This window comes from Paraburkholderia sp. MM5482-R2 (assembly GCF_050436125.1).
Lineage (GTDB): Bacteria > Pseudomonadota > Gammaproteobacteria > Burkholderiales > Burkholderiaceae > Paraburkholderia > Paraburkholderia tuberum.
In genome coordinates this window covers 173015-230408 of the sequence record NZ_JBNDLP010000004.1, presented here as the reverse complement: position 1 = coordinate 230408, position 57394 = coordinate 173015, and the positions used below count along the sequence as shown (strand labels likewise).

The following is a 57394-nucleotide window of genomic DNA, read 5'->3' as shown; positions in this document are numbered from 1 at the left end:
CGTACTCAGCCAGGCGATCGAGTGGCAACCAGCTTCGCGACGCCTGCGCGACGAGCCCGTTTTGCAGTTCGAGAAGCCCCAGCATGAAGCGGGCGACGTGAAGATCCGGCACGAGCGTCAACGCCTGAACGAAATCAGTACGCGCTTCGCCGTGTCGACCCTGGTTGGCGTACACCGAGCCGCGCAGGAACCACAGGCGTGCATCGAGCGGCCAGCCAGCGAGCGTCTCGTTCAGCACATCGAGCGCATGTTCATCGGTGCCCTGCATCGCGGAGAGGACGGACGACATGACGCCATCGTTGCAGTGCGTAGGAGAATCGTATTCATGAGTCATAGTTCTAGCCAGTGATATGCAGATGCTGGGTATTGCCGAGAAGGTTGCGCAGATCGAGCAGCGCACCGCGATGCAACTGTGAGATGCGGCCCTTGGTTACGCCGAAAATGTCGGCGATTTGCTCGAATCCCAGTCCATGAAAATAATGGTAGCGAATAATCTTCTGCTCGCGCGTGGATAATCGTGCGACGGCCGAATGCAGTTGCTCCGTTGTCTGCCTCCAGGCGATGATTTGATAAGCGGTTGCATACGGCGCGGCCTGTGCGGCGGATTCCTCGACGATGCCGGTATCGTCGAGCATGAAGCCGATCGCGAGGCCCGCGGCGAGCGTCGCGAGAGCCTGGAACGTATCGGACTGCTTGCTCGCGCGAGCGGGCGCTTCTAGTGATGCAACACGCTCGCGCCGTATCCGTTTGCGCAGCGCGATTTGTTCCTGCGCATCGCTCAGGCGCTGTACGCCGGTCAAAACGTTGCCTCTGAGGCGTGGGGTGCAGAAGGTGCGAAACGACACGCCGCGCCCGGATTCGAAGCGGTCGATTGCTTCGAGCAGACCGACGCAGGCAAGTTGCAGAAAGTCCTTGAACTCGACGTCGTCGCGGTGCCGGCCTGCGTATAGTTGCGCCGCGAGCGCCTGTGCGTAGGGCAGAAAGTGCGCGAATACGGCTTCGCGCGCTTGCGGACCGCTTTCGTCGCGTAGCGCTGCCCATAGGCTCTCCTCCACTGCGGACGCCGCGGCGCCACCGTGGGTCTCGTCGGCATTCGCATACTCCGCCGGCAAGTTCATTTGAAGCTACCCAGCACGCCGCGCAACACGAGGCTCCAGCCGTCCACCAGCACGAACATCAGCACTTTGAGCGGCAATGAGATCGTTGCGGGCGGCACCATCAGCATACCGAGCGACAGCAGCACGCTCGACACGACGAGGTCGATCAGCAGGAACGGCAGCAGGATCACGAAGCCGATCTGAAACGCAACGCGTAATTCGTTGAGGATGAACGCGGGCGTCAACTGCACCAGGCTGACGTCGGCCGGCGTCTGCGGCAGTGCCTGTTGCGACATCTCGTACATCAGCCTTAGCTCATCCTCGCGCACCTGGCGCAGCATGAAATCGCGAATCGGCGCGGTACTGCTGTCGAGAGCGTGAGCGAGGTCGATCTGGCCGTGCATGAATGGCTGCAGCGCGTCGTGATTGATCACCTGCAGCGTCGGCAGCATGGCGAATGCCGTCAGGAACAGCGCGAGGCTGATCAGCACGGGTGTCGGCGGCGTTTCCGGCATGCCAAACGCGTGCCGGATCATCGCCAGCACGATCACGATGCGGATGAATGCCGTCATCGACACGATCAGTGCAGGGGCGACACTGAGTAGCGTGAGCAGCGTCGCAATGCGTACCGCTTCAGATACGCCCTTACTGTCCGCGATGACTCCGGATGCGGAACCGGAGAGCGACAGCATGCCTGCGTCACCGCTGTGCGCGATTGGCGCGATGGGCGCAGCGTCGACGAATCCGGCATACAGGCAGAAGACTCCTGGCAGCAGCGCGATCAGCCAGCGCCACGCGTGAAACCGACTTCGTTGCATCATGCTTCGCGCGCTCCGTCAGGTCGATCGCGCGCGTCCAGCAGTTTGACACCGGTTGTATCCGAGGCGAGCAGGACGACGCGGCTATCGTATTCGATCAGATGAAGCGTCGTGCGCGGGCCCAGACGCAGCGATGCGGCTGCGGTGATCCGCGGCGTGAGGCTCGACGACGAACCGCACGCGCCGACCCGATGGCTTCGCCGCAAAAGCAGAATCGCAACGATACCAAGCGCGATGCAACACACGAGCGTGATCCCGACGCGCATGACGTCGACCCCCGCGAGTGCGAGGCCGGTTGCCGATAACGCATGTTGGCCTGCGGTCGCGTCGCTTGCGCCTTGCAGCCATGAGGCCGGGGTTGAAACGGTCATGGGTGCGTCGAGATTTCAGTGATTCGAATGCCGAACTGCTCACCAAGCGCGACGATCTCGGCGCGCGCAACGCGCTTGTCATTGAGCAACACGTCGACGGCATCGCCGAGATGACGATCGAGTTCGACCACAGCGCCGGATTGCAGCGCCAGCAGTTCCTTGATCGACATCTCGGCTGAGCCGAGGCGGATATCGACGGTGACCTTCACTTCTTCGAGCAGCGCCAGCTGCGGGCGTGTCGTGTTGCGGTCGTCGAAGACGGGTTCTTGTTCGGGAAGATCGACACGCATGACGAGCGGTCGGGTGGGTGGGGTACTCAGAGTCATGGGGTATCGGGCCCAGCTATCGAAGTCAGTTGAATGGATAATTTGCCGCCGTGTTGTCCAGGCGTGCCGGCGGCGATGGGGGTGAGTCGTCCGCAATCGGACTGCGCCACCAGCAACGGGATCGGCTCGGAAATCGTCTGGTCGAGTCGGATGACGTCGCCAACGGCGAGCGTGGCCAGTTGCGGCACGCTCAGTTCGCACTGCCCGAGCATCGCCCAGAGCGATACGCGGCTCGATTCGACGGCCGTGGTGCGACGCGTGGTGGCCGGTGAGTTCGCTCCATGAACCGTCGGCTTGCTGACGGGCAAACACGACCACAGCGCCGGCGCGCCGCAGACGAGCGTCAAGACGGTCTCGCCGCTCGTGTTCCGTATTCGGAAGCAGGCGCCGCCAAAACGAAGACGCGGTGTATCGGCGTTTCCTGTCGTACGGACGCGGGCAGCGGACTGTTGCCCAGGAGATAACGCCGCACCGATCGCATCGAGCAGTTCGTCGACAAGCTGCTTGCCGACGTCCGCGAGCAGGGGCGCGCGAGCGTCGTCGGTCAGGGCGAACGTCTTCGGCAGATCGAGCGTCTCGTTGACCAGCATGACGATCTGCCGAGGCTCGGTGAATAGCCAGACGTTGTCGCCGATTGACCACGACTCGCATTGGCCCGAAGGCGGCGCGCTGTCGAACGGATCGAGCAAGTCCACGGCTTCGACAGTGAGCTCGGGCGCGGCCAGCCACGCCTGCCGCCACGGATCGATTGCGCGCGCAAACCACGCCGCGCCGGCTGCGAGATCGCGCGCGCCGAGCGGCCGCCAGCGGATTGGCACGACGCTCATCCCTGACCTCGCATCTGGAACAGCTGCATGATCATTTCGTTGGCGGTACTGATAACCTGCGACGACGCCTGGAAGCCGCGCTGAATCAGGATCAGTTGACCAAACTCCGTCGATAGATCGACGTTCGACGCCTCGGTCGCGCCCGCGAGCAGTTGCCCAACGCCCGCGCCATTGCTGGTGCGATATTGCGGCGGCGACGCGTGCGACGCATCGAATAGACCATTCCCCTGTTGCACCAGTTGCTGCGGATTCGCAAAGCTCGCGAGCGCGATCGTGCCGAGCTCATCGGTTTGTCCGTTCGAGTATTGCAGCACCAGTCGTCCATCGACGTCGACGTTCATCGACGACAACGTACCGGTCCCGTAGCCGTCCTTGTCCGACACACGCAGGCTCGAGAAGCTGCCGGCGGAGAAGCCGGTGACGCCGGTCGAGAAATCGAGTGTGACGGTGAGCGGCGGCGCGTCGGCGGAAGTCAGCGTGAAGTCGATCCGGTCGCGTCCGGGCTCGGGAATACCACCGTTGAACTGCAGCGTGCCCTGCTGGACCGGTATGTTGTTTTCGTCGGAGACGGTCACCTGCCAGCGCCCGGGAACGATGCTCGAATCGGGCGCGAACGCGATTGTCAGCGTGTGCTTGCCGCCGTTCGCGTCAAAGACGTCAACGTCCGGAATCGAGAAGCTGGTCGAACCCGTCGACAGATTGTCGGAAAACCTGATCACCGTCGTCGCCTGCGGTGGGCTGATCTGTTTGCCGGCGAGCGAAATCGGACCGAGGCTGCCCGATGCGGTCAAGGCCGCGAGTTTCAATCCCGTCGCCTTGTCCTCGATAAAGCCGTCGTTGCCGACCGCGAACTGACCGGTGCGGGCGTAACGTGCGGTGTCACCATCGAGCAGCGTCAGAAAGCCCTTGCCCTGAATTGCAAGATCGAGCTGGCCGTTACTCACGCGCAGATCACCCTGCGCGAAATTCAACGACGAGTAACCGTACTCGACGCCGCTGCCGAATTGCGTCGTGTTCATCGCGCCTGGTTCGCCCCGCGCAAACTGCTGGCCGTAATACAGATCGGCGAACCCCGGCGTCGAGGTCTTGAAGCCCGCGGTGTTCAGGTTCGCGACGTTATTGCTGATGGTTTGCAGGCCCTTCGCGTACGCCGTCAACCCGCTCATGCCGATGTAAATGCTTTCCAGCATGGAAACTCTCCTTTAAGAACCACTCGTCTGGCGCACTGCGACGATCTGCGAAATATTGGCGTTCGTCAGAAATTCGCCGCTCTCGGTTTCGATCGTCAATTGCGGCTGAGAATCCTTGAACGACACGCTCTTCACGATGCCGCTCAGCAGCGCCGTGTCGGTCTGCACGTCGACGTTGTGGCCGAGCAGGCCGAGCGTCTGCGTGGCTGACTGGACCGACAGCAGGTCGTCGATCTTGTCCGTGATCTGGCGTGTCTGTTCGAGCGACGTGAACTGCGCGAGCTGCGACACGAACTCGAAGTTGTCGACCGGCTTTAGCGGGTCCTGATAGGTGAGCTGCGTCAGGATGATCTGCAGCAGCGATTGCATGTCGAGACCGATCGAATCGATGCGGTTGCCGACGTCGCTGCTCGAGCTGATCGGATTAGTGGCCATGAGCGATGCCTTGCGATGTAGTCGGAAAGTGTTCGACGCCGTTGACGACGACTCGCACGGCGCGCGGTACGGCGCGGCGCAGCTCGTCGAGGGCGCGCTGGGCGCGGGCGTCGGGTTCGTCCGCGTTCGTGATCGCATGGTTGATGCGTAATGCGATCGACACGCCGGCTTCGCCGGTCATCACGGTAAGACGATAGGGCGTTGGCGCGCTCCCGGCGCTGGCGCCGCTCTCGGTATTAGCGGCCTTAGCGGCTCGTGAGGCGATCGATGCGGCGGACGAAGTGATACGAGCGGCCCTGTACGGTACGGCCTGTTCGCGCGACAGTGCGTCGTGAACAGTGCTGCCCGATGCTGAGAAAGACGAACTGGCGACCGTGACCGGCGACCCGGTGACGTGCCCGGCGTGAGCGCCATCGTGGTCAGGGAGCGCAGGCTCGGTGTCGCGCGCATGCGATTCGGCATCGATGCGAGCGGATCTCGCCGATGCACAGCCGCGCGGCTCGCTCGCATGGTCAACGGATCTATCGCGAGCATAGGAGCGGGCGTCGAATGCCGGCGCGTTGTCATAACGTTCCGCTGGCGTGCGTCGCTGTCGTGCGGGCGTAGGATCTTCGTTCAACGCGCCGGCCTTCGCGCCCGACCACATGACTTTCTCCATCACCCGCAATACCTGATCGAACGCCGCATGCCTGGCATCGGGCTTGGGCGAACTTGCTGTGGACATCGGCGCATTGCGCCACGTTGGAAATACGGTGAGCTTCATTGGCGCTCCTCCCGCGACAGATACATGTCCTCGATCCGGCTCGCACGCTGCTCGTCGCGCTGAAGTTCGAATTGCCGCTCGACCCTGGCGGCCACGCCGCAAGCGTGCTCGGTTTGCTGTTCGTGGCGCGCCAGCACTGCGCGCTGTCGTTCGACACGGCTTGCGGCATCGCGTGTGTCCTGTTGCGCGTGCAGATGGGCGGCGCGAGCCGAGGCGAGCGCGCCTGCCCAATTGGCCGCGAGCGCAGGCGACAAGCCGTCCGGCGCCTGCAACGCGTCGCGCCATTGCGCGACATGGGCGTCGAGGCTCGCACAAAGCGATTGTTCGCGTGCGTGGCTGCGCTGATGGAGTTGAATGACTCGCACGGTATCCAGGCGCGCGCGTTCCAGTTGCAGTCGACGCAAGTCGGCGATCTCTCGTGCCGTTTCAAACTGGCGGCGTTTTTTCATGAATGACTCGTCATGCAACTTCCCGAAGCAAAGCAGCGAGCGCGTTGATGGTCGTCGCGCGCGGCGTCGTCGCATCAGGGGCCTGACGCAGAAAATCGATTAGCGCGGCGCGCTGTTGCAGCGCGCGATCGAGCGCCGGGTTGCTGCCTGGCGCGTAAAGCCCCGATTCGACGAGCGTGCGCGACGCTTCGTACGCTGCAAGCTGCGCGACGGCTTCGGCGGCGAGCCGCCGTTCGTTGGGCTCAGCGACGTACTGCATCACGCGGCTAATGCTTCTCGGCACCTGAATCGCCGGGTAGTGACCCTGTTCGGCGAGTTCGCGCGTCAACACGATATGGCCGTCCAGCAGCGCGCGCATCGTCTCGGCCATCGGATCGTCGATGTCGTCGGTCTCGGTGAGCACGGTCATCAGCGCGGTGATCGCGCCACTGTTCCTGATTGCGCCGCACCGCTCGACGATTTTCGGCAGCGCGGCGAACACGCCCGGTGTGTACGCGCGAACGGTCGGCGGCTCGCCGGCGGCGAGGCCGATCTCGCGCAGCGCGAGCGCATAGCGCGTGACCGAATCGAGAAGCAGCAGCACGTGCGCGCCCTGCGCACGAAAATACTCGGCGAGCGACAGCGCCACCTGCACGCTGCGGGCGCGCATCATGGCAGGCTGGTCGGAGGTTGCGACCACCATCGTGGAGCGGGCGCGCGCGCTGTCGGACAGCGCACGCTGCCAGAACTCCTCCGCTTCGCGGCCCCGCTCGCCGACGAGGCACAGCACGCAGACGTCGGCTTCGACGTGGCGCGCGAGGCTCGCGAGCAGGGTCGTTTTGCCGACGCCGCTGCCCGCAAAAATGCCCACGCGCTGGCCGACGCCAAGCGTTAGCAGGCCGTCGAGCGCGCGAATGCCGGTCTCCAGCGGCTCGACCGGCGAGAGGCGATCGAGCGGCGGCGTGCAGACGCCGGCGAGCGGCCATGAGGCGTCGTTCGCGGGAAGCGGTGCACCGCCGTCGAGCGGCCGGCCCAGGGGATCGACGACGCGTCCGAGCCAGCGTGGCCCAACGGGGATCGTTGCTCCCACTCGCATCGCGCACACCGGGTCGCCAACGCAGATCCCTGCCGTCGACGTGTACGGCGCCAGCGTGACGCGGCCCACCTCGACCTTGACGACTTCCGCCTCGCATTGCTGCGGACCCGGCGCGCCGAGTGAGCAGCGCGAGCCGAGCGGCACGCCGGGTCCGTCCGCTTCGACGAACGTCGGCATTACGCGCGTGATCGCGCCGACCCGGGTCGCCGGATCGACCTGACGCATTGCGGCAAGATAGCGGTGGAGCGAGGGACGGTCAGTCATCGGCGCGAAGTTCGTCGAGCGTGCGATTGAAATGCGAGAGCTGCCGCGGCAGGCTCACGTCGAGGCGGCCGAGTGTCAGATCGATCAGGCACGCGCCGGCAGCCAATTGCGGATCGGCGTCGACCGTCAGTGCGGTATCGCGCGTGAGCGTGGCGAATGCGTCGCGCAGCGCATCGGCGTCAGCAAAGTCCTTCGCGGACACGCGCACGCCGATCGCCGAGCCCGCCGCGATCTGCGCGAGATGATGGCGCGCGGTTTGCACGACGAGCGCCGCACACGCAGTGGTGTCGCCGAGGGTTTTCCGCAGCGCGGCTTGTGCCACATCGAGCGCGAGGCTTTCGACTGCTTGCAGGCGGTCGCGCAACGCAGCGAGCGCCGCGTCGATACCGGCGACGAGTGCTTCGATCCGCTGCACGTGATCGAGCTTGACGCGCGCTACCCCCTTTTCGATGCCTTCTTCGATGCCTCGCTGATAGGCGGCGCGTTCCCGTTCCTCGAAGTCGAGGATTTGCTCGGCATGCGTTTGCGCGAGTTCCGCCAGTTCGCGTCTGAGTTCGTCGATCTGTGCGTCGGTTTGGAAAGCGTGCTGAACTTGCACCGGCACGTGTTCGGACGGCTCGGCGGCTACGGCAACCAGCGTGGCTCGACCGAGCGTCTTGCGTCCGCTGCCCAGCGTGACCTGCGCGGCTTTCAGCAGCAGACTCATGCGGACCGCCCCATCCAGCGGCGAAGCTTCTGGCGGAGCCGCAATGGTTCGACCTGCGGCGGCTTGCCGTCATCATCAGAGATATCGCCGAGTTGCGCGCTGGCTGTGAGCGCCGCGGCCTGCAACGCCGAACGCGCGCGCTCCGTGATGTCATATGCACGACCATGTGGCGCGAGCATTGCGCGGCGCTCGGGCGGCAACGCAGCGATCACGGCCTCGCGGGTCGGTGCGTTCACGCAAGACATCAACCGGCAAAGCAGTTCATGCGGCAAGGTCTCGGCGAAACGCGCAAGCCGTGATGCGGAGAGTCGCGCGTCTTCAGGCGAATGGCCGTCGCTGGCAATCGCAACGCGGTCATCTGTCGCCGGGGCCGTCATCGCCGCCACCAGATTTCCGGGTGCGACGCGCGCCGCGTCAGCGAGCAGCGGTCGCAAGCGCGCGCGCTCGTCGTGCGAGAGCGCGCTCCAGATCGCCTCGATATCGTCGATCGCAAGCCTGCTCAGATCGGCAACCGCGCGCCTCAGACGGCGTTCGCGCGATGCGTCGCGCTCAGGCGTGGCCATGCTGCTCTCCTTCTTCGGCGAGCAGCGCACGCAAGCGCAGCACGTAGGCTTCGCGCTGATGCAGACTCAAAGCACGTGACGACGAGCGACGGGAAGCACGACGCCGGCGCATCGCGAGCAACGCACCAATGATGCCGACGAGCAACAGGGCAGAGCAAACGCCGGCGGTCGGATGACTGGCCATCCATTGCGCGAGGTGTTGGACCACAGCCTCCACGCGCCGTGCGTCGGCGTCGCGTGCAGCGGACTTTGCGACGGCCAATGCGACGGGTTCGGATGCGTCGCGAATCGTGGCGCCGGCCTCCAGATCCGCGCTCGCATCGGGCTCGACTGGTGCCGCAACGCCGGCGTTCGCGGGCGTCGTTTGCGCAACCGCACTCGTCGCTACGTCGCCGGAGTGACGCACATAGATAGACAGCACATCACCGCGCGCCGCGTCGAAACCGATCGACGCGCCCAGCATCGCGTTTATGCGTGTCATATCGTCTTGCGGCAAGGCATGGTCGAGGACGATGCCGACTGATAGCCGGCGGATCGAACCGGGTTCCGACACGATCTGCTCGAGACTGCGATCGGTCTTTGTCCCCTCCACGGAGGGCATTGCGGGCAGCGGTGGCGTGCCAGCGGGCGGCAACGCATTTGCGTTTTTCGTTGACGGTAGCGGCGGCGTGGCGCTGGCCGCGCCGTCGGCGTTGACGATGGGCCGGGTGACACCCGACTCGCGCGTCGTGCGCGTCTGCGCGAAGTCAAGCGCCGCGTCGACGCTGACGCTCACATGACCGTCGCCGACCAGCGGCGCAATCTGCGTAAGGATCTTACGTTCGTAGCGTTGCTCGATCGCCTGCTTCAACGTGAAATGCGGGTCGTCGGTCAGCGCGTTTTCGCCGGCTTTCGTGCCCGCGACGCTGCCGCGTTGATCGAGCACAGTGACGTCGTTGGCGGACAGCTCGGGCACCGCGGCGGCCACGAGCCGCTGGATGCCGCGCACCGTTTCGGGAGCGAGCGCCTGGCCGTCGCGCATGAACAGCGCGACCGAGGCCTTGGGCCGCGCCGCATCGCGCCGGAACAGCGACGACTCGGGCAGCGTCAGATGCACGCGCGCGAGGTCGATCTCGTCGAGCGTCATGATCGTGCGCGCGAGTTCGCCTTGCAACGCGCGCTGATAGTTGACCTTCTGCGCGAACTCGGTGAGGCCGAGATCTGAGTTATTGAACAGCTCGAAGCCGACCGCGCCGTGCAGGCGCAGATCGCTGCTCATCAGCTTCAGACGCAGTGCGCGCGTATCGCCGGCGGGCACCAGAATCGCGGAGGTCTCGTCGTCGATCCGGTAGGGTACCTTCTGTTTGTCGAGTTCGGCCACGAGCGCGGACGCGTCCTGCGGCTTCAGATCGCGGAACAGGACCTGATAGCCGGGCCGTGACAGGAAGAACGCGGCTGCCATCGCGCCGCATAGCAGCAGTGATAGCGCGCCGACCATCAAGAATTGCCGCTCGCGCGGCGCATCGGCAAAAAACGACTTGAAGCGGGACATGCTGGCTTCCATTTCAGAGTTGCATCCGCATCAGTTCCTGGTAGCCCTCGACGAGGCGCGAGCGGATCTGCAACGCGAATTGCAGCGATATGCGGGCCTGTTCGAGCGCCATCATCACTTGATGCGGCGGCAGGTCCGCGCCGAGCGCGAAGTCGGCAATCGCTGCATTGGCGGTGCTGACCTGCGTGTCGACCGATTGCAGGCCATCGACGAGTAGAGCGCCGAAGCCGGGTTGAGTGGTCGCGCCGAGGCCTTGCTCCACTTGCGGCGCGAGCGACGGCGCCAGGCCGGTTTGCCACGTCGGCGCGAGAAAGCCCGGTTCGAGCGCGGAGATGACGGCGATGCTCATCAGTGGCTCCCCATTTCGAGGGCACGCATATACATCGAGCGTGCCGCGTTGAACATCACCGTGTTGGCTTCGTACACGCGCAACGTCTGCACCATGAGCGCCATCTCGCCGGCATGATCGAGACCGGCGTAGGACACGAAGCCTTTCGCGTCCGCGTGCGGATGCGACGGGTCGTAGACGAGGCGCGGCGGCGCGTCGACCGTCTCGATGCCATACGTCTGCACGCCCCCGAGCCCATGCGTGGTGGGAAGTCCCGCGGCGCCGTGCGCACCGGGCGTGCCGCCGTTGCCGAGCAGACCGGGGAAGTCCCCTGCGGCCAGGCGCGGCCCCGACACGAGCCGCAGCGGCTGATAAGACGCGCCGCTTGCCGTGCGCGTCGTGCCCGCATTGGCCAGGTTCTGCGCAATGACTTCCATGCGTTGGCGCTCGACGTCGAGTCCGGAGCGCGCAATCGCGAAGATGGAATCGGTCATCGGTTCAGCCTCCGCCTATCGCGAGTTTCTCGATCTGCATCGTGCGATCGAGCATACCGGCCAGCATCGCGTAGCGTGCCGAGGTTTCAGATGCCGTAGCAATTTCGTCGTCGATTCGCACGGTATTCGAGGCGAGCGGCAGCGGCGCGTCGATGCGGGGCGCGACACCCGCGACACGCGCGAGCACGCTGGCCGGCGTGTCGCCGGGGTGCAACGCGGCGGCGTCGCGCAAGGCATCCTCGAACGACACCCGCAGCGGCGTGAAATTCGCCGAGCCGGCGTTGGCCACGTTCTGCGCGGTGGCCGTTTGCCGTGCGAACAGCCCGTCGAGGGCCTTGCCGGCGATGGCGGCGACGAGATTGATCGTCATAGCGGTTCCTCCTGTTATTGAACGATGATGTCGGCGTGCAACGCGCCCGCCGCCTTGATGGCTTCGAGAATCGCGATCACGTCGCGGGTGCTGACACGACTGCGCGAGAGCGCTTGCACGAGTTCGCCGACCGAGCCGTAGGGGAACGTTGCGGCGACGGTCTGGCCGGGTTCGTCGACGGAAAGATCGCTGTTGCCGATCACGAGGCTGCGCACGCCGCGGTCCGCAATGCCGATCTGCTCGGGTTGCGATGCCGAGTATTCGGTCGTGACCGTCACGCGAATGTCGCCGTGCGAAATCGTGATCGGCGAGATGTGCGTGTCGCCGCCGGCGACCACGGTGCCCGTGCGTTCGTTGATGACGACACGTGAGCCCTGATCGGGCACGACGCCGAGCGTCTCCACGCGCGCTACGAAACTGTTGAGCGCGCTGCCTTCACCGGGCGCGCGGATCTGGACGGTTTCCGCGTCGAGCGAGCGCGCGCTGCTGGCGCCGAACGCCTGGTTGATACGCTGTGCGATGCGCTCTGCCGTGGTCGCATCCGCATTGCGCAGGACGAAGTTCAGATAGCCGTCCCGCGTGACGAGCTCGGCGCGCACCGGTACTTCGACGATCGCACCTTGCGGCACGGTACCGACCGTCGGATGATTTTTCTGGCGCAGATTGCCGTTGGCGTCGAAGCGGTAGCCGCCGACCGTTATCGGTCCTTGCGCGAGTGCGTACGTCTTGCGGTCGGGGCCGCGCAGCGGCGTCATGATCAGCGTGCCGCCCGACAGGCTGCGTGCATCGCCCATCGACGTGACGTTGATGTCGATCCGGTCGCCGATGTTGGCGGTCGGCGGCAGCGAGGCCGTAATCATGACCATGGCGACGTTGCGGCTCTGGATCTGGTCCTGGGTCAGATTCAGATCGAACTGCGACATCATGTTCACCATGGCCTGGCGCGTGGCCTGATTGCGCGGCGTGTCGCCCGAGCCCGCGAGACCCGACACGATTCCGTAGCCGACGAGCACGTTGTCGCGCCAGCCGAGAAAGCGTCCGAGGTCTTTGAGGCGCACTTCATTTGCCGCGTGCGCTGGACCGCTGCCCGCGGCCATCGCGCATACGAGCAGCAGTACGGCCTGGATGACCCGCATCGTGCGAGAAGAGAGCCGCATTACCATAAGCCCAACCATGCGAGAAAGCGGGGAATGAGGCCGGGTCTCGACCGATCGGTGATGAAGCCTTCGCCGACGTAGTCGATCTTCGCGTCCGCGAGGCGGTTCGACTGCACTGTGTTGTTCGCGGCGATGTCGACCGGACGCACGCGGCCTTGCAGATGGATGCGCGTCTTTTCGCCGTTGACGTCGATCGCCTGTTCGCCGGCGACGATCAGGTCACCATTCGGCTCAGTCGCCTCCACACGCGCGCTGATCTGCGCGAGCAAACGGCCCGTGCGCTGGATCTGTCCGCGTCCGCCGTAGTTATCGCCGAGGCCGATCTGCGCAGCATTGCTGCCGGCCCACATCGTCGACACGTTGCCCTGCACAGCCACGTTCGTTTTGGTCGACGTGTCCGCAGTATTGCTCGCGGTCGAGTTCTCATAGACGAGGATCGTGACGATGTCGCCCGGGCGCGAGGCGCGGCGGTCCGAGGTCAGCGACTGGTAGGCGTCGCTGTGGAAGAGGTCGGCGGCGTGGGTGGGCGTGAGCGCGCACCAGGCGATGCCTATCGTTGCCAGCGTTGAACGGATCTTGGGTTGCATGACTGAGTTACTTCGACAGCGAGGTGGTAGCAGGAATGGCCACGATGTCGTGATCGCCTGTCGCGATCATGGTTACGCGGCCACTCGCGCTGTCCGTTAATGCGATGCCGGTTCGCCAGACGGTGACGGCACCCGTTCGTACGACGGCCACAATGCGTTCGCCGCGAATGACCTGGGCGAGACGTTGTGAGGGGATGCCGGTTATCACGTCGCCGGGCACGAGGTTTTGAGTCGCACGCGCGACGCGCGCTTTGTCGTCGTAGTGAACGCCGCGCATGACTAGCTTCTGCGGGCACGCGATACCGCGCACGCTATCGAACGTGATTGCATCTCCTTTCGAGAGATCACGAAGTAGTTCGACGCAGCGTGCCGCCGGCACAGACCGGACTTCGCGCGCTGGATCAGGCGTAGCGCGAACAGGTCGGCTGATGATGACGGCCGGTTGTCCGTCCTGCGTCGCAAGCCACGGCGTGAGAGCCGGAATCTGCCGTCGGGCCGCTTCGGTCAGACGCCGCGGCTCGATGGCAACACTCGCATCCGCTTCGCGTAACCTTGCGACGACGAGATCGGCCGCCTGCTTTTGCAAGGCGACAGGCAAAGCGCTCACCTCCGCGACATCGCCGAATCGCACTATGCTGCTGTCGAAGTCGGCGACGTTTCGGAATGTCAGCGTTGTACTGGACGCGTGAACCGCCGCGCTCGCCGCCATGCAGGCAAGCGCGATGGCTAACGGGTCGAGCCGGCGAAAACGGATAGGCGACATGAGATCGGGCACGCCTGGATCGAACACGGGGCGGCCTTATCTGATCGTGAGTGCGAAGCCGGCGACGACCTCACTGAACGGAAAGGTCGACCAGTTGGTGTAGTTCAGTACTCCACCAATTTCCTCGCCTTTGGGGCCGTAGAACCGGCCGCTGATCCGTCCGGTTGATGGATAGCCGTCGTTCGATTTGAGATCGCACGAGAACGCGTTGTTGACCACATCGATGTCGGCGTCGCAGGTGAACAGAGGCGGTGACATTTCGGCTTCCGCCACGCTCCAGTCATTTGCCACTGAGATCTTGGTCACCTTCGGCACCTGAAAAGAGATCTTCCTCGCGTCCATATCGGCCACGCCCTGAATAACAGCCCCGGCGAGCGGATAGCTCGGCGAGCCTACCCAGTCGGTCTGATAGCGCAACTTGCCGACCAACGCTCCGGCATACGTGCGCGAGTGAATCTGGCCAAAGTCTTCCGGGCGAGTCTGGCTGCCAAATGCGAATCCGCCCGAGGTGACCCAATAGTCGGTGACGTAGATAGCGGTTCGGCTCGCCTCCCAGGCGCCGGCCGCGACATAACCGCTACCGTTCTGTCCGCGTACGAGCGCGAACCTCAACGGATTGCCGGATGAGATGTCGTAGTTGATGCCGAGGATCCGCTTCTGACTATTTATCAGGGAAACCACGAGTTCGTCGAATGACGGCGCGGTCGGTGCACCGTCGACGCTGGCCGTGGCCGACATGCTTGCGCCGATCTGCGAAAGATAGCCGCCGGTGACCGACGATTTGGAAACGAGCCGCAGTTTGATATCCCCGGAAACCGGGTTCGTAATCGAATCGATCACAGCAACAGGGTCTGGCGGGAAGGTATAGCTGAGCTTCGAACGAGCGTTCATCGCGACGCTTTGCACGCCTTCGATGGACCCGAGAGGGAGGTCGGCGATCTTCACGTAGCCCGGCGTCGGCGGCCCGACTTCGGCGTCGGGCGGGGGCGTCGCGCCTGCGTTGTCGGGCGGTGAGGTTGGCTCGCCGGGTAGCGTCTCCGCAGACGTTTTCGGGGCGGACGCGTCGACGCTGCCCGAATCGCGATCGGGATTCGACGCCGCGTTTTGTTCGCTGGCGTTGGACGAACTCGCATTGTCCGAGTTACCTCCGCCCCCGCAGCCGATGAGAGTGAGCGTGCAACACGCTGCGAGCAGCGTTTTTTTGAACGTAAATTGCATGGTGTGTTTTTGGGTTCGTCTCACTGTTGAATGTCGGTCGATGCATTCCAGCGCTGATTACCGCTTCAACCCATTCGCAATCGCCATCAACTCATCGCCGGCCTGCACGAGTCGCGCATTCGACGCATACGCACGCTGATACAGCATCAGACTGACGAGCTCATCCGACAGCGACACGTTCGAGGCTTCGCTGAATCCTTGCGCCAATGTCCCAGCGTTGTCTTCGCCGGGACGCACGCGGCTGACAGTGATCCCGTCGTCCTGAATGCGATAGATTCCGTCGCCGGCCGATTGCAGCGCGCGCACGTCAGTCGGCATCACGAGTTCGATTTCGCCGAGATCAATCGGGTCGGTCTGGTTCGGCAGAACCGCCTGCACCTGGCCGGTCGCCGAAATGGTGATGCTGGAGGCGTCGCGCGGAACGGAAATCATCGTTTTGAGCGGCAGGCCGTTCGACGCAGTCAGATAACCGTCGGCCCCGACGTGCAGCGTGCCGCCGCGCCACAACGTGGCCGGTCCCGAGTCCGACGCCAGTTCGATGAAGCCGTCGCCCCGAATCGCGAGATCGAGCGCGCTGCCGGTCGGGCGCAACTCGCCCGCCGTGAAAACGTGCAGCGACGGGTCGGCCGCCACGCCCGCGGCGATGGTGACGGTTTCGTTGGCCGGGGCGCGGCTGAGTGGGGCGACCGCCGACGTCAGCAACTCGCTGAAGGACACCGTGCCGCGCTTGAACGCCGGTGTGTTCATGTTCGCGATGTTGTTCGCGGTGACGTCGACGGCTGTCTGCTGCGCGTTCAAGCCCATCGCGCCGATATAAAAAACGATGTTCACGCTTACATGTCTCCCAAACGCTGCAAAACGGCGCCGAGCATGTCGTCGTACGCATGCACGAGCTTCTGGCCGGACTCGACGCGGCGCATTGCCTCCATCATCTGCATCATGTCGTTGCCGAGCGCGACGTTCGACGATTCGATAAAGCCCTGCGCGATGTGCGGCTGTTCGGCGTCGACGGCCTGCGCGTCCGTGGCATGAAACAGGCCGTCCGCGCGGCGCTCGAGTTGGGTCGGATCCGTAAAAGTTGCGACGCGTATCACGGCCGAAGGCGTGCCGTCGTCAATCAGCGTGCCGTCGCTGGCGATCTGCCAGTTGCCCGAACGCAAGACCACGTCGCCGCCACCCGCGGCTTGCAACGCCCAATTCTGGGCCGTGACGAGACGTCCGTCGGCATCGCGCTGGAACGCGCCGAGCCGAGTGTAGGCCGGACCGCTCGCTGTCATGACCTCGAAGAAGCCGGAGCCGCTGATCGACAGATCGAGCGGATTGCCGGTGTGGACCAGCTTGCCGGCGGAGAAGTCGGTGGCGATGCCGGTTGGCGGCGGCGCGAGCATGGCAGACACAGGGACCGTCCCGGTGCGTCCGGCTGCCAGCACGTCGTCGAACGCGATCTGCCGCTTGTAGCCGGGCGTGGCCACATTCGCGAGGTTTTGCCCAACGGTTTCGATCCGGCGCGTTTCGTGCGAGATCAGGCTGGCCGCGACAGTCATCATGTTATCCATCAGGAATCCGTTTCAATTTGGCAGGCAGGTGGCAAGCTGCTCGACACTCAGGCGGCGAGCGCTGTAGCGTTCGAGGGCTGCGCGGCGCGCGCGGGAGCCCGAGCCGCAGTTGCGTCGAGACTGACCATCGCGAACGATCTCAGGCTGATCGAGTGCGGAACCTCGTTCATCGACAGCACGGCGAGCCGTGGCGCAACACGATGCGTGAAGGTTTTCAGATGACGACGAATTTCCGGGCGGCACAGCAACGCAGGTTTGAGGTTCTGCCGCATCATCGCGTCGACCTGCGCGGCGAGCCGGGCGAGGAAGCTTTCGGCCAGACGCGGGTCGAGCACGAACGCGCCTGCGCCGTCAGCACCCTGCAGGTTCTGCACGATCGCGTTTTCGAGCGCGGGGTCGAGCGTCAGCACCGCAAGCGCATCGTGATCGCTCTGGATTGCCTGACAGATGCCGCGGCCGAGCCGCTGGCGCACACGCTCGCTCAACGCGGCAGGGTCTTTTTCATGCCGACCCGCGTCGACCAGCACTTCGACGATCAGGCCGATATTGCGGATCGCGACCTGCTCGGTCAGCAGATTCTGCAAGACGTGCTGCACGTCGCTGACGGCGAGCACGTTCGGCACGAGTTCCTCGACGAGGCCGGGTGTGCGTGAACGCACTCCTTCGAGCATCGCGACGACTTCGGTGCGCGACAGCAACGCGGGTACGTTGGCCTTGATCACCTCGGTGACGTGCGTGATCAGCACGGTCAGCGGATCGACCGCGGTGTAACCGAGCAAGCGCGCGCGCGACAGGTCGGCCGTATCGATCCATACCGCGGGCAGCCCGAAGGCCGGATCGTGAGTGGCGATGCCGGGCACCTTCTCACCCTTGTCAGACGAGTGAATGGCGAGTGTTTTTTCCGGATACAGCGTTGCCTGACCGAAGCGGTCTCCGAACAGCAGGATCCGGTAGTCGTTGGAGCCAAGCTGCGCGCCGTCGCGGAACACCACGGGCGGAATGGACACGCCCATCTCGGCCGCGTACTGTTTGCGAAACGCCGCGATGCGTTCGGCCAGCAAGCTTTGCGTCGGGATCCATGCGGCCGTCAGCGCGGCGCCGAACGACACTTCGACGGCCGGCAGATCGGTGGCCTGGGTGGCCGCGGCCGCGTCGCTGTCGTCTCCGTCCGTCGCGGCCTGGTTATCCGGCGCCGCACTTCGTTTGCGGCGCGCGATCCACCAGGCGCCACCCGCAATCGTTGCAAGGATCAGCACGGGCCACTTCGGCATGCCCGGCAGCGCGAGCAGGCCGGTCAGCGCGACCATGACGAGGATCTGTATCTTCGGGAATTGCACGAGCTGACGCAGCACCTCGTTGCCGAGCTCCCCGTCCGCAGACGAGCGCGTGACGATGATGCCGGTCGCGACGGAAATGATCAGCGCGGGCACCTGCGTGACGATGCCGTCGCCGATCGTCAGCAGCGTGAAGGTCTGCATTGCCTGGCTGAGCGGCATGCCCATCTGCGCGACGCCGACCGCCCAGCCGCCGAGAATGTCGATCAGCAGGATCATGATGCCGGCTACCGCATCGCCTTTGACGAACTTGCTCGCGCCATCCATCGAGCCGTAGAAGCCAGCTTCCTTTTCGAGCGCCTTGCGTCGGCGCTTCGCTTCGTCCTGATCGATGAGACCCATGTTGAGGTCGGCGTCGATGCTCATCTGCTGGCCGGGCATCGCGTCGAGTACGAAGCGCGCGGCGACTTCCGACACGCGCTGCGCGCCGGTCGTGACCACCACGTATTGCACGACGATCAGGATGAAGAAGACGATCAGGCCGATGACGAAGTTACCCTGCACGACGAATGCGCCGATTGCCGCGATGACCTGGCCCGCTTCGGCGCCGGACAGGATCAGACGGGTCGCGGCGATGTTCAGCGACAAGCGGAACAGCGTCGCGATCAGCAGCAGGGAAGGGAACGTCGAGAACTCGACGGGTCGCGACACGTAAAACGTCATCAACAGGATCGTGAACGCGAATGCGAAATTGACGATGATGAACAGGTCGAGCGCCCCTGCCGGAATCGGTGTAAACAGCAGCAACAGGATCGCGACGACGGCGAAGACGAGCGCGAGGTCGGAATGATTGCGCAGGCGGGATCGAAGCGTCATGCGGACATCACCTGCGACGGCGCACGTCGCGCCTGCAAATAGATCGCCGCGGTATCGCGATACAGATCGCCCGGCACCTCGCGTTCGAGCACTGCCTTGAAATAGAGCGCGCGGGCGAAACGTGGCGACTCGATGACCGGCACGCCATAGATGAAGGCGAGCTTCTTCAGACGCAGTGCAAAATCGCCGGCCCCTTTGGCGACGACATGCGGCGCGGCCATCCGTGACGGATCGTATTTCAGACCGACCGCATAATGCGTCGGGTTCGCGACGATCACGTCCGCACTACGCACTGCCTTCATGCTGCGCGAACGCTGCAGCAATTCGCGCTGCAACTGGCGGCGCCGCTGCTTGATGCGCGGATCGCCTTCGCGCTGCTTCATTTCCTGCTTCTGCTCGTAGCGGCTCATACGCATCTTTCTCGCGAATGAGCGTCGCACCAGCACCTGGTCGAGCAACGCGAACACCGACGCGGCCGCGAGCAGCATGAAAAGCAGGTGGACGCCGCTAGCGAGCAGCGTCTGCGCAATGCGTACCGCGGACAGGTCCTCATGTGCGAGCGAGACGGCCGCATCGACGATCGTGAAACGGATGATCGCCACATAGACGACCATCTTGAAGCATGCCTTGGCGGCTTCGATCAGCGTCTGTATCGAGAAAACACGCCTGAGGCCTTGCACCGGATTCAGCTTGCTGGTGTCCAGCCTGAGTGCGCCGGGGGCTAACAGGAAGCCGGTCTGCATCAGCGCTGACAGTAGCGCGCTACCCATCGCAATCGCAATCAGTGGCGCAACCGCGTGCGCGCCCTGCAGCAGCAGCGCCGCGCACGCGACCGGCATCGCACGGCCGCTTGCGTCGAGTGACGCGGCTTCGCTCAGCGCATGAGCGCCGAGCGAAGCGAGACGTGCCGCCATTTCTCCGCCCCACACTGACAGGTAGCCGGTACTCGCAAGCAGGCCGAGCACCATGCCGAGCTCCTGGCTGCGCGGCACCATACCCTTCTTGCGCGCCTGCTCGAGCTTGTAAGCAGTGGCCTGTTCCGATTTGTTCTGTTCCGTATCCGACATGACTAATCCAGGGACGGTACGAAAGCCAATGCGTGCGTCAGCAAACGCAATGTCGCAGGTGCGAGTAGACCCGCTGATAGCGCCATCATGACGGGCGTCGCGATGACTTTGACTTGCAGACCCAACATCAGTGCGTTCATTTGCGGCAACGCGCGGGAGAGAAAGGCGATCGCTACATCGATTAGAAACAGTGTGACCATTGCGGCCGCGATGACCGACAGACCCATGCCGAGCGCAATGCCGAAATAGCCGATCAGCGCATCGGGAGTGACGGCGACTCGCGCGTAGCCGACTGGTATGACGCTCGTTAGCGCAATCAAAAGCCGTACTAGCTCGAGATGACCGCCCGAAGCAAAAAACAGCAGGCCCGCGACCAGCGTGAGTATCGTGCCGAACAGCGGCGCCTGTGCACGCGAACCCGGATCGATCACCATCGCGAGACCGTAGCCGGCCTGGACGTCGAGCACGCGGCCAGCAAACGTTAGCGCGGCAAACGCGGCCTGGAACGCGAAGCAGATCGCGAGGCCCAGCATCAATTCGGCTGCAGCGGCGACGAGTAGCGCTGCGCCGTCGATGTAGACGTCGGGTGCAGCGCTATGTGCCAGACATGCGGCGAGCGCCAGCACGAAGCACACGCGGACCCGCGCGGGCACCTGCGTTTGTGAGAACGGCGGCGCAAGAACGAACACCGGGCCGATTCGCAACGAAAGAAGAAGAACGCCGAGCGTCCAGCTCGTGCTGGCTTCGATTGTCATTGCGTTAGCCCAGATCAGGAATGCTGCGGAAAAGCGACGCTGCGAAACCGGTCAGACGCGCGAGCATCCACGGGGCGAGCGAAACCGTCACGATGACGGCGACCGCGAGCTTCGGCACATAGCTCAGGCTCATTTCCTGCAGCTGCGTGACGACCTGAAAGACACTGATCAGCAGACCGACCACGAGCGTGGCAATAACAATTGGCCCCGCGATGAGGAAGCTGTTCCAGAACAGCTGCGTCATCATTTGGAGTGCCTGGTCTGCCGACATGGATGAGGTCCCGTGTTTAAGTGGGCCGCATTATGGGGAGTTTTCTTTCGAATTGGAAGTGGTGAAATTGAAAATAGTAAGGCGAACGGATGAAAATAGTGAGGCAAACGAATCAAAAACGAATGCAATCAGATTAATCAGAGAGGTAGGTGCTTATATCAAAATCAAAATAGTCGATCGTCACGTATTTTTAGGACAGGTTCTATTTCGCAGATGATCGACCATTCGCGAAAAATCAGGCGTTTGCCTATTCCAGTTCTTGTGACGATTTGTTAAGGGGAGGGGTCTTATTGCTCCGGGTCACCTTTCTCGCGATCGCTTTTGCAAGTGTATTGCCTTGTGGGTCCAAGGGCCGATTCAATGCCGCATCAAGGACTTGACTCGCTGTATTTTGATCGCCTGCGGAGGTGCTGAGCAGACTCTTCGCAAGCGCGGCGGACAGACACTCGGGGTCCAGCCGCAACGCCACCTTCATATGCGCACGCGCCTCGTCGAGTCTGCCTTCCCGCAGCGCCACGATGGCCAGTGCGCCAGGGGCTTCTGCAAAACCGCGATCTAGGTGAGCGCCTTGTTCGAAGCGCGACCGCGCCAGTTGCAGATCGCCATTGAGCAAATGGGCCCAGCCGGCCGCAATCCAGGAGCCCGCATGGGTGCCGAACGATTCGGATGCGGCGTCGATGTGTTGCGCGGCCTGCGCGAACCGGTGTTGTTCGAGTAGCACGAGCCCTGTGCCGAGAAGCGCGCGGCTGTGTGCCGGCTGGCTGCGCAGCGCCTGCTCGAACAGCGCCATAGCGTCGAACTCGCGGCCTTCGCCGAGTGCCAGCAAACCAGCTATGGCGAGACCGTCGGGAGAGCTCTTTGCAAGAGACGCGAACTGTTGCGCGCTGTCGGGATGTCCGGCATCGAACAAAGCAGCGGCGAGGAGTCCGCAGACTTCGATGCCGGTCTCCGGATGATCCGCATACCGCTTACCAACTTCGATGACCTCGTCAAGGCGCCCTTGATGGTGAAGCGACCGCATTTGGAGCGTGATGGCTTGCGGAATCGTTGTCAGCACGCCTTCATCCAGCAGTGCTAGCGTTTCGTCGAAAGCGCCGAGCATGGCGTGCGCATAAGCTTTGTTATAGCGAATCGCGGGATGGCTTTCACCGTCAGGTAACGCGGCGAATGTCCGGAGCGCGTCCTCGAATCTGCCACGAGCCATGGCACACAGTCCACGCAGATGCATCGACTCAGGCGGCACCGCACCGAGCGCTTGCTGACGTGCGAGCAGTTCATCGCACCGTTCGAATTGCTGTGCGTCGAATGCGCACGCGGTGGCGTCTCCTAGCAACGACAGGTTGTTGGGGTCGGACTCAAGGAACGCAAGCAGCCGGGTCAGTCGGGCAGATGCCAAAGCAACGGCGTGTTCGGAAGTGGAGTTCATTTGGCGTCGGGTGTTCGCTGCGTCGGTGGACAAAGCCGAAAGTGAGGAATCGGAAGTGAGTAGCCCTTTTTCTAGCATAGCAGTCTGGAATTGCTGCGGGATCCATATTGCGAGATCAGGCCGGCAATCGCCGCCACAATTTATGCTTCATCGCACGCAAGGAGGCACGAGATCCTGAGGGCCTGAGATTTTCGCTAAACAGTTCTGAAAATCTTCGGACAACTTGTTCGGAAGCGGTTCGGGAAACCAATCGCGCAAGGCTTAACGAACAGGTACGGGGCATAGATGGTAGCGATCGTCACGGGCAATGGTTTGGGTTTGCAGTCGTCGTCGGCATTGGGGCTTGGATCACTGGGCCAGATTGGTGACGCGGCATTGGGACAGACAGGCGAGCAGCTCTATGTGAATGCGGCGACCGGCAACCTCGTCATCCGCAGCCAGGACCTGATGCTGCTTGGCGAGGGCGTGAACGGAACGATTTACCGCGCCTATAACAGTCTCGGGCAGCTATCGGACGATAACTGGCGCCCTGGCGGCATGCGCATCGTCGATGGTCTCACGGGTATGCTGAACACGGCGGGCAGCACGGTCACGCGCACCGACTGGGATGCTTCCGCCGTGACCTACGTGTACGACGCCACACGCAATCTGTACGTCGCCAGCGGCGGCATCAGTACCGGTGCGCGCGCTACGCTTGCCTGGGACGCTTCGTCAGGCACCTGGAACTGGAGTGATGGAGCGAACCAGCTCACCGAGGTTTATGACGCCGCACAGGGTGGACGGCTCGCCGCGGGGCGCGACCGCGCCGGCAATACGGTCACCTACACGTACAACGCGGCGGGACTGCTCTCGCAGGTCTCGATGGCGAACGGAGAGGTCACGTACCTGGACTACAACGGCGCGAACCAGCTCACCGGGCTGCGCAGCGTGTACCGTGACGGCGGCGGCCAGGCGAGCGCGACCACCACACGTTATACCTATGACAGCCAGGGGCGGCTTGCACAGGTGATTGTCGACCTGAGCCCGGACGATAGCAGTATCGTCGACGGCAACGTTTTCACTACTAGCTACACCTACGACGGCACGAGCAGCCGGGTTGCATCGATCGCGCAGTCCGACGGCTCGATGGTGGCCTTCACGTACGTCCTCGTGGACGGCGGCTACCGGGTAGCGACGATCGCGCAGACGGACGATGCGGGCCGCCCGCAGGTCACGACACTCGCCTACAACGTCGCGACCGGGGTGACCACGCTCACCGATCCGCTGAACAACATCACGCAGTTCACATACGACACCGAAGGACGACTCACGAAGATTTCCTATCCACTGAACAATAGTACCGCCGGCTTTCGCCAGTTCACCTATGACGCGAGCGGCAACGTACTCAGTGTGCTGGTGTTCGACCACCCGGACCTCTCAGTCAACTATACGTACGACGCGCGCGGTAACGTGACCCAGGAGCGCAGGGGCGACGGCACGACAATCAACCGCACCTGGGGGGACCGGAACCAGCTGCTCACGCAGACCATCAGCCCGACCTATCAGCCGCTCACGACGCAGTACATCTACGATGATCTCGATCACCTGCGCTTCGTGGTAAGCCCCGAGGGGCGCGTGACCGAATATCGGTATAACGCGGTGGGCCAGCAGGTCTCAGTGATCGTGCATGGCGGTGGCTTCTATACGGGCACGGGAACTGGTGAAGCGGATCTGGCGGGCTGGGTCGATGGGCTGGCCGATAAAAGCCAGGGCACGCGCACGGATGTGGCCTACGACTTCCGGGGCAACGTGGCGAGCGTGACGCAGTATGCACGGCTGCTCACCGACGGCACCGGTGACCCGAATGTCGGGAACGGACTCTCGCAGACGCGCTATGTGTACGACCCGTCCGGGCGGCTGCTGCAGCGCTATACAGGCACTATCGGCAGCCAGCAGGCCGAGCAGTTCACCTACGACGGACTCGGACGGCTACTGTCGGCCATGCGCCAGGACGGTGTCCTCACGCTGTATCGCTACGACGATACGCAACACCAGACGCTCGTCACGTTCAGCAACGGCCTCACGCGCATCTCGACATACGGCGCGTTGGGCTCGCTTATCAGTCAGACCGACACGCTGGCGGGCCAGCTGCTGTCCAGCGAGCGCTTCGTGTACGACGCGCTGGGCAATCTGCGCATGATGACCGACGCGAACGGGGCGCTCACGTATTACCTGTACGACGCGGACGGGCGCCGCGTCGCGCAGATCGACCCGAACGGCATGCTGACTGAATACGGCTACACCAATTCGGGACTGCCCCGCACCACCACCCGCTATGCGACACCGGTGAGCGCTGCGGCGCTCGCGAAGCTGACGGACCCGAGCGGGCGGCCTGTCGAGACCACGCTCGTCAATGGCCGCCCCAGGCAGCTCGATCTGGACAATTCGGGGCTGCGGCCGGCGGCGAGCAGCCTGGACCGCACCGACTGGCGGGTGTACGACGGCTTCGGCAAGCTCGTGCGGACGGTGGCTGCCGATGGCGCGACGGTAGTCTACGCGTATGACCTGCGCAACCCGCAGGGGCAGGTGATCAGCGAACTGCATTATGCGACGCTCGCCGATGTGGCCAACGCGCCGACGGGCAACCCGCCCGTGACGCCCGCTGCCAGCGGCGCGGACCGCACGACGCGCTATTTCTATACGGCCGACGGGCTGATCGCCGCTCAACTGGACGCCGAGGGGTATCTGACGGAATACCGCTACAACGCGGCGGGTGAGCGTACCGAAACGATCCGCTACGCGACACCCACTCCGACCAAGTACCGCTCCTCCGGGACCCTCGCGAACCTACGACTCACAGCGGACGCCCAGGACATTCACGCGTATTACCTGTATGACGCACGAGGGCTGCTCACCACGGAAATCGATGGCGAAGGGTACCTGACGAACTACACCTATGATGCGCTGGGCAACGTGGTGGAGCGCACGCGCGGCCTGCGCCTCATCACCACGCAGCTGGGCGGCCCCCAGCAGGTGGCGGTGAGCTTCCAGGCAAGTGGCACGGCCGGCTCGGTGGTTGAGGTGTGGATCGACGGCGTGAAGACCGGGGCCGTGACGCTCACGTCGTCGGGAAACGCAACCTATACGCTTAGCGCCGCGAACGTTGTGCCCATCGCGAACCACACGGTCGAATTCCGCAGCGCGTCGGGCGCGAACGTCATCGTGCGGAACGCGACGCTCGGTGAACGCGCGTTTGCGGCTGAGGTGGGCAGTGCGAGCCTGATCGCCAACGGCGCGCAGACCAGCGCACGCTTCGTGGTGGACCGGGCAGCGATGGTGCTCGCGTGGGCGGTGTCGCCCGGCGAACTGGAGCGCACCACGTACGCCTACGACGCGATGGGACGGCTGACCGGACGCAGCCTGTATTCGGTGAGCGGCGACGTCACCACACGCTACACCTACGACCGCGAAGGCAACCTCAACGGCGAGACAGTGGATGATGGCACCGGCCCACGCGCCTCAACCTACCGCTACGACGCGCTGGGGCGGCTTACGGGACAACTGACCGGCGAAGGCAGCGCGGCGCTGGCCGCGCTGGGCGCGAACTCCACTCAGGCCGCGGTCGACGCGGTGTGGAAGTCGTGGGGCGTCACTTACGCGTACGATCCAGCAGGGCGCCGCACATCGATGACCGATGCAAACGGCAACACGACGCTCTACTACTACGACGGCGGTGGGCGCCTGACGCACGTGGTCAACCCGATGGGCGAAGTCGTCGAGTACCGGTACGACACGTTCGGCGATGTGACGCAGACGCTTGTCTACGCGAGGCGCGTTGCGACTGGCACACTGGCTAGCCTTGCGGGCGGCGTGCTCACTGATGCGCTCAGGAAAACGTTTGCCGAACTCGAGGATACGAACGCGAGCCGCACGACGTTCAGTTACAGCACGTCGGGACGCCTGCTGCAGAAGACGGACGCGCTGGGCTTCTCGACCGGCTATGAATACAACGCGTTCGGCGACCAGACCTCCGTGGTGCGCGATATCGCTGCGGGGGTGCGCGTGCTGAGCTCCTCCGCCTATGACAACCGTGGCAACCTGATCCAGCAGAGTGAGGACGTGGGTGGCCTGAACCTGCTCACCTCCGCGATCTACGACGCCTTCGGGCGCCTCACACAGTCCACCGACGCGAACGGCGTCGTGCGCAGCCAGCAGTACGACCGCAGCGGCAATACCGTGGTGGTCACGGATGGCACCGGTGCGCGTTCGGGTATGACCTATGACGCGTTCGGCAACGTCCTGACCCGTACCGATGCGAACGGCCATACGACGACGTGGTCGTATAGCGCTTTCAACCGCGAGGTGACGGTGACCACGCCCGAGGGAATCGTCACCGGCTCGTCGTTCAATGGATCAGGGCAACTTGTCACCCTGACCGACGGCAGGGGCAACGCGACACGCTACGCGTACGACCTGAACGGCAACCTCACAGGCGTCACCGATGCGACGGGTGCCACCGTCACGCGCAGCTACGATCATGCAGGAAACCTGATCGACACGGTGGATGCGCGCGGCACTCACACCACGTACAGCTATGATGCAGCCGACCGCGTGCTCACGCGCACGCTTGATCCGGCCGGTCTGAACCTCACCACCCGGTATGAATACGACGCGACGGGACAGACGACCCGCGTGACGGAGCCTTCAGGGGTCGTCACCGAAACCCGCTACGACGCGGGTGGCCATGCGGTCGGCGTGACCACCGATGTAGGTGGCCTGAACCTGCTGACAACCTTCACCTATGACGGCCTCGGCAATGTCCTTACCGTGACCGAAGGTGCGGGCAGCAGCAACCCGCGTGTCACGCAGAACGTATACGACAAGGCAGGGCGGTTGACCAGTACGGTCGTCGACCCGGCAGGACTCAGGCTCACAACGGGCTACGCATACGACGCCAATGGCGATGTCGTATCCGTGACCGATGCGGCGGGGGGCGTGACGCGCTACGTCTATGACGCGGAGGGCAGGCAGACGTGGTCGGTCGGGCCAACCGGGGCACTCGTCAGGAATGTCTACGACGCGGCAGGCCGGGTGGTATCGCGCACCGCCTTCGCGAACGCCCTGGGCGACTTGCCCGCCACGGTGTCCGAGGCCTACATCACGGGCCACCTGACACTTCAGCCACTGTGCGACCAGACCACGCAATATGTGTACGACGCGGACGGCCGCGTGCGCTACGTGATCAACGCGCTGAACTACGTCGCCGAGAACATCTACGACGCCAACGGCAATGTGATCAGCACGATCACCTATGCGAGCCCCGTCAATATAGCGGGTGCGCTTACCGCCGACGCCGTTGCCATAGCGCTGAGCGCGCAATCGGATCAGGCGCATGCGAGCGATCGCACGGCGCGCATGGTCTATGACGTGGCAAACCGGGTGACGGCCAGTATTGACGCGCTCGGCTTCGTCACGTCCAACCGTTACGACGCAGGTGGCAATCTCCTCGAACGCACACAGTACCAGACGCCGTATGCGGGGGCTGGCATTCCAGACGCCTCGACGCTGGAGCTCTGGCTCGCCTCACCTGACGTCGGGAGGCCGTCCGGGGATCGCACGACCACGTGGATTTATGATGCCGCCACCCGGCCGGTCTATGTGATCGATGCCGAAGGCTACGTCACGGAGCAACGTTACGATCCAGCGGGCCATCTGCTGACGACCATCCGCTACGCGGACAGATACGAAGCGGCGCGCGGCGCCAGCCAGAAACAGGCTGCCGCACTTCTGCCGCAAATCATTCCGGCTTCGGCGGCCGCGACGGGATACGACTATGACAGCGCCGGACGTCTGACGAGCACGACGAATGCGGCAGGCGTCGTCACGCGCTATGAACTTGACGCGCTGGGACGCGCGGTGAACACGAGCGTCGCCGATGGTCTGCCCGAACAGAGCGTCACGCACGCGGTATTCGACGCAGCTGGGCGCATGATCGAACAGACCCGCGCGTACGGTACGTCAGTCGCTGCGACATCACGTTACACGTATGACGGGATGGGACGTGTGACTGCTGAGACCGACCCTCGCGGGGTGGAGCTTTCCGAGCGGGACACCGCCTGGGCACTTGCCGAGCGCAAGGCGCGTGGCTATGTCGACGCGAATGGCGAGGCGCTCGAGGCAGCAGCGCTCAGTCCCAGCCAGCGGAGCAATCTGCAGGCGGCGTATCGCATGCGCTATATCTACAACGCGAGGGGTGATCTACTGGTTACGGCCGATGCGCTCGGCTATATAACCAGTAACACCTATGACGCTTTCGGCAATAGGGTGACGGCGGCCGACCAGAACAGGAACATCATCAGCCAGATCTCCTACGACGTGCTGAACCGCGCGGTGCAGGTCGTCTCGCCGACGGCGAGCATCGTGCTGACCGAATACGACGCGTTTGGCGATGCGGTCAAGGTGACGCAGGATACGAAGGCGGTCACCCGCATGGAGTACGACCGGCTCGGCCACCTGGTGAGGTCGACCGACGCCGAGGGCTACGGCGAAATCTACGCGTACGACGCATTCGGCAACCGCACCGGCTATACGAACAAGGTCGGCGGGCAGTTTTCTTATACGTATGATCGCCGTGGACTGATGCTGTCGGAAACACTACCGGTTACTTCGGGTGGCAAGGCGGTTGTCAACACGTTCGAATACGATGCGCGCGGCAATCGCATCGCGACGATCGAAGCGCAGGGGCTCAAAGAGGAGCGTGTTACGCGCTATGGGTATGACCTGCTTGACCGGCAGATCACGCTGACCGGCGTGTCGGTGTACCAGGCTGGCTTTCCTGCGAGCACGACCGAGACACGGGTCTATGACGCGCAAGGCAATCTCACATCGATTACCGACGCGAATGGACATACCACCACGTTGTACTACGACGTGGCGGGCCGGAAGACTGCGCAGGTCAGCCCGACCGGCACGCTGACGCTGTGGACGAACGATCCAGTAGGCAACGTGGTAGTTACCCAGGTCTACGCGGATCCGGTCGTCGCACCAACTGGATCGCAGGCCCCTGAGCCGGTCGATCCGAGCCGTGTGCGCGAAACGCGATACGTCTACGACGCGGATAACCGGCTCACTCAGTCCCGCGTGCAGAATGTAGCGACAGGCTACTTCGATCCGAGCGCGGGTGACGACGCGCGGGGCGAATACTTCATCACGTCTGGCAGCGAGCTGGTGACGACGTGGGAATACGATGGTTGCGGCCAGGTGACCGCGACCGTCGATCCGGCCGGCAATCGCACAACCTACTTCTATAACAAGGCCGGACAGAAGACGCTCGAAATCGACGCGAAGGGATTCGGCATCGCGTACACGGTGAATGCGCAAGGCAACGTCACGCAGGAAACGCGGTTTGCACTGCCGTTCCCGGACCCGGTTTCGGCGAGCGCCTCCGTCAATACCATCGTCAGTTCGTGGCCCCGCAGCCCCGACGATCGCATCACCAACTACACCTGGGACAACAACGGCCGGTTGCTGAGCGAGTCGCGCGTCGGCGTTGAGTTCGCGAAGGTCGACGCCAACGGCAAGCTCGCGCAGTCGACCGGTGACGCCACGTCGAACTATTCATACGACGGAGAGGGGCACCTGCTGCGCAAGGTCGACGCGAACGGCAGCCAGTACGACTTCACCTATGACGCGCTCGGACGTCTGACGGGCGAGATGCTGCCGCAGTTCGCCGACTATCAGAACCGGCAGGTGCGCGTCACGACGCTCTATCAATACAACGGCCTGAACAACGTCGTGAAGGAAACTCGCAAAGGCGAGCCGGACCAGGTGACGTCGTACCTCTACGACGCGGGTGGTCGCCTTAGTTCGAAAGTCAACGCGCTGGACGTGGCGACGAATTTCAAGTATGACGCCGTGGGCAATGTCACGAGCGTCTACTATCTGCGCCGCGATGCGGACGGATACCAGTGGTTCGACTCCACCACAATCACCTATGACGCGGAAAACCGCGAAACTTCGCGCTTCACCCAAACGAGTGACGCAGCGACGGGTGCACGGGTGTCAACTGGTGCACTGATCGAGCTGCGCTACAACGCATATGGCGAGCCGACCGGACGGCGCACCGGAGGCGGCGGCGCGAACGGTGAATGGCAGGAATATGCGGACTATGACAACGCCGGCCGGGTGGTGCGCACGAACTTTGATGACGGGGTGTCGCATCTGTTCATGTATGACCGCAATGGCAATGCGACGCTGAAGGTCGAGTCGATGGAGAGCGATCTGCGCTATCGCGTGATCACGACCGGGGACGATCTCGTCGCGCTGCTGCAGAGCGTCGACATGATGCAGACTTACACGCGCTATGACGAGCGGAATCAGGTGATTCAGATTCGGCAGCCGAAGACGTCGGGCGGGATACCGACCATCAGCTTCAGTCCGGTCGATATTCCGATCGATGGTGGGGTGTTCGCGAATACACAGTTGAGCATCGCGGGGTGGATCGATTCGTCAGCGCGGCCGGTGACCGGGCCGACGTTGCCGCTCGTCAACGGCGATGCGGGAATGCTGGATGCAGACGGAAAGGTTAGCGTGACAGGCTCCTGGTCTGTGGACAAATCTGAGGATAACGGCTATATCAGCGTGAGCAGCCTGGATTTTTCTTTGCCTGACTTTGCGCAGTTGTATGGTGCTTATAACGTTGAGGTTCGCGTGAGCTATACCGCCTCCGGATCCGAATGGCAGATCCGTGGTGGACAGGATCAGGCAGCGTTTGCGCAGCCATTCGGCAGGCCGTCGGGTACGGCTTGGTCAGCCGTGGTGCCGATGAATGCGACGCAGGTGAGCGTACCGGTCAACTGGCGTTCGGGTCAGCTTTGGTTAAATGGCTTTTTTGTCGATTCAAGCGTGACCTTTACATGGACCGCTGAAATCTACGTGACGCCGCTCAGCGCGGGATCGGGTCCAGTGCTCGCGGGTACGGTTTCGCAGTCGGCGCAGCTCATCAACTTCAGCAACGGCCAGGCCCTGATTGGAAACAGTGATGTGCTTGACGCCAGTGCTCCGCTGCAGGTTGCTTCAGGCTTGCTGAGTGTCGCGCGCAATTCGCTCCCGGAAGGAACTGCGGGCATGCTGTACTACCGTCGCGCGGGATCGACAGAAACATTTTTGCCGCTTCCAAAGAGTTCGAGCAGCCTCCCAAACTCGTTTACCGTCGACACCAGCGGACTGCCGGACGACGACTATGAGGTGATCTTCATTGCTGTCAGCGATGGTAGTTACGGCGAGGCGGGGTCGTTGCTTCGGCGCGATGGCTATAGGCTTCACATTTCGCATACCGACGGTCCGAAGATCGAATTAGCCGACCTTCCTGCGGCGTCGCCAAGCTCACGTCCCGGCTTTACCGTCGATGCGTCAGGAAACTATATCTGGGCGGCACCGCAGTCGCTGAATATCTTTGGCATACGAAGCACAGAAGGAAAGCTGGCGGACTATATCGTCGTGCGCCTGCGCGACCCGAATAATCCAGGTTGGCAGCTTGACTATCCGGTCTGGCGCAATCCGATTACCGGCGGGTTCCAGATCGACATGGCGTCGCTAGGCGGCGGAGTCTATGAGATATCGCTCGACCTGTTCGACTCGGCCGGTGCACAGATCGATGCACTGCGCGGCACGATCAATTTGCCGGGCAATGGCCAGTCGCCGTCGTTTGCGCTCGGCTACCTTGTGGACCTGAAATCGACTGTGGTGTTTCATAGCCAACCGGCCGGCACGGACCACATGGTCGTGTCGTGGGAGCAGGACGGCACCACGCAGTACACGACGTTGTCCGGCATGGCGGGCGACTTCCTGTGGGACACAACGAAAGCGGGATTGCAGCCTGACTCGGTCTATTCGATCAGGTTCACCGCTTACGACACGGCGGGCCGGCCGCTCTCGATGGGGCAGGGCGATATCAGGATCGGTGTCAACGCGACGTCCGAAGTGACTTTGACCGGTAGCGCACTGCCGTCGATTTTCCAGTTTTCGCCGACGGACAGCAGCGGCGCGCCGCTTACGAACGTCGATACGATCACGCTGTACTACCGCGAATCGACAAAGCAGGATGTCGACTACGACCGGACTTTCAGCACGATAACGCTCACTCGCGACGCCGCCGGTCGCTTCCTGTTCGACGCGGGCGATCTGCCGACGAACGTCGAGTACGAGTACCGCTACCTCGCAATGGACGCCGCGGGCAACGTGCTGATGGAGCGCCAGAGCTACTTCCTCACCGGCACGCGTAACAACCCCGTCACCAATGTCGACATCGTCGGAGTGATCGAGGAACTGGCGAAGGACATGACGATCGACCGTCTGCAGCAGCACGACGCATTCGGTGAGGTGTCGGCGGAGAGGGACGGGCGCGGCAACTGGACCTACTCGTCGTATAACACGATGGGTTCTCTCACGCTCAAACGCGAGCCGACTGTCATGGTCACGCTGGAGAACGGGGCGCAGATAGAGATGGCTCCGCTCACCACGTACTACTACGATCTGACCGGCAACCTGGTGGGCCTGAAGGATGCGAACGGCCACCTGAGCACCCAGCAGTGGAACTATGGTCTCGCGCAGCCGGCGGTGGCGCAGTCGTGGGATGCGATGGGGTATGGCAAGAACTTCTCGTATGACGCGGTGGGAAATCTGCGCGTGTCGACCGACGAGCTGGGACGACGCACCGATTACACGTACGACAGGGCCAACCAGCTGATCGAGATCGCCCGGCCGGTATTAGCCAACGGGCAGCGCAGCATCGACCGCTATGAGTACGACAGTGCGGGTAACCGCATTGCCCACACGGACGCGTTGGGCGGACGCGAACGCATCTACTACGACGCCGACGGTCGTATCGTGAAGACCGTCAGCGCGGCCGGCCGCACGGTGCAGTACGACTACCGCTGGGCGAGCACGATCAGCTCGATCGGCTCGGTCGCGAGCGGTGGATGGGTAAAGACGACGATCGATGCGAACGGCCGCTCGATGGTCGACGAGGTGGATCTGTTCGGCCGGGTGACGAAACATACCGATCTCGGTGGCCACGTGTTCCAGTACACGTACAACTGGGCCGGTCTGCTGACAAAACAGGAAGGCACGAGTGGCCAGCATGTCGAATACAGCTATTACTCGCACGGTCTGGTGCGCTCGATCATGGATTACGGCACGCAGACCCAGTCGCTCTACGAATACGACGGCGACGGCAACCGTACGGCGGAATTTTTCACGGACTTCGGCAACTCGTACGTGTTCGCGCAGTCGCGGGTCGAATACGACGCACTGAATCGCGTCGTGGCGATCCGTGACAACAGCTATCAGGTCGGTTACGAGTACGACGCGCTCGGCAATCGCCGCCGGATGATGGCGACGTACACGGACATGGTGGGTTATCACGCGACGGAGCAGGAGTACTGGTACGAGTACGACGCGTTGAACCGCTTCACGGTCTCGATGGGATCGCTTTCGGGCGCGCGCGCCACCGATCCGGACGACACCAGTGTGCATATCGTGGCGGGCGCGGCCGGCGGCGACGGCGTGCAGCTTGGCTATAACGCGGCCGGCGAGCGGACGATGGCGGTCTATGCCAAGGATGGACGCACGGAGTACTACACGTACGACGCGAACGGCTTGCTGGCGACGCAGACGGTCGACGGCATGATGATCCAGCAGCGCACCAATGATCTGCTGGGGCGCGTCACGGAGACCATCGAACGGGACAGGAGCAGCGGTCAGATCGTGACGGCGGTGACGCGCGACTGGGACGCCGACAGCCAGTTGATGTCCGAGCATGACAACATCGAAGGTACGACGACGACCTATACGCGCATGGCCGACGGCACGCTCGGGCAGGTTGCCACACGTCCCGACAATGGCAGCGGCACGGCCATGACGGCCACCTATTCGTACGAATGGTGGGACAGCGCGAAACAGAGCCAGATCCTGGCGCAGGGGAGCAACCCGGACGCGCCGGGCTGGAGACCGGCATCGAGCTATTTCAACTACGACGTCAACGGCAACCTGAAGGCCACCTACGACGATGGTGGCGGCCAGGCGGGCAGCGCACGCGCGTTCACGTACTACACGGATCTGCGCGGCCAGGTGCAGCGGCGCGACGAACTGGTGGGCGTGACGGTGGCGGATGACGGCACGATCCGGGGCGCGACGGGCGATCGCAAGCACAACTACTACTACCTGAACGGCAACCGGGTGGGCAACCAGGGCAACGACGGGGTCGAGACGGTCGACTACGTGCAGGAGCTGGCGGGCAAGCTCGCGAAGGGCAGCGAGAGTCAGTACAAGGTGTTCACGCCGGTGGGCAGCGCGGACTTCGACGAGAACTTCATGGCGATCAACGGGGTGTATCCGGGCGTGAGCCCGGGTACCTGGACGGTGCGCGATGGGGATACGCTGCAGTCGATCGCGTCGTCGCTGTGGGGGGATGCGACGCTGTGGTACATCCTGGCGGACGCGAACGGGCTGAAGGGCGATGACGTGCTGAAGGCCGGGCAGATGCTGACGGTGCCCAACCAGGTGACGAACGTGCACAATACGGCGACGACGTTCAAGCCGTATGACCCGGGCAAGGCGATCGGCAATACGCAGCCGACGCTGCCCGATCCTCCACCGCCGCCGAGCAAGGATGGGGGATGTGGTGGGGTGGCCCAGATTTTCGCGGTAGTCATCGCGGTCGCGGTATCGGTCGTGTCGATGGGTACGGGCAGCATTGTTGGCGCAATGCTGATTGGCGCCGCGGGAGCGGCCGCGACGCAGGGCGTCATGATCGCCGCAGGCGAGCAGCATGGATTTGACTGGAAGGGGATGGCAATTGGAGCTGTGTCAGCTGGTATCGGGGCGGCGGCGGCCCCTGCCACCAGCTTCTGGACCGCGGCTGCTCAGGGGGCGGTGCGTTCAGCCGCGACTCAGGGTATGGCGCTCGCTGTTGGTGCTCAGCGCGGGTTTGACTGGAAGGGCATGGCAGCGTCCGCTGTGGCATCTGGAGTCGGCTTCCAGGCGGCACGGACGATTAATGTCGGCGGCAGCAACGTGGGCTTTAACATGGGCTCGGATCCAGGCAGGTTTGTAACGGGCATGGGTGCGGGAATAGCTGCAGGGGCTGCTAGTACAATCGTGCGTGGTGGGAGCCTTGGGCGCAATGTTGGCGCGATCACCATGGATGCGGTCGCATCGACGATTGGCAATCTCGTCGTCGACCAGGTGCAGGCCGGCTCCGTTGGGAAAACCGATACGACCGCGCAGCGTGTGCAGGAAGCGATCGGCGGCATGAATGCGCAGGTGCTGCCGGGCGGGCTTGGTGGCGTCGGCAGCGGGTTTGTAGCTCCGGAGGCGTCATACAGCAGTAGCACTGCACTGTTCGGTGTGTATGGCGGGCTCGTTGACAGCAGCCAGACGCCGTACGCCGGTGCTGCAGCGCTCTTCGGCCCGTCTTCTGGGCTGGCAACCTCACAAATCGATCCGCGTCCTGCAGTGCTGGCCGATAATAGCGGCGGCTCCGATAATCTTCTCTACGCGTGGGATCGTGCGAAACAGTACGGGGCTGATGGCTGGAATGCGACCAAGCAGTTCGCGCACGACATGGTCGGCGCGACCAGCATGGACGCAGCACGGGCGAACTGGGATGCGGGGAATTACGGCACGGCTGTAACGAAGGGTGCCCAGTCGTTTCTGGAAGCGGGCATGACTGCTTTTACCTTGGGAGCTGCTGCACCGATCAAAACGGGAATCACTGCGCTCGTCAACGGCGGGCGTGCAACACTCGCGAGCGAAATGCTCGGCGGTGGCGCACCGATCTTTAGTTCCGGTGGCTTGCTGGGTTCGCGCATGTGGGCCTCGTCGGTGGGTACGGGAGCGATTAGCGCGGGCGTCAACGCGGGAGCGCAGTACTTCTTGACTGGGGATGTCAATCCCGTTGATGTCGGTGTGAGTCTTGCAGCAGGTGCACTGGGTACACGCAGTGGCTTGCGATGGAATATGGCAGTGAATGCGGTTGGTGGCGCAACAGGTACAGCCGTCAACAACGTCGTGTATGGGAAAGACGACTCGATCGGTGGGGCTGCTTTTACCAGTGGTGTCTTGTCCAGCTTCGGCTATGGACTAGGTAAGCTCGGCCAGGGCGCGATCACCTCGTCTATTAGACCTTCTCTCACGTCAAGTGATTGGGCCGCGACCGGAGTGTGGTCAAGTGCCGGATGGAATTTGCTCAACCCCAACCACCTGCCAGTTGTCGCAGGTTCTCTGGGGGGGGCGTCCGGTCAGGAAGCTGTCAATGCCATCTATCTGCAGATGCAATCGCAGCTCGGAGGCAAGAAATGATGAGAAAGTTACTTTCCGTATTCGTGAAGTCGCTCCTGATCTGCGTGCCAGGAATGGCTGTGATTGGCGTCGTTGGGGTGTACTTGAGCTGCTTCTTCGTGGCTGGTTGCTACCAGACGTTGGGAATCGCAGGGGTGCTCGGAGCGGTGAGTATTAAGGGCATCTTCGTCAAGGGCACGTTGCTTGCGCTTGCGTTCACGTTGCTGTCGTTGCCCAAAATACGAAGCTCAATGCGGTAGGGTGTCACGCGCGGTCGCCCGTAATCGCCAACATTGGGCGCGATGTTGGCGCGATCTCGATGGATGCCATCGCCAGCACCATTGGCAATCTGGTGGTCGACAACGTGCAGGCGGCCTCTGTTGGCAAAACGGACTTCACGAAGCAGGCGATCGACGCGATGAATGGCGAGATCCTGCCGGGCGGGTTGGGTGGCGTGGGCAGCGGGTTCGTCGCACCGGAGATGCCGTACAGCAACAACGCTGCACTGTTCGGCGTAGGTGGCTTGCCCGGTGCGCTCGGTGGTTTGACCAGTGCTGGTGCGCGTAGCGCTTATGCATCGAGCGAAGTTGTAGCGCCCTATAGCGGCGGCGCCGTACTTTATGGTCCGAATCTCGGTGGATCAATAGTTGGTCCACTGGGACAAGGAAGCGGTTTTGGCTATGTGACGGCGAGCGTGGGGTCTGAGGGACGGTCGCCGAGGTCAGTCCAAGTGGCGGGCGGAGATGCGGACGCGTTGCTCGATGCGTGGGACTTGGCGAAACAGACCGCTGTCCAAGGCGGAAAGGGCTTGGCCAAATTAGGAAAGAGCGTCATCAATGGAGTGAACGCTAATGTGAATGGCGCGTTTCAGTTCGGGCACGCGGTGCTCGCAGCCGGCGAGGAGATTGGCCTCTTGCCACCTGGCGCATCGAATGTCTCCACGCCGCACGTTCCGCTATTTGATGTGCCGCGTACCACGGCTAATCAAGCTGGGGCGGCTTTCGGTTTCGTCGGCACAATGTTGTTTGGTGGCCCGGAGACTGCTCCAGCGGCGGCTCCGAGTCAAAGTGTCGCTGCTTCCATCAATAGCGGTTCAAATGCGATTCGTGAAACGGTTCTAGCGAACGTTGCAGAGAGTCAGGCTGCACGTGCCTCCTCACAATTCGACGGTCTTGCGCGATATGACAAGGCGTACAGTTTCTACAGTGAAGCCGGATTCAGTGCTGAACGAACTCTTGGTCATTTGCAGGGTATCGATTTCGCGCAGCCAGTCTCTGTTGTGCGGCTGGAAAGTAGAAACTATGTTCAGTATGTTCCCAACGGCCGTATCGGCAACTACTTTGCACCGGTAGATACCCAGGCAACAATGCTTGGTATAAATCCAGCGGGCCGCACTCCGATTCTGTTCGCACCGACGCAGCCGGTGATGGCGCTCCAGAGTACAGCAGTTCGAATAGTTGATACTTGGACAGTGCCAAGTACACCATTTAACGCCGCCGGTGGTGGTACGCAGTTCTTCGTTCCGAATAAACAGTTTATGCGCCAGGTACCTTAATCATGAATCAAAGACTTTCCATTCTTCAGTCGGCGTTGACAGCTAGCGAGCAATTGCTGGCTCGATATCCGGAAAACAATGCATTGCAGTCGATCAATGTGCAATTGAAATATTTGATGTCGGTAGCCTCGGGCGAGGAGAGTGACCGTTCACGCCTGAAGGAGATCATTATTGGCGTTTTGACTGCTCGAGAAATAGAGTCTCTTGATGAGGATGCTGCCGAACTATTTTATAAGGCTGCCGACGAAGCACGGCGTATGTAAACTGTTCTGCGCGGCCAGGTGCAGCGGCGCGACGAACTGGTGGGCGTGACGGTGGCGGACGACGGCACGATCCGGGGCGCGACGGGGGACAGGAAACACAACTACTACTACCTGAACGGCAACCGGGTGGGCAACCAGGGCAACGACGGGGTCGAGACGGTCGACTACGTGCAGGAGCTGGCCGGCAGGCTCGCGAAGGGCAGCGAGAGTCAGTACAAGGTGTTCACGCCGGTGGGCAGCGCGGACTTCGACGAGAACTTCATGGCGATCAACGGGGTGTATCCGGGCGTGAGCCCGGGTACCTGGACGGTGCGCGATGGGGATACGCTGCAGTCGGTCGCGTCGTCGCTGTGGGGGGATGCGACGCTGTGGTACATCCTGGCGGACGCGAACGGGCTGAAGGGCGATGACGTGCTGAAGGCCGGGCAGATGCTGACGGTGCCCAACCAGGTGACGAACGTGCACAATACGGCGACGACGTTCAAGCCGTATGACCCGGGCAAGGCGATCGGCAATACGCAGCCGACCTTGCCGGATCCGCCGCCGCCGCCGGCGAAGGATGGGGGATGTGGTCCGGTGGCGGCGATCATTGCCGTAGTGGTTGCGGCGGTGGCAACGGTGTTCACTGCAGGGGCGGCATCGATGGCGCTGGCCGGGACGCTGTCGAGCTTGACCGTGAGTGGCGCGATGACGGCCGACGCCGCCGCGCTGGTAGGCGGCGGTGCGGCGATAGGCTTCGGTACTGCGGTAGCGGCGTCTGTGATCGGTGGTGCCGTAGGAGCGGCAGCGGCCCAGGGCGTCATGATCGCGGCTGGCGAGCAGAGCGGCTTCAACTGGAAGGGGGTGGCGATGGGCGCTGTCGGCGCAGCGGTCGGCTCGAGCGTTCTTGGCGTAACCGGAGTTGGCACAGCGGTCGGTAGCGCGTTCGGCGGAAGTACCGCCAGCCAGTTTGCAGGTGCCGCCGCGCAAGGAGCAATCCGGTCGATAACTACGCAGGGCATTGGCGTGCTGACTGGCGCACAGCACAGCTTCGACTGGAAGGGGGTAGCTGCTTCTGCGATCGCGTCGGGAGTCGCGTATGGCGTGGGCGCCGCAGTGCGTAGCGTCGGGGCGGACTTTGGCTTCGATATGCAGTCCGACAGCGGTCGATTTGTGACGGGCGTGAGCGCGGGGGTTGCTGCAGGTGCGGCTAGTACAATCGTGCGCGGTGGGAGCCTTGGGCGCAATGTTGGCGCAATCTCGATGGATGCGGTGGCGAGCACCATTGGCAATCTCGTCGTCGACCAGGTGCAGGCCGGCTCCGTTGGGAAAACCGATACGACCGCGCAGCGTGTGCAGGAAGCGATCGGCGGCATGAATGCGCAGGTACTGCCGGGCGGGCTTGGTGGCGTCGGCAGCGGGTTTGTAGCTCCGGAGGCGTCATACAGCAATAGCACTGCACTGTTCGGCGTGTATGGCGGGCTCGTTGACAGCAGCCAGACGCCGTACGCCGGTGCTGCAGCGCTCTTCGGCCCGTCTTCTGGGCTGGCAACCTCACAAATCGATCCGCGTCCTGCAGTGCTGGCCGATAACAGCGGCGGCTCCGATAATCTTCTTTACGCGTGGATCGTGCGAAACAGTACGGGGCTGATGGCTGGAATGCGACCAAGCAGTTCGCGCACGACATGGTCGGCGCGACCAGCATGGACGCAGCACGGGCGAACTGGGATGCGGGGAATTACGGCACGGCTGTAACGAAGGGTGCCCAGTCGTTTCTGGAAGCGGGCATGACTGCTTTTACCTTGGGAGCGGCTGCGCCGATCAAGACAGGAATCACGGCGGTCGTCAACAGAGGGCGCGCCTTGCTCGCGAGCGAAATACTCGGCGGCGGAGCGCCGATCTTCAGTTCCGGTGGCTTGCTGGGTTCGCGCATGTGGGCCTCGTCAGTGGGCACCGGAGCGATTAGCGCGGGGATTACTGCGGGCTCTGAGTATTACCAGAAAGGAGCGATCAATCCGGTTGATGTCGGCGTGAGCTTTGGGGTCGGTGCGATAGGTACGCGTTACAACCTAGCCGGCAATATGGTTCTGAATGCGGCAGGTGGAGTTGCCGATACGGCGATCAACAACGTTGTGTATGGGAAAAGTGACAGCTTGGTCAACGCTGGATTTACAAGTGCGGCTCTATCTGGCTTGGGCTATGGCCTCGGGAAGTCCGTCGGGTCATGGTTCGATGCAACACTCAAACCAACTCTCGGCAACTCAAGGAATTGGGCCTCGACGGATGTTTGGTCCGGTGGCGGATGGAAACTGTTTAGCCCTAATACAGGTGGCGTGATTGCCGGGACGATTGGAGGAGGGGTCGGCCAGAGTGCAGTTGGTCCACTTGTTCCACCATTTCCCTACGGGAGCGGCCAAAAATGATCAGGTGGTTGATTGCGTTTTTGGGTGCGTGGGGTATTTGCCTAGCAGGAATGTACGTCATTTGGGTGATCGCTTTGTGCCTGAACTGTCTGTTTGCACCAGGATGCTTTAGTCACCTGACGGTCCACGATGTGCTCTCTGCAGTTAATTTTAGAGGCGTGTTTGCAAGGGGTACGCTACTGGCAATTGCATTCACGGGCATTGCGTGGTTTAGGAGGCGTGCATAGCGAAACAACCTCTGGCCTATGTTAGGCCGGGGCTCAGTCTCCAGATTCATGTTCCACAAACTTGAAAAGGAAAACAAGAAATGCAGTTGAAGAAATTGATCCCGCTTGGCGTTGTGCTGCTGGTGATGGCGGGCTGTGCATCGGTGCCGATGGGCGATCCGCAGAAGGATGCGGCGCTGAAGACCTTCAGTGCGCCGCAGGAGAAGGCGGCGATCTATGTGTATCGCAACGAAAGCATGGGTGGGGGCGTCAAGATGCCGGTGACCCTGGATGGTCAGATTCTGGGCGACACGGCCGCCAGGACCTACCTGTACACGGAAGTCGAGCCGGGACCGCATGAGCTGGTGTCGAAGGCTGAGAACGATTCAAAGCTGGATGTCGACGCGGTTGCCGGCAAGGTCTATTACGTCTGGCAGGAGGTCAAGATGGGCGTCCTGTATGCGCGCAGCAAGCTGCAACTGGTTGACGACAAGACTGGTCAGGACGGTGTGAAAGAGTCTAAATTGGCGGTTCTGCCGCCGGCGCAAAGTGCGAAAGCGGAGTGACGATTAGCCGCTAGCCGTTACCACCGATTGCCGCCACCGACGCCCGCTTGGTGCGGGCGTTATCGCATTGAGGCGAGCAGCTGTGGCGGGGCGCGAATTGCGCAGATTGCGCGATTGATGACCGGAGCCCGTGGACGTTAGAAAAGCCGAAGCGCGACACGCCGGCGCAGGTTCTCATCCTGATGCATATCGCGAATTCCGACGATCGCGCGTTGCAGCCACTCGGTGACAATTGCCTGACGGATGTCGCACGTCCGGCGCTGCATCGTTCGCGTGATTTGTTCATTTCCGTGATCGGCCGGCGCGTTGCTGACCAGCGGCATCTGGGCGGATCGGACGTTGTCGTCTGGCACAAGAATTCCCCTGAAAGTAGAACACACATTACGCACGTACCAAAACGCGTGCAAAACCGCCGCTAACCGACGCCAGCATTGGATTTGCGGCGGTACAGAAAAGAGTGCAACGGGTTGCGCCGAAAATATCGAATCGCATGGAACCCCGGATGAGGCAAGGGTTTGCGGGTGGTGCGATTTGCACCACCTGTGTCCGGAGCGCGGCCACGCGGCGGACTCGCCGAGGTCTGGCACAGCGACGTCAGCAACCCAGGTCCAGTTGCTCGAATTCCGTTTGCGTCCAGGGTGTCGATTCGGTGACCAAGGCATCCGCTCAAAAGCGGAGAGTAAACGGCAAACGCCGACAGTTTACAAGCGCGGCGCTATGTCATTGAAAGTAAACGGCCTTTCTCGCCGCCGCGGACCGGCGGCGACGTTGTGTATAACGATATGGGTAGAAAGACGTCTGAATGCTGACGTGAAGGTCCCGTTGTTTCAGTTCGAATACGATGCCCTTGTGAGTATCGTATATAACTGTGGCTCAGGAGACGGCGCCAGCGAAATTATTAGAAAAGTTAATTCTGGCCATTATGATGATATGCATGATTTTATATTGACGTATCGGGTAGGAACGAATCGGGGCGTCAAGAATCGCCGGATTGCCGAAGCTCGTTTATTTGTCTCAGGAGTTTACGATGCATCTCATTAGGATCATGGTGGTTTTTTTTATCTCGGGTGTGTTATTTTCTAGCCTTGCGGTCGCGAAGTCGAACTCGGATTGCCTGCAACATTTGGGGGGCGGTTACGGTGACGCCGAATGCTATTCCGAGTTACAGAAGGACCTGATGGTCGAGAGCAAATTTATCTATAACAAGTTGCGTGCGACCATGCGGAACGGCAACGTCCATGCGAAGTTGCTCGACGAGTACATGGAAACGCAAGATGCATCCGTGAGGTACTGCGAATTACCACGTAATGCCGGGGCAAAGTGGAAAACGGAACACGATGGATCGATGTTTTCAGCTTTGCGAGAGGAGTGCATCTACAATCTTCGCAAAGCGCAAAATCAGTTTTTAAAGGATTTGCTTGATATGGCAAATTGGTAGAGCGTGAAATCCCAGCCCCGCTTCGGCGGGGCCATTTAAAGGCAGATTACGCGGGCAAGCGGCACCACCACGACTCGGCATAGGCGACATCACCGTCGCATCACGCCCCCCTTAACGCCGACCATCAAAGCGACCCCACTAACCACAAGCAGACTCGCAAGCAGATACACGGCGAGATCCATACTCCCCGTCGTCGTGCGAATCTGACCGATCACCCACGGACTGACGATCCCGCTCGTAATCCCAATACTGCTAATAAACGCGATCCCCGACGCAGCCGCTTTCCCGGACAGATAGCTGGTAGGCACCGCCCAAAAGATCGGTAGCGCCGCGAAAATCAACATGGCAGCGAGCGACAAGATAGCCAGCATCGCAGGAAAGCTGCTCAGATGCAGCGTAAGCGCCGCGAGCGCGAGACCCCCGCCCACCGTGCAGAAAGCAAAATGCTTACGCCGTTCCCCAGTTCGATCCGAGCGGCGCGCAATCAGAATCAGACCCACCGCACCGATCGCATTCGGCACCACGGTATAAAGACTCACCGCCACGACATCCTGAACCCCAAAATCGCGGATCATCAACGGCATCCAGAAATTGAGCGTCAGCGACGCACAGGTCAGCGAAAAATAGATGAACGCGAACAGATAGACGTGCGGATTGAGCAACGCGGCGGCGAAGCTGTGACTGTCATGCCGGTGGTCTTTCGACTGGCCTTGCGCGCAAAGCGCGACGAGTCGCTCTTTTTCGTCCTGCGTGAGCCAGCTTGCCTCGTGCGGCTTGTCGACCAGATAGCGCCACGAGAGCAATCCGAGAATCACAGCGGGTGCGCCTTCGATCGCAAACATCCACTGCCATCCGAACAGGTTCAACACGCCGCTCATGTCGCGCATGATCCAGCCGGAGAAAAGTCCGCCGAGCACGCCCGCGACCGCCACGCCCGCGAAAAACACCGAGATCACGGCGGCGCGCCGGCTGGCGGGAAACCAATACGTCAAATACAGCACGATGCCCGGGAAAAAGCCCGCCTCGAAAACGCCCAGCATAAAGCGCAGAACGTAAAAGTGCGCGGGCTTCGACACGAACATCATGCACATCGACGCGATGCCCCACAGCAGCATGATCCGCATGAAGGTTTTACGCGCGCCGTATTTGGCCAACAGGATGTTGCTCGGCACCTCGCACAGCACGTAGCCGACGTAGAACACGGCTGCGCCGAGTCCGTACATCGCGTCGCTGAAGCCGAGATCATGCTTCATCTGCAATTGCGCGAAGCCGATGTTGATCCGGTCCAGAAACGACACGACATAGCAAAGAAACAGAAACGGCACGATGCGCCACGCGACCTTCCTGAACATCGAATCGTCGCTCGCGACGGGCGCGGCGTGGCCAATGGCGTTGCCATCGAGGGAATGCTGCATGTCTCGCTCCAGGTGCGGAGCGCGCCTGTGCGAAGACGAGCGCGCCCGAGGCGTCTAGCGCGCCTTCATGGTTTGAACGGAAAAGAGGAAAGACCGGACGGCCTTTCCCGAGTGCGTGGTGCGATCAGTTCTGCAGCGCGTCCCACATTTCCTTGTCGCGCTGCGCGGTCCAGATGCGCGGATGGCTGATGCCGCTCGCTTCGTCGTAGGCTCGCGACACGTCGAACGGCAGGCAATGCTCGTAGATGAAGACGTTGCCGAACTTCGGGTCCATGGACTTGCGCGTGAGCGCCATCGCGCCCTTCAGATCGAGCTTGTCCTTGAATGCGTCACGGCCCGCCTGCAACAGCATGGTGACGAAGTCTTTCGTGTAATCGAGGCCCTTGTTCACTTCCGCCGGCGACAGTAGCGCGGGGCCGCGACCCGGCACCAGCTTCTCCGCGTTCAGGGCGCGCAGTGCTTCGAGCGTCGTCGGCCATTGTTCGAGTTGCGCGTCGCCGCAATAGCAGGCCGCGTCGTACTCGACCAGGTCGCCGGAGAACAACACCTTCTGCGACGGCAGCCAGACGACCGTGTCGCCCTTCGTGTGGCCGGAGCCGAGATGCGCGATGCGCACTTCGAGCTTGCCGAGAAAGAGCGTCATTTCCTTTTCGAAAACCAGCGTCGGCCACGTCAGGCCGGGCACCGTTTCGACGCCCGCAAAAAGGCGCGGGAAGCGTTCGATCTCCGATTTCATATCGGCTTCGCCGCGCTCGACGATCATTTCGTAGGTGCCGCGGCTGGCGATCACCTGCTGCGCGCCTTCCTTGAAGTACGCCGACGCGCCCAGCACGCGCACCGCGTGATAGTGCGACAGCACGACGTATTTGATCGGCTTGTCGGTGACGCTGCGGATCTTCGCGATCAGGTCTTGCGCCATGGCCGGCGTGGCGGTGGTGTCGACGATCAGCACGCCGTCGTCGCCGATGATCACGCCGGAGTTAGGGTCGCCTTCGGCCGTGTAGGCATACGCGTTTTCCGACAATTGGGTCCACGTGATCTTCTTCTCTTCCAGGTCGGCCTGGGATGCGAAAGCCTTCGCCATGTCTGTCTCCGTCTCACGACTCGTTGGGGGATGACTAATAGTCGTCGTCACGCTGATATTTGTCAATGACAAAATACCTTGTCATTAACTAAGCTAGGGTAAACTCCGTCGGTTGGTCGGCACGGTCCGATCGGATACCATCTAGGCCTTCCACGGGCGACACCGGACGGGCCGAATCTCCTTCGGGTCAAGGGCGGACAACACGATGGCTGATACGACAAGCGAAAAGAAACAGCGGGGGATTCAGAGCGTCGAGGTCGGCGGACGTCTGCTGCAGGCGCTGGCGCGACAGCGCGAACCGCTCGGGCTGACCGAACTGGCCGGCGAGGCGCAACTGTCGTCGGCGCAGGCGCATACCTATCTCGTGAGCCTGACGCGCCTCGGCCTCGTCAAGCGCGATGCCCTGACCGGCAACTACGAGCCGGGGCCGCTGTCGTTGCGGCTTGGCCTCATGCATATCGAACAGCAGCCGGTCTATCGCATCGCGGCTGCCCACGCGGCGTCGCTCGCGGAGCGGATCGGTCTTAGCGTGGCGATCTGCGTGGCGGGCGTGCAGGGCCCGACCATCGTCCGATACGAGCGCAGCGGTGCGCCGCTGCATGTCAATCTGCACATCGGCACGGTGATGTCGCTCGAAGCGACATCGACGGGCCGCGTATTCTGCGCGTTCTGCGCGCCCGAGCAGGTCGCGCAAATGGCGCGAAGCCAGGCGCATTCGGCGGACCCGACGCCGGCGCGCGGCCGCGCCGCCAAAGGGCCGACTAGCGCGGAGTGGCGCAAACGCTTCGATGAGATCCGCGCGCGCGGCATCGAGCGAGGTATCGATGCGCCGAGTCCGGGCATCAGCAGTCTGAGCGTGCCGGTGTTCGATGGCGATCAACGGATGCAACTCGCGTTGACGGCGATCGGCTCGTCGGCCTCGATCGAAGTCGCGTGGGACGGTGTGGTCGCGCGTCAGTTGCTCGAAACTTCCCGACGTATCACCGAAGCGCTGGTCACACCCAGCTGAGAATCATGCAGATCGAAACCCCGGACGCGTCCGACGCGAACACGCCCCAACTCAACGACACGAAAGCTCAGCGCGGAATCAGCGCGCTCGACAACACAGGCGAGCTCCTGCTGGCACTCGTTGCCGCCGGCCGTCCGCTGTCGCTGCGCGATCTGGCCGCGGCCGCCGATATGCCCGCCGCCAAGGCGTTTCCGCATCTGGTGAGTCTGCTCAAGGTCGGCTTGCTGAGCCGCGACGACGCCGGTCTTTTCAGTGCGGGGCCGCTCGGCATGGAGCTCGGCCTGATCGCATTGCAGCGCATGTCGCCGATTCGCGATGCCGAACCGGAGATCGTCACGCTTGCTGCGGAGTCCGGCATGAGCGTCGCGGTGGCGATTCTTGGACCTTTGGGTCCTACGGTCATCCGTTTCGAAGAATCGGCGAGACCACAACACGTGAGCCTGCGCGTGGGCACCGTGATGTCGCTCGTCAACACGGCGATAGGGCGCGTGTTCGCCGCGCATCTTGCGGACGACGTATTGGTCGGGCTGTTGTCGCAGGAATCGATCAGACTCGCGGGCGCGCCGGTTGCGGAAGTGCTCGTGGCGCCGAAAAAGGGCCCGCCGTCGTTGGCTCCGGCCTATCTGGCACGTCGCGCGAAGGTTGTGAGCGACGGCATCGATGACGCACTCGATGCGCCGGTGCCGGGCATCGGCGCGTTGGCCGCGCCCGTGTTCGATCATACGGGCAGCGTCAGTCTGGTGGTCGCGGTGATCGGTCCGTCGGGCGGCTTTGATTTCAGCACGCACGGCACGACCGCACAGAGGCTGCTCGCCACGACACGACGGCTGTCGTGGCGGTTCGGCTGGATCGGGCGCTGAGCCTCGGTCGTCAATCCGCGCGCGCCAGCGCCAGCGCTTCGAGCAGCACGTCGGCATCGCCGATGTGGTTCGCGAGCAGCAGCACGAGCTTTGCGTTCATGAAATGGCTTTGCTCGTCGGTCAGTCCATTGTGCGCGTCGATGAGCTTTTCATAGAACGCATCCGGATCGGCCATATTCGTTTCGATGTTCAGCTTGGTCATGATGGTTATCCGTTGCAGGTTGCGCGATCCACGGCCTTGGCGACCGAGGCGGTGTCGAGGGCGCGCCAGCGCGCGCAGACATGCTGGTCCGGACGCAGCAGATAAAAGGTGCCGGGCCGCGCATCGAAGCGATGCGTGACGATGCCTTCGACGTCCTCGATCACCGTGACGTGAGGCATCTCCGGCAGCGCGGTCGCGGCCGCGCCACGCGGCACGACGATCAACGAGTGAACCGGCACCGCGAGGCATGCGAGCGCGCGAAGCCGTTCGGCGCATCTCGTCAGGTCGTCTCCCTGGCCGCAGAATTGCACACCCGTGAAGCCGCCATGTCCGGTCTGATTCAGGAACCAGGCGTCTTCGCCAGCGAGCTTGACCGGCGCGTCGGTGCTGGCCGCGCCGGGCACCATCGCACTGGTGAATGCGTCGGCGTCGGGCGTGTTCAGGGGCGAGTCGCGCAGAACCGCCGGCACCGACAGACGGCCGCTGTTGACGATGCGCCGCGCGAACGGACACTCTTTCGCGAGCTTGAGCGTGGCATCGCGGAACATCCGCGAAACCGCGCTTTTCGGCGTGATGAAGTCGGTGGCGCGCGATGAGTTCAGGATGTTTTCGTCCGCCGCATACTCGCGCTCGGATGCATAGGTATCGAGCAGCGCCGGCGGCGCGTCGCCGTTGACGACGAGCCGCAGCTTCCAGGCGAGATTGTCGGCATCCTGCACGCCGCTATTCGCGCCGCGCGCGCCGAACGGCGACACGCCATGCGCCGAATCGCCCGCGAACAGCACGCGGCCATGCCGGAAACTGTCCATCCGCAAACACGAAAACGTGTAGACGCTGACCCATTCGAGCTCGAACCCGGCATCGTCGCCGAGCAGCGCTTTCACGCGCGGAATCACTTTCTCAGGCTGTTTTTCGGCGACCGGATCGGCGTCCCAGCCGAGCTGGAAATCGATGCGCCAGACGTTGTCGGGCTGCCTGTGCAGCAGTACGGATTGATTGCGATGGAAGGGCGGATCGAACCAGAACCAGCGTTCGGTCGGAAACGGCGCCTTCATTTTCACATCCGCGATCAGGAAGCGGTCCTTGAAGGTGCGACCATGACTGTCGAGACCGAGCGCCTTGCGCACCGCGCTGCGCGCGCCGTCGGCGGCGACCACGTATTGCGCGCGCATCGGATAAATGCCGTCGGGCGTTTCGACCCGCAACTCGACATGGTCGTCTTGCTGGGTCACACCGATCACATTGCTTTTCCAGCGCATCTGCAGATTCGCGGTTCGCTTCGCCTCGTCTACCAGATAGCCCTCGACGTAGTACTGCTGCAGATTGATGAATGCTGGGCGCGCGTGGCCTGTCTCGGGCAGCAGGTTGAACGTATAGATCAGTTCATCCTGCAGGAACACCTTGCCGACGTTCCAGCTCACGCCTTTGTCGACCATCTGCTTGCCGCAGCCGAGCCGATCGAAAATTTCCAGCGTCCGCTTCGCAAAACAGATTGCGCGCGAACCGCTCGACAGCGTGTCGTCATTGTCGAGCAGCACGGTGCGAACGCCCTGCTGGGCCAGATCGATGGCCGCTGACAACCCGACCGGGCCAGCGCCGATCACCACGACCGGATAGGTGAGCGGTGCACCGGCATCGTGGTCGGCGGCTCGCTCGTAGTCGAACCGCATCGATTGGTAGTCGATCTGCATGGCGTCTCCGGGTTCTGCGGGGTATCTTTGATTAATCTATAGCAAGCAGTATTGCTCCTTGCTAATATTGGCCATTCTATAAAGCTTTTTGAGCGATCGAATCTGTATTTACCCTGGTGCGGCTTTGTCACGTTGCCGATCACCGGACGAATCGTGTTCCAGGCGAAACAGTCGCTCAGAAAACAGCAGACGGATTCTGGGTGAGACCGGTGAAAGGACGCCAGGCTTCAAACCGGGTCGCGAGCTGCTTTCGATAAAGCGAAGCGCGCAGCAGATGACGCTTGAGCGCGAAGTGTTGTCGGATCGGACCGAAGCACGACAGGAACGCCTGCGTGCGCCCGGGCAGGCGGAAACCACGCATACGTCGCTCGCGTTCACGCGTGGGCTGATGGCTGTTCTCTGCACGGTTGTTGACGCGGGCGGCCGCCTTGACGAACACGTGCTTCACGTTCGCCAGCTCTGGGATTTCGGTCTTTGCTGCGGGGTAACTGCGCAACTGGTCAGTGACGATCTTCTTCGGCACCTCGGGACAGGCCGCCAGTACACGTTTGAAGAAACGTTTCGCGGCGGCCTTGTCGCGCCGCTTCTGTAGCAGGATGTCGAGCTCGATGCCGTGCTGGTCGACGGCACGCCACAGCACATAAGGTTCACCGCGCAATGACACGAATACTTCATCAAGATGCCACGTGCTGCCCGGCTGGCGGCGGGCAGCCTTCACGCGATGCGCGAAACCAGCCCCAAACTTGTCTATCCACCGCCGGATCGATTCGTGGCTGACGATCACGCCACGCTCGAACAGCAACTCCTCGATATCGCGCAGGCTGAGCTGGAACCTGAAATACCAGCGTACCGCGTGACTGATGACTCACGCCGGGAACCGGTGACCGTGATACAGCGATTTCGTTTTCTTCATCACTTCATCTTAACTGACCGCAGCGCCAAACGTGACAAAGCCCTATCTTCAGATGATGCCGAACGGCTCCCGCTACCCCCAAGTTCAATATGAATGACGTCCGGCGGTAAAAATTGCAGCGCGCCGCAATGGGTTCACTCGACGTCCGTCCGCTGTAAGCAAGAGCGCGGCATACGTGGTTGCGTAAAATCCAGTCACGCACTCAACCTTTAACGCCATGCTCCACAAAATCGGCCATAATCTAAATCGATGCGATTAATTGTCGCGCATTGTTTCTGTCGCGTGCTAATCTGATTTGTGAAGATGAGAGCGCGGTATGTGAACCGCTTACTTGTGCTCGGCATTCAAAAAGCTAGCGGCCTTTACCCTCGTCGCGCGCGCTTCGGCGTCTGCCTTTGCGGCGTACGGCTCAACGGGAGATGTATAAATGGGGCAGGTTACCAATGATTCTGTTGGTCGCACCAGGAATCAAGAAGTAAACGGACTGCGGCCGCGCGTGCTGATGTGTCCATTCACCAACCCGACAAATCGCTATATCGAGATTCAAAAAGATCTGTATAGGTCGGTCGGTTATGACGTCGCGCCGCTCTCCATCAAAGGCCTGCTGAAGGGAGGATTCTTTCAGCTGTTCAAGCCAGACAATATTCTCGTTTTTCATTGGCTTGAATATCGGCCGTTCAGGCGGCAGAAAGGGACTGCGCAGTTGAGCTTGCTCGGCTCGTTGCTCTTCGCTTTTTACTGCTCCTTGATGCTGATCGGTCGAGCAAAGGTTGTGTATTTCGTCCACGATCAGGCAGTCCACGACACAGTAGGATTCAACAGGCGCCTCTCGATTCGGCTTATTGCCTTCATACGCCGTCTGGCAGACTTTCGCGTGGTCCACGCACCGGATTTTCAGGTTCAGTTCAGCGCGCGCTATTTACCCCACCCACTCTATTGGGACGCGCCCGGCCAGCCGCCGACTACGCCGAGGGCGGGTAGCGCGACACCGCTCTATTCGATGCTCGGTGTGATTCGCCCGTACAAGCAGATCGATGCGGTTCTTGACGTCTGGCCGAGCGAATGCAAGCTGGATATAGCCGGGCACGGTACGGAAGCTTATGTTGCCACGCTGAACGGAATCATCGACAAGCGATCGTTGCGCGATACGGTGCGCCTCGACGCAAAATTCCTGTCTGACGCGGAATTCGCGCAGAGGATTGCCGATAGCGATGTGCTGATCCTCCCGCATGCGGTCGATTCAATGCTGGTGAGCGGCGCGTTTTTTGAGGCCATTGGGCGCGTGCCGCTGGTTATCTCTCGCTCGACGCCGTTTATGATCTGGGCGGCCAGCAAGTTCGACAATGTCATTCTCTTCGATGACGTTGCTCAGCTCCCTGAAATCATTGGTTTGATCAACAGTTCATGGCCAACGATCGTCTGCACTGCAAGCAATCGCTTGGCTGTTGATGAGTTCGGTTGGAACGTGTGCTGCCGGCGCTACGAGCAGTTCTTCGAAACGGTCGTGGGGCACGCGAGTGCGGCGGGAAGCGCCGTTACCGGATGAGGGCGACGCGTGCGGGCAACGGGTCCGTTAGGAAACGAGGCCTCTGGATTGCTCCAGCGGAACGAAGACCGTAGATGCCCGCCTCTATCGAGCGATTGACGGAATTTTCGTCGCGACGAGATCGACGTAGCTCATCGGATCGTCGCGCCATTCGGTGATGGTACTTTGCAGACGGCGTGTTATTTCCCCAATAGGTCCGCTTTCCCCCCATTGACCGGACTTCGCGTCGGTCTCCTCGATTTGACCGTAGCTGAAGTGCTCTTCGAGGAAACGGAGCACGATTTCGGGACCTCCCCCTAAGCGGGCCATGTGATAGGGCGACCATTCCACCAAAATTGCATCGGCCCTAGCGAGCGTTTGCCTGCCGCCGGCGAACACGAAGGGCTCAGCGCCCTGCGTATCGATTTTGGCAAAAACAGGCGAAGTCAGCTTGATGGGCAGGTCATCCAGCCTGACACATTGCACATCAATGATCTTGCGACCCGCCTCATTTTGTTTCGCGGGCAGGCCTGTTTCTATGTGCAGACGATGGTCCCCGAGATTGCCGTCGGCAATTTCAAACGGCAACACGTCGTCGTGTTCGTGCAATGCCAGCTGGTAGGTCTCTATGTCGGATGAAGGGCAGTTCTCGGCGATATTGCGCAACAGATTCCGGTAGTTGACTGGTTCAGGTTCGAAGGCGTAACACTTCACACTGTCGTTGTACTGCGCAATCGGAATGGTCGTCATTCCGATATTTGCGCCGATGTCGAGGTAGGTTCCGCCGGAACCGGCGAAAAATGCTTTCAATCTTTCGGCCAGCTCGGGTGCCCAACGACCGGTCTCAGCGTATTTCTTCAGTATGCTCAGGTCGTTTGAACTGCTGGCCATTATGCCGTATTGTCCGCTTGCTGCAAGCTGCACGACATTGAGCTTTCGGGCGAGGCTGGAGAGGTAAAAATACCCGTATTCCTGTGCAAGCGCACGGTCCTCGATAAGCGACTTCGCGATAGCATGCCGAAACCTCAAAGGAAGCAACGCCGTTACAGCGCCAGTAGCCGAGAGTATAAACTTTTTCATGAAAGTAGAATACAAACAATGTTGTCTGTAGAACAGCTTTTCGTCTCAGGGCTTTGTCACGTTGCCGATCACCGGACGAATCGTGTTCAGGCGAAACAGTCGCCCAGAAAACAGCAGACGGATTCTGGGTGAGACCGGTGAAAAGACGCCAGGCTTCAAACCGGGTCGCGAGCTGCTTTCGATAAAGCGAAGCGCGCAGCAGATGACGCTTGAGCGCGAAGTGTTGCCGGATCGGACCGAAGCACGACAGGAACGCCTGCGTGCGCCCGGGCAGGCGGAAACCACGCATACGTCGCTCGCGTTCACGCGTGGGCTGATGGCTGTTCTCTGCACGGTTGTTGACGCGGGCGGCCGCCTTGACGAACACGTGCTTCACGTTCGCCAGCTCTGGGATTTCGGTCTTTGCTGCGGGGTAACTGCGCAACTGGTCAGTGACGATCTTCTTCGGCACCTCGGGACAGGCCGCCAGTACACGTTTGAAGAAACGTTTCGCGGCGGCCTTGTCGCGCCGCTTCTGTAGCAGGATGTCGAGCTCGATGCCGTGCTGGTCGACGGCACGCCACAGCACATAAGGTTCACCGCGCAATGACACGAATACCTCATCAAGATGCCACGTGCTGCCCGGCTGGCGGCGGGCAGCCTTCACGCGATGCGCGAAACCAGCCCCAAACTTGTCTATCCACCGCCGGATCGATTCGTGGCTGACGATCACGCCACGCTCGAACAGCAACTCCTCGATATCGCGCAGGCTGAGCTGGAACCTGAAATACCAGCGTACCGCGTGACTGATGACTCACGCCGGGAACCGGTGACCGTGATACAGCGATTTCGTTTTCTTCATCACTTCATCTTAACTGACCGCAGCGCCAAACGTGACAAAGCCATATCGGACATTACCGCGTGCTTTCCGGCCCGTTCCGCGCGCATTGTCCTCGACGGTTCTATGCTTCGTTGCAACATTGAACGCGTTCGCAAAGGCGCGATGGCTTGTTTGCAATGTAACCCCGCCGTATCTGCGTTGCGACAGAAGACGGTGCTTCGAGAACGAGATTGTCCTTCGGTCTTCCAATGGCGTTCGCGCCGTTCGACGCGGTGTTGTCCTCGGCTGGCTGCTCGGTGAGTTCCGGCGAGTGTGCGCGTTCAAAAGATCGCGACGCAGGCCTCCCCATTTGGTGGACAAGCGACACAATCGGATCAATCTGCCTATGCTCCAGTTACGTCGGTCGTGCCGATGCTCTCGCCACGGCAACGTGTGCGCCGCGTACCGCGCGGCCGCATAGGGGTTGAATCGACGGGAGCGGCATTGGAGGAACTATAGGGATGCGAATAGTCAGTTATCTTGAGCGGCTTGCTGACTTACTACGGCCGCAATACGGCCAGAGCGGGAGTTCCTCCAGTCCGGAGTACCGGACTCAGGATCGGCTACCACCGGGTACGGATTCCGTCGCCATACGCTGGTATTCGACGAAGTGGGCTTATGCTGCCGCGATTTTCCTGGTGTTGGGCATCAGTGCCGGTTGGGCGAGCACGTTTGGTTACCTGACCATCGACTCCTGGAATTACCTGCATCTTGCTCAATCGATCAGAGACGGGCAGGGCTGTTCGGTGCGGGGCGCCTACTTTGCAACATTTCCTTGTGGCTATCCGCTGGTGATTGCCTTGACTGCGCCTTCGACCGAGATAGGCGCCTTGATCGTAAGCAGCAAGGTCACTAACCTTATCCTGCTGTTCGTCGGCTTTTTCTTCCTGATGAAGACCTTCAGGAATGTGCTGGTTCCGGTTCTAATCGTCGTCAATCCGTTCACCATCGAGCTTTACCAGTACACATGGTCTGAAAATCTTTTTTTGCTTGCATTTTGCGCGTCTATCTATGCAATCTCCAGAATTGCGCACAACGGTTCATCACGCTGGTACGCGGTATTGCTCGCGTGCACGCTCATTGTCGGATGTTCGTCGAGATATTTCTTTGCGCCGTTCTCCGTGGTAATTTTCGCTGCGGCATGGATCTCGTACGGCAGAACGACGGCCATTAGAGCATTGCCCGCATTCGTGGCCGCCGCAATCTTTTTCCTCGGGTATCAAAAATTCAATGTGGTCGCGACGGGTTTTCCTACCGGTACGCCGCGTATCCCAGCGCCAGAAACCTTCGTTTTTCTGTTGTTTAGGTTCATCCGTCAGGTGGGCAAGGAGTTTATTCTCACGGGGGCGTTGCTGCTGATATTGCTATGGGGTTTGAAGCGAACTCGAGGGTGGGCTTCTGCGTCGGGTAGCCGGGCACGCGTCGATGCACAGCCTTGTCGCCTGCTGGCGCTAAGTGGCGCAGGCTACCTTTTGCTCGCATTCTATCTGCGCACTTTGACTCAATACGATATCTATTCGCCGCGCACTGTGAGCTACGGTCTAGTTTTTGTGATCGCTGCGCTTGTCGGGCTGGTTACCCGTACAAGAACGAACTATTATCCGGCGATACCCGTCATTATTTATGGGGCCTTTTGCCTGCTTACTGCGCAGGCGGAATTTATTACGACGTTGGCAGGTAACATTGTCCATCATCGATACGTCTCGCCTGTCGATGCACTTGAGCGCTATCGCAATTCGGGCACAAATGCGGACATAATCGTCTCGTTACGTATCCCGGATGTCGGCCCGACCATGGACGCGTTTCCTCAGCTTTATTATCCGAAACGCGCGTCGATTATCGAGGTCGAGGCGGCGCCCTATTCAGTGCCCGATACCGTCTCTAACCTGAAGAAAAAGATCGAGAATGCACGGAGGCAGTCCTGCGTTTTCGATTTCACACCGTTCAGGAATAGACACGACTTGGAGCGATTTGTCGACGGGTCGTTTCCTGTCGGATTCAGCTTCCGTTCTTTCCCGCATGGTCCACAAGTCGACCAGCGAGGGACACTTGATCCTTCAATGCGGTCTCTTTTGCTGGCGAAGTTCCAGCCTGGCCGCTACGTTGCGTGCTCATTTTGATTCCGGTTCGCACAAGCAGGGGCTTTTCGTCGTGATGAGGCACGTACTGCGGTGGCCCAACCCTGACCGAACCCATGTTATTCGATAGGTGCAATGGGCCAGTCGGTCTGGCCGGGCGAAGGAGCAAGGCTGTACGACGACCCGCTGTTTGCCAGTTCGCAGATCGGTTCTGTCGCAGTAAGGAGAGAATGACGAAGGAAGGTGATATGACAAGGACACCTTAGATAACCAGGGAGTAGAATTGTTCGGCGACGCGCGGATGGGTTCCTTTCGCCGTTTTCATCTGCCTGACAGGACGATCGCCACGCCGCGATCTGTTTGGGATAAAGAACTTTGCGGCGGCAGTACTCCGCCAGCTCCACTGCATTGAGCGGGGCGAATTCCAGCACTACGGCAGACTTGTCTTCCGAAGACTCCATCCTTCGGGATTCTTCCCATCGCCCGGCACGGCCAGTCCTTGTCTTTTCGCCTGTCGGCGCCAGGTGTACAGCGTCTGTTCATTAATCCCCGTTTCTCTGGCCAGCGCCGAAACCAGCGCGTTTTCCGGCGGTATCATGCGGCGCACCAGCGCTTCTTTTCTTTCTGCTGAGTAGGCTTTCATTCACTCTGATTCTACCCCGCCGGACCATGTCTATAAGAATCAAACAACGGTCGAGTGGCCCGATGGAACTGGCCCCTCAGGCTCTCACAGATCCGTACGTGAATCTCTCGATTCATACGGCACTTCTTGTCCGCCGTTCTTCGAAACAGAAATCCGAGTGCGCGAACACCTTTCTTGTTTCCTGCGCTCATTACTAGTGTCCTGAGTTAGAAGTTCGTTGAATCAATTCTCTGTTCTTTCCGGAATGACAAAGTGCTGATTAAAAAGTCGCTCGGACTCGCGCAGTCCTTCTTCCGTAAAGATCACGGACTTCGTCTTGTTGACTGGGTCTTCGATGAGGCCTCGTTCATGGAGCCGGTTCAGCACATCCCAGTCGAAGCCCTTCCATGCACGGTATCGGTCATGCAGGGTCAGGTAGAGGAGCGCGAGGGAAACTTCATCAATTGCGTCGGTATTGATATTCATGATGCTCCTGCCGCAGCCTTGCGGACGCGCACACAAAACCGTTCGAGGCTGGCCAGGATCTCATCGGCCGACTTGCTCCAGACAAACGGTTTGGGGTTCGCGTTATAGACATCCAGATAATGACGGATCGCGTCTTCGAGTTGACGTGTCGACCGATGCGTACCGCGTCGAAGGTATTTTTCAGTGAGCGCGGCAAACCATCGTTCGACCTGGTTAAGCCACGACGCCGAGGTGGGTGTGAAGTGAACATGGAAGCGAGGATGA

52 protein-coding genes and 2 pseudogenes (2 of these 54 cut by a window edge) are annotated in these 57394 nt (G+C 61.7%); 16 read left to right on the top strand and 38 right to left on the bottom strand.

Annotated elements, in window-relative coordinates:
- The 9 genes in view from OKW37_RS37130 to OKW37_RS37090 are tightly spaced (at most 49 nt apart) and all read right to left on the bottom strand, a layout consistent with a single transcriptional unit that may run on beyond the window.
- On the bottom strand, positions 1-289 hold the 5' portion of the coding sequence (locus tag OKW37_RS37130) for a tetratricopeptide repeat protein (RefSeq protein WP_429402311.1). The gene continues 248 nt to the left of window position 1, outside the view; only the first 289 of its 537 coding nucleotides appear in the window; the start codon lies at positions 287-289; the stop codon falls past the left edge of the window.
- A 49-nt stretch (positions 290-338) separates the two neighbouring features.
- Positions 339-1118 carry a sigma-70 family RNA polymerase sigma factor gene (locus OKW37_RS37125; RefSeq protein ID WP_429402312.1) on the bottom strand — a complete coding sequence of 260 codons (780 nt, stop codon included), beginning with the start codon at positions 1116-1118 and terminating at the stop codon, positions 339-341.
- A complete protein-coding gene (gene fliP / locus OKW37_RS37120; RefSeq protein WP_429402313.1) occupies positions 1115-1918 on the bottom strand; it encodes a flagellar type III secretion system pore protein FliP in 804 nt (267 codons plus the stop codon). The genes OKW37_RS37125 and fliP overlap by 4 nt, the downstream gene beginning before the upstream one ends.
- Positions 1915-2286, bottom strand: coding sequence for a flagellar biosynthetic protein FliO (locus OKW37_RS37115; RefSeq protein WP_429402314.1), 372 nt, complete (start codon positions 2284-2286; stop codon positions 1915-1917). The genes fliP and OKW37_RS37115 overlap by 4 nt, the downstream gene beginning before the upstream one ends.
- A complete protein-coding gene (gene fliN / locus OKW37_RS37110; RefSeq protein ID WP_429510096.1) occupies positions 2283-2576 on the bottom strand; it encodes a flagellar motor switch protein FliN in 294 nt (97 codons plus the stop codon). The genes OKW37_RS37115 and fliN overlap by 4 nt, the downstream gene beginning before the upstream one ends.
- 32 nt (positions 2577-2608) lie before the next feature.
- Positions 2609-3439, bottom strand: a complete 831-nt coding sequence (locus OKW37_RS37105; protein WP_429402316.1) for a FliM/FliN family flagellar motor switch protein — start codon at positions 3437-3439, stop codon at positions 2609-2611.
- On the bottom strand, positions 3436-4629 hold the full coding sequence (locus OKW37_RS37100; RefSeq protein WP_184011961.1) for a flagellar hook protein FlgE: 1194 nt from the start codon (positions 4627-4629) through the stop codon (positions 3436-3438). The genes OKW37_RS37105 and OKW37_RS37100 overlap by 4 nt, the downstream gene beginning before the upstream one ends.
- 12 nt (positions 4630-4641) lie before the next feature.
- Entirely contained in the window at positions 4642-5064 is a 423-nt protein-coding gene (locus OKW37_RS37095) for a flagellar hook assembly protein FlgD (protein WP_429402317.1), read from the bottom strand.
- Positions 5054-5827, bottom strand: coding sequence for a hypothetical protein (locus OKW37_RS37090; protein ID WP_429402318.1), 774 nt, complete (start codon positions 5825-5827; stop codon positions 5054-5056). Before OKW37_RS37090 ends, OKW37_RS37095 begins: the two co-directional genes overlap by 11 nt.
- On the opposite strand from OKW37_RS37090, the gene OKW37_RS37085 reads away from it, so the two are divergent.
- Positions 5827-6282, top strand: a complete 456-nt coding sequence (locus tag OKW37_RS37085) for a hypothetical protein (protein ID WP_429402319.1) — start codon at positions 5827-5829, stop codon at positions 6280-6282. The two genes, OKW37_RS37090 and OKW37_RS37085, sit on opposite strands and share 1 nt — an antisense overlap.
- A 4-nt stretch (positions 6283-6286) precedes the next feature.
- On the opposite strand, the gene OKW37_RS37080 is transcribed toward OKW37_RS37085, so the two are convergent.
- The 18 genes from OKW37_RS37080 to OKW37_RS36995 form a co-directional block, all read right to left on the bottom strand.
- The gene (locus tag OKW37_RS37080) at positions 6287-7615 is read right to left on the bottom strand and encodes a FliI/YscN family ATPase (RefSeq protein WP_429402320.1); all 1329 of its coding nucleotides are present in this window, start codon (positions 7613-7615) and stop codon (positions 6287-6289) included.
- A complete protein-coding gene (locus OKW37_RS37075; RefSeq protein WP_429402321.1) occupies positions 7608-8321 on the bottom strand; it encodes a FliH/SctL family protein in 714 nt (237 codons plus the stop codon). Before OKW37_RS37075 ends, OKW37_RS37080 begins: the two co-directional genes overlap by 8 nt.
- Positions 8318-8884: a hypothetical protein gene (locus OKW37_RS37070; protein ID WP_429402322.1), complete on the bottom strand. Its 567-nt coding sequence runs from the start codon at positions 8882-8884 to the stop codon at positions 8318-8320. The genes OKW37_RS37075 and OKW37_RS37070 overlap by 4 nt, the downstream gene beginning before the upstream one ends.
- Positions 8871-10415 carry a flagellar basal-body MS-ring/collar protein FliF gene (gene fliF / locus OKW37_RS37065; RefSeq protein WP_429402323.1) on the bottom strand — a complete coding sequence of 515 codons (1545 nt, stop codon included), beginning with the start codon at positions 10413-10415 and terminating at the stop codon, positions 8871-8873. The genes OKW37_RS37070 and fliF overlap by 14 nt, the downstream gene beginning before the upstream one ends.
- Positions 10416-10428: 13 nt before the next feature.
- Entirely contained in the window at positions 10429-10764 is a 336-nt protein-coding gene (gene fliE / locus OKW37_RS37060; protein ID WP_184058971.1) for a flagellar hook-basal body complex protein FliE, read from the bottom strand.
- Complete coding sequence (gene flgC, locus OKW37_RS37055) at positions 10764-11237, bottom strand: flagellar basal body rod protein FlgC (protein WP_429402324.1); 474 nt, start codon at positions 11235-11237, stop codon at positions 10764-10766. Before flgC ends, fliE begins: the two co-directional genes overlap by 1 nt.
- Before the next feature lie 4 nt (positions 11238-11241).
- A complete protein-coding gene (locus OKW37_RS37050) occupies positions 11242-11607 on the bottom strand; it encodes a flagellar basal body rod protein FlgB (RefSeq protein WP_184058966.1) in 366 nt (121 codons plus the stop codon).
- Between the two features lie 14 nt (positions 11608-11621).
- Complete coding sequence (locus OKW37_RS37045; RefSeq protein WP_429402325.1) at positions 11622-12764, bottom strand: flagellar basal body P-ring protein FlgI; 1143 nt, start codon at positions 12762-12764, stop codon at positions 11622-11624.
- Positions 12764-13351: a flagellar basal body L-ring protein FlgH gene (locus OKW37_RS37040; protein ID WP_184058964.1), complete on the bottom strand. Its 588-nt coding sequence runs from the start codon at positions 13349-13351 to the stop codon at positions 12764-12766. The genes OKW37_RS37045 and OKW37_RS37040 overlap by 1 nt, the downstream gene beginning before the upstream one ends.
- Positions 13352-13358: 7 nt before the next feature.
- Positions 13359-13628 (bottom strand): hypothetical protein, encoded by a 270-nt coding sequence (locus tag OKW37_RS37035; RefSeq protein ID WP_429402326.1) that lies wholly within the window; start codon positions 13626-13628, stop codon positions 13359-13361.
- 522 nt (positions 13629-14150) lie between these two features.
- Positions 14151-15332 carry a transferrin-binding protein-like solute binding protein gene (locus tag OKW37_RS37030; protein WP_429354695.1) on the bottom strand — a complete coding sequence of 394 codons (1182 nt, stop codon included), beginning with the start codon at positions 15330-15332 and terminating at the stop codon, positions 14151-14153.
- Positions 15333-15389: 57 nt separating this feature from the next.
- Complete coding sequence (locus OKW37_RS37025; RefSeq protein ID WP_429402328.1) at positions 15390-16163, bottom strand: flagellar hook-basal body protein; 774 nt, start codon at positions 16161-16163, stop codon at positions 15390-15392.
- 2 nt (positions 16164-16165) lie between these two features.
- Positions 16166-16888: a flagellar hook-basal body protein gene (locus tag OKW37_RS37020; RefSeq protein ID WP_429402329.1), complete on the bottom strand. Its 723-nt coding sequence runs from the start codon at positions 16886-16888 to the stop codon at positions 16166-16168.
- A gap of 47 nt (positions 16889-16935) precedes the next feature.
- On the bottom strand, positions 16936-19038 hold the full coding sequence (locus OKW37_RS37015; protein WP_429402330.1) for a flagellar biosynthesis protein FlhA: 2103 nt from the start codon (positions 19036-19038) through the stop codon (positions 16936-16938).
- Positions 19035-20105 carry an EscU/YscU/HrcU family type III secretion system export apparatus switch protein gene (locus OKW37_RS37010; protein ID WP_429402331.1) on the bottom strand — a complete coding sequence of 357 codons (1071 nt, stop codon included), beginning with the start codon at positions 20103-20105 and terminating at the stop codon, positions 19035-19037. Before OKW37_RS37010 ends, OKW37_RS37015 begins: the two co-directional genes overlap by 4 nt.
- A 2-nt stretch (positions 20106-20107) precedes the next feature.
- On the bottom strand, positions 20108-20860 hold the full coding sequence (locus OKW37_RS37005) for a flagellar biosynthetic protein FliR (protein WP_429402332.1): 753 nt from the start codon (positions 20858-20860) through the stop codon (positions 20108-20110).
- A gap of 4 nt (positions 20861-20864) precedes the next feature.
- A complete protein-coding gene (locus OKW37_RS37000; RefSeq protein WP_260321071.1) occupies positions 20865-21107 on the bottom strand; it encodes a flagellar biosynthetic protein FliQ in 243 nt (80 codons plus the stop codon).
- 271 nt (positions 21108-21378) lie between these two features.
- Positions 21379-22557 (bottom strand): tetratricopeptide repeat protein, encoded by a 1179-nt coding sequence (locus OKW37_RS36995; RefSeq protein ID WP_429402333.1) that lies wholly within the window; start codon positions 22555-22557, stop codon positions 21379-21381.
- A 285-nt stretch (positions 22558-22842) separates the two neighbouring features.
- Here OKW37_RS36995 and OKW37_RS36990 point away from each other — a divergent pair, with 285 nt between their 5' ends.
- From OKW37_RS36990 to OKW37_RS36960, 7 genes are all read left to right on the top strand, one after another.
- Positions 22843-36897 carry a LysM peptidoglycan-binding domain-containing protein gene (locus OKW37_RS36990; protein ID WP_429402334.1) on the top strand — a complete coding sequence of 4685 codons (14055 nt, stop codon included), beginning with the start codon at positions 22843-22845 and terminating at the stop codon, positions 36895-36897.
- Positions 36897-37136 carry a hypothetical protein gene (locus OKW37_RS36985; RefSeq protein ID WP_429510095.1) on the top strand — a complete coding sequence of 80 codons (240 nt, stop codon included), beginning with the start codon at positions 36897-36899 and terminating at the stop codon, positions 37134-37136. Before OKW37_RS36990 ends, OKW37_RS36985 begins: the two co-directional genes overlap by 1 nt.
- A gap of 59 nt (positions 37137-37195) precedes the next feature.
- Complete coding sequence (locus OKW37_RS36980) at positions 37196-38431, top strand: polymorphic toxin type 46 domain-containing protein (RefSeq protein ID WP_429402336.1); 1236 nt, start codon at positions 37196-37198, stop codon at positions 38429-38431.
- 2 nt (positions 38432-38433) lie between these two features.
- Complete coding sequence (locus OKW37_RS36975; RefSeq protein WP_429402337.1) at positions 38434-38694, top strand: immunity protein Tsi6 family protein; 261 nt, start codon at positions 38434-38436, stop codon at positions 38692-38694.
- A gap of 18 nt (positions 38695-38712) precedes the next feature.
- Positions 38713-40428, top strand: coding sequence for a LysM peptidoglycan-binding domain-containing protein (locus OKW37_RS36970; protein WP_429402338.1), 1716 nt, complete (start codon positions 38713-38715; stop codon positions 40426-40428).
- A 32-nt stretch (positions 40429-40460) separates the two neighbouring features.
- Complete coding sequence (locus OKW37_RS36965; protein WP_429402339.1) at positions 40461-41096, top strand: hypothetical protein; 636 nt, start codon at positions 40461-40463, stop codon at positions 41094-41096.
- A gap of 307 nt (positions 41097-41403) precedes the next feature.
- Positions 41404-41868: a DUF2846 domain-containing protein gene (locus tag OKW37_RS36960; RefSeq protein WP_429402340.1), complete on the top strand. Its 465-nt coding sequence runs from the start codon at positions 41404-41406 to the stop codon at positions 41866-41868.
- 137 nt (positions 41869-42005) lie between these two features.
- Here the strand turns inward: OKW37_RS36960 and OKW37_RS36955 are convergent, their stop codons facing one another.
- Positions 42006-42221: a hypothetical protein gene (locus tag OKW37_RS36955; RefSeq protein ID WP_429402341.1), complete on the bottom strand. Its 216-nt coding sequence runs from the start codon at positions 42219-42221 to the stop codon at positions 42006-42008.
- A 364-nt stretch (positions 42222-42585) separates the two neighbouring features.
- Between OKW37_RS36955 and OKW37_RS36950 the strand changes: the two genes are divergently transcribed.
- Entirely contained in the window at positions 42586-42909 is a 324-nt protein-coding gene (locus tag OKW37_RS36950) for a glycoside hydrolase family protein (RefSeq protein WP_429402342.1), read from the top strand.
- A complete protein-coding gene (locus OKW37_RS36945) occupies positions 42896-43306 on the top strand; it encodes a hypothetical protein (RefSeq protein WP_429402343.1) in 411 nt (136 codons plus the stop codon). The genes OKW37_RS36950 and OKW37_RS36945 overlap by 14 nt, the downstream gene beginning before the upstream one ends.
- Before the next feature lie 89 nt (positions 43307-43395).
- On the opposite strand, the gene OKW37_RS36940 is transcribed toward OKW37_RS36945, so the two are convergent.
- Together OKW37_RS36940 and OKW37_RS36935 are read right to left on the bottom strand one after the other, a co-directional pair.
- A complete protein-coding gene (locus OKW37_RS36940) occupies positions 43396-44721 on the bottom strand; it encodes an MFS transporter (RefSeq protein WP_429402344.1) in 1326 nt (441 codons plus the stop codon).
- A 124-nt stretch (positions 44722-44845) separates the two neighbouring features.
- Complete coding sequence (locus tag OKW37_RS36935) at positions 44846-45805, bottom strand: MBL fold metallo-hydrolase (protein WP_429402345.1); 960 nt, start codon at positions 45803-45805, stop codon at positions 44846-44848.
- A gap of 205 nt (positions 45806-46010) precedes the next feature.
- Here OKW37_RS36935 and OKW37_RS36930 point away from each other — a divergent pair, with 205 nt between their 5' ends.
- Both OKW37_RS36930 and OKW37_RS36925 read left to right on the top strand, forming a co-directional pair.
- Positions 46011-46814 carry an IclR family transcriptional regulator gene (locus OKW37_RS36930; RefSeq protein WP_429402346.1) on the top strand — a complete coding sequence of 268 codons (804 nt, stop codon included), beginning with the start codon at positions 46011-46013 and terminating at the stop codon, positions 46812-46814.
- Positions 46815-46819: 5 nt separating this feature from the next.
- Positions 46820-47674: an IclR family transcriptional regulator gene (locus OKW37_RS36925; RefSeq protein ID WP_184073859.1), complete on the top strand. Its 855-nt coding sequence runs from the start codon at positions 46820-46822 to the stop codon at positions 47672-47674.
- A gap of 10 nt (positions 47675-47684) precedes the next feature.
- On the opposite strand, the gene OKW37_RS36920 is transcribed toward OKW37_RS36925, so the two are convergent.
- The 3 genes from OKW37_RS36920 to OKW37_RS36910 all read right to left on the bottom strand — a co-directional run bounded on the left by OKW37_RS36920 (position 47685) and on the right by OKW37_RS36910 (position 50429).
- Positions 47685-47876, bottom strand: coding sequence for a DUF2783 domain-containing protein (locus OKW37_RS36920; RefSeq protein ID WP_013094246.1), 192 nt, complete (start codon positions 47874-47876; stop codon positions 47685-47687).
- Positions 47877-47881: 5 nt separating this feature from the next.
- A complete protein-coding gene (locus OKW37_RS36915; protein WP_429402347.1) occupies positions 47882-49567 on the bottom strand; it encodes an FAD-dependent oxidoreductase in 1686 nt (561 codons plus the stop codon).
- 175 nt (positions 49568-49742) lie between these two features.
- Positions 49743-50429: an IS6 family transposase gene (locus OKW37_RS36910; RefSeq protein ID WP_429402534.1), complete on the bottom strand. Its 687-nt coding sequence runs from the start codon at positions 50427-50429 to the stop codon at positions 49743-49745.
- On the opposite strand from OKW37_RS36910, the gene OKW37_RS36905 reads away from it, so the two are divergent.
- The gene (locus OKW37_RS36905) at positions 50337-50573 is read left to right on the top strand and encodes a hypothetical protein (RefSeq protein ID WP_429332476.1); all 237 of its coding nucleotides are present in this window, start codon (positions 50337-50339) and stop codon (positions 50571-50573) included. The two genes, OKW37_RS36910 and OKW37_RS36905, sit on opposite strands and share 93 nt — an antisense overlap.
- 334 nt (positions 50574-50907) lie before the next feature.
- Positions 50908-52026, top strand: a complete 1119-nt coding sequence (locus OKW37_RS36900) for a glycosyltransferase (protein WP_429332475.1) — start codon at positions 50908-50910, stop codon at positions 52024-52026.
- Between the two features lie 84 nt (positions 52027-52110).
- Here the strand turns inward: OKW37_RS36900 and OKW37_RS36895 are convergent, their stop codons facing one another.
- Both OKW37_RS36895 and OKW37_RS36890 read right to left on the bottom strand, forming a co-directional pair.
- The gene (locus OKW37_RS36895; protein ID WP_429402348.1) at positions 52111-52896 is read right to left on the bottom strand and encodes an FkbM family methyltransferase; all 786 of its coding nucleotides are present in this window, start codon (positions 52894-52896) and stop codon (positions 52111-52113) included.
- Between the two features lie 304 nt (positions 52897-53200).
- Positions 53201-53875 (bottom strand): annotated as a pseudogene (locus OKW37_RS36890) (IS6 family transposase); the annotation flags it as partial.
- Here OKW37_RS36890 and OKW37_RS36885 point away from each other — a divergent pair.
- Entirely contained in the window at positions 53783-54205 is a 423-nt protein-coding gene (locus OKW37_RS36885; RefSeq protein WP_429402349.1) for a hypothetical protein, read from the top strand. The pseudogene OKW37_RS36890 and the gene OKW37_RS36885 overlap by 93 nt on opposite strands.
- 200 nt (positions 54206-54405) lie before the next feature.
- A complete protein-coding gene (locus OKW37_RS36880; RefSeq protein ID WP_429402350.1) occupies positions 54406-56064 on the top strand; it encodes a hypothetical protein in 1659 nt (552 codons plus the stop codon).
- Positions 56065-56353: 289 nt separating this feature from the next.
- Here OKW37_RS36880 and OKW37_RS36875 read toward each other — a convergent pair.
- The 3 genes and pseudogenes from OKW37_RS36875 to OKW37_RS36865 form a co-directional block, all read right to left on the bottom strand.
- Positions 56354-56665: pseudogene (locus OKW37_RS36875) on the bottom strand (transposase); the annotation flags it as partial.
- A gap of 222 nt (positions 56666-56887) precedes the next feature.
- Positions 56888-57130, bottom strand: coding sequence for a DUF6429 family protein (locus OKW37_RS36870; protein ID WP_090812276.1), 243 nt, complete (start codon positions 57128-57130; stop codon positions 56888-56890).
- On the bottom strand, positions 57127-57394 hold the 3' portion of the coding sequence (locus OKW37_RS36865) for an IS630 family transposase (RefSeq protein ID WP_184069115.1). 827 nt of this gene lie beyond the right edge of the window; only the last 268 of its 1095 coding nucleotides appear in the window; its start codon lies off the right edge, out of view; the stop codon is at positions 57127-57129. The genes OKW37_RS36870 and OKW37_RS36865 overlap by 4 nt, the downstream gene beginning before the upstream one ends.

Excerpts from the sequence above, each read along its gene's own strand:
- OKW37_RS37075 (WP_429402321.1), bottom strand. The coding sequence starts at position 8,321 with ATGAGTCTGCTGCTGAAAGCCGCGCAGGTCACGCTGGGCAGCGGACGC.
- OKW37_RS36900 (WP_429332475.1), top strand. The coding sequence starts at position 50,908 with ATGGGGCAGGTTACCAATGATTCTGTTGGTCGCACCAGGAATCAAGAA.
- OKW37_RS37045 (WP_429402325.1), bottom strand. The coding sequence starts at position 12,764 with ATGCGGCTCTCTTCTCGCACGATGCGGGTCATCCAGGCCGTACTGCTG.
- OKW37_RS37035 (WP_429402326.1), bottom strand. The coding sequence starts at position 13,628 with ATGCGCGGCGTTCACTACGACGACAAAGCGCGCGTCGCGCGTGCGACT.
- OKW37_RS36870 (WP_090812276.1), bottom strand. The coding sequence starts at position 57,130 with ATGAATATCAATACCGACGCAATTGATGAAGTTTCCCTCGCGCTCCTC.
- OKW37_RS37115 (WP_429402314.1), bottom strand. The coding sequence starts at position 2,286 with ATGACCGTTTCAACCCCGGCCTCATGGCTGCAAGGCGCAAGCGACGCG.
- OKW37_RS36880 (WP_429402350.1), top strand. The coding sequence starts at position 54,406 with ATGCGAATAGTCAGTTATCTTGAGCGGCTTGCTGACTTACTACGGCCG.
- fliE (WP_184058971.1), bottom strand. The coding sequence starts at position 10,764 with ATGAGCATCGCCGTCATCTCCGCGCTCGAACCGGGCTTTCTCGCGCCG.
- OKW37_RS37000 (WP_260321071.1), bottom strand. The coding sequence starts at position 21,107 with ATGATGACGCAGCTGTTCTGGAACAGCTTCCTCATCGCGGGGCCAATT.
- OKW37_RS36915 (WP_429402347.1), bottom strand. The coding sequence starts at position 49,567 with ATGCAGATCGACTACCAATCGATGCGGTTCGACTACGAGCGAGCCGCC.
- OKW37_RS37090 (WP_429402318.1), bottom strand. The coding sequence starts at position 5,827 with ATGAAGCTCACCGTATTTCCAACGTGGCGCAATGCGCCGATGTCCACA.
- flgC (WP_429402324.1), bottom strand. The coding sequence starts at position 11,237 with ATGACCGATTCCATCTTCGCGATTGCGCGCTCCGGACTCGACGTCGAG.
- OKW37_RS36965 (WP_429402339.1), top strand. The coding sequence starts at position 40,461 with ATGACTGCTTTTACCTTGGGAGCGGCTGCGCCGATCAAGACAGGAATC.
- OKW37_RS36990 (WP_429402334.1), top strand. The coding sequence starts at position 22,843 with ATGGTAGCGATCGTCACGGGCAATGGTTTGGGTTTGCAGTCGTCGTCG.
- OKW37_RS37080 (WP_429402320.1), bottom strand. The coding sequence starts at position 7,615 with ATGACTGACCGTCCCTCGCTCCACCGCTATCTTGCCGCAATGCGTCAG.
- OKW37_RS37125 (WP_429402312.1), bottom strand. The coding sequence starts at position 1,118 with ATGAACTTGCCGGCGGAGTATGCGAATGCCGACGAGACCCACGGTGGC.
- OKW37_RS37070 (WP_429402322.1), bottom strand. The coding sequence starts at position 8,884 with ATGGCCACGCCTGAGCGCGACGCATCGCGCGAACGCCGTCTGAGGCGC.
- OKW37_RS37040 (WP_184058964.1), bottom strand. The coding sequence starts at position 13,351 with ATGCAACCCAAGATCCGTTCAACGCTGGCAACGATAGGCATCGCCTGG.
- OKW37_RS37105 (WP_429402316.1), bottom strand. The coding sequence starts at position 3,439 with ATGAGCGTCGTGCCAATCCGCTGGCGGCCGCTCGGCGCGCGCGATCTC.
- OKW37_RS36960 (WP_429402340.1), top strand. The coding sequence starts at position 41,404 with ATGCAGTTGAAGAAATTGATCCCGCTTGGCGTTGTGCTGCTGGTGATG.
- OKW37_RS36935 (WP_429402345.1), bottom strand. The coding sequence starts at position 45,805 with ATGGCGAAGGCTTTCGCATCCCAGGCCGACCTGGAAGAGAAGAAGATC.
- OKW37_RS37050 (WP_184058966.1), bottom strand. The coding sequence starts at position 11,607 with ATGACGATCAATCTCGTCGCCGCCATCGCCGGCAAGGCCCTCGACGGG.
- fliF (WP_429402323.1), bottom strand. The coding sequence starts at position 10,415 with ATGTCCCGCTTCAAGTCGTTTTTTGCCGATGCGCCGCGCGAGCGGCAA.
- OKW37_RS36980 (WP_429402336.1), top strand. The coding sequence starts at position 37,196 with ATGGATGCCATCGCCAGCACCATTGGCAATCTGGTGGTCGACAACGTG.
- OKW37_RS36945 (WP_429402343.1), top strand. The coding sequence starts at position 42,896 with ATGCATCTCATTAGGATCATGGTGGTTTTTTTTATCTCGGGTGTGTTA.
- fliN (WP_429510096.1), bottom strand. The coding sequence starts at position 2,576 with ATGCGTGTCGATCTTCCCGAACAAGAACCCGTCTTCGACGACCGCAAC.
- OKW37_RS36940 (WP_429402344.1), bottom strand. The coding sequence starts at position 44,721 with ATGCAGCATTCCCTCGATGGCAACGCCATTGGCCACGCCGCGCCCGTC.
- OKW37_RS36975 (WP_429402337.1), top strand. The coding sequence starts at position 38,434 with ATGAATCAAAGACTTTCCATTCTTCAGTCGGCGTTGACAGCTAGCGAG.
- OKW37_RS37015 (WP_429402330.1), bottom strand. The coding sequence starts at position 19,038 with ATGACGCTTCGATCCCGCCTGCGCAATCATTCCGACCTCGCGCTCGTC.
- OKW37_RS36930 (WP_429402346.1), top strand. The coding sequence starts at position 46,011 with ATGGCTGATACGACAAGCGAAAAGAAACAGCGGGGGATTCAGAGCGTC.
- OKW37_RS37030 (WP_429354695.1), bottom strand. The coding sequence starts at position 15,332 with ATGCAATTTACGTTCAAAAAAACGCTGCTCGCAGCGTGTTGCACGCTC.
- OKW37_RS36995 (WP_429402333.1), bottom strand. The coding sequence starts at position 22,557 with ATGAACTCCACTTCCGAACACGCCGTTGCTTTGGCATCTGCCCGACTG.
- OKW37_RS36985 (WP_429510095.1), top strand. The coding sequence starts at position 36,897 with ATGAGAAAGTTACTTTCCGTATTCGTGAAGTCGCTCCTGATCTGCGTG.
- fliP (WP_429402313.1), bottom strand. The coding sequence starts at position 1,918 with ATGATGCAACGAAGTCGGTTTCACGCGTGGCGCTGGCTGATCGCGCTG.
- OKW37_RS37010 (WP_429402331.1), bottom strand. The coding sequence starts at position 20,105 with ATGTCGGATACGGAACAGAACAAATCGGAACAGGCCACTGCTTACAAG.
- OKW37_RS37100 (WP_184011961.1), bottom strand. The coding sequence starts at position 4,629 with ATGCTGGAAAGCATTTACATCGGCATGAGCGGGTTGACGGCGTACGCG.
- OKW37_RS36925 (WP_184073859.1), top strand. The coding sequence starts at position 46,820 with ATGCAGATCGAAACCCCGGACGCGTCCGACGCGAACACGCCCCAACTC.
- OKW37_RS37005 (WP_429402332.1), bottom strand. The coding sequence starts at position 20,860 with ATGACAATCGAAGCCAGCACGAGCTGGACGCTCGGCGTTCTTCTTCTT.
- OKW37_RS36895 (WP_429402348.1), bottom strand. The coding sequence starts at position 52,896 with ATGGCCAGCAGTTCAAACGACCTGAGCATACTGAAGAAATACGCTGAG.
- OKW37_RS37020 (WP_429402329.1), bottom strand. The coding sequence starts at position 16,888 with ATGGATAACATGATGACTGTCGCGGCCAGCCTGATCTCGCACGAAACG.
- OKW37_RS36950 (WP_429402342.1), top strand. The coding sequence starts at position 42,586 with ATGTCATTGAAAGTAAACGGCCTTTCTCGCCGCCGCGGACCGGCGGCG.
- OKW37_RS37095 (WP_429402317.1), bottom strand. The coding sequence starts at position 5,064 with ATGGCCACTAATCCGATCAGCTCGAGCAGCGACGTCGGCAACCGCATC.
- OKW37_RS36920 (WP_013094246.1), bottom strand. The coding sequence starts at position 47,876 with ATGACCAAGCTGAACATCGAAACGAATATGGCCGATCCGGATGCGTTC.